This is a genomic window from Nitrospira sp., assembly GCA_029194665.1.
Lineage (GTDB): Bacteria > Nitrospirota > Nitrospiria > Nitrospirales > Nitrospiraceae > Nitrospira_D.
This window is the reverse complement of record JARFXO010000002.1, coordinates 721,913-779,583: the sequence shown is the minus strand read 5'-3', so window position 1 is coordinate 779,583 and position 57,671 is coordinate 721,913. Positions and strand designations below refer to the sequence as shown.

At 56.7% G+C, this 57,671-nt stretch carries 45 protein-coding genes and 5 pseudogenes (1 of these 50 cut by a window edge); 28 read left to right on the top strand and 22 right to left on the bottom strand.

Annotated elements, in window-relative coordinates; genetic code table 11:
- Positions 1 to 238: 238 nt before the first annotated feature.
- The 3 genes from P0119_09250 to P0119_09240 all read left to right on the top strand — a co-directional run bounded on the left by P0119_09250 (position 239) and on the right by P0119_09240 (position 3,493).
- Complete coding sequence (locus tag P0119_09250; protein MDF0666242.1) at positions 239 to 949, top strand: class I SAM-dependent methyltransferase; 711 nt, start codon at positions 239 to 241, stop codon at positions 947 to 949.
- Between the two features lie 99 nt (positions 950 to 1,048).
- A complete protein-coding gene (locus tag P0119_09245; protein ID MDF0666241.1) occupies positions 1,049 to 2,323 on the top strand; it encodes a glycosyltransferase family 4 protein in 1,275 nt (424 codons plus the stop codon).
- Between the two features lie 196 nt (positions 2,324 to 2,519).
- A protein-coding gene (locus P0119_09240; protein ID MDF0666240.1) for an IS5 family transposase occupies positions 2,520 to 3,493 on the top strand; the annotation gives its coding sequence in 2 pieces (ribosomal slippage) (positions 2,520 to 2,808 and positions 2,808 to 3,493; 975 coding nt in all).
- A 111-nt stretch (positions 3,494 to 3,604) separates the two neighbouring features.
- Here the strand turns inward: P0119_09240 and P0119_09235 are convergent.
- Positions 3,605 to 4,305, bottom strand: a protein-coding gene (locus P0119_09235) for an IS5 family transposase (GenBank protein MDF0666239.1) whose coding sequence is annotated in 2 segments (ribosomal slippage) — positions 3,605 to 4,027 and positions 4,030 to 4,305 — 699 coding nt in all. Because the reading frame shifts where the segments join, the coding sequence is not laid out codon by codon here.
- A gap of 194 nt (positions 4,306 to 4,499) precedes the next feature.
- On the opposite strand from P0119_09235, the pseudogene P0119_09230 reads away from it, so the two are divergent.
- From P0119_09230 to istA (P0119_09200), 7 genes and pseudogenes are all read left to right on the top strand, one after another.
- Positions 4,500 to 5,255: pseudogene (locus tag P0119_09230) on the top strand (IS5 family transposase).
- 191 nt (positions 5,256 to 5,446) lie between these two features.
- Entirely contained in the window at positions 5,447 to 6,583 is a 1,137-nt protein-coding gene (locus P0119_09225; GenBank protein MDF0666238.1) for a DegT/DnrJ/EryC1/StrS family aminotransferase, read from the top strand.
- Between the two features lie 114 nt (positions 6,584 to 6,697).
- Entirely contained in the window at positions 6,698 to 6,859 is a 162-nt protein-coding gene (locus P0119_09220) for a hypothetical protein (GenBank protein ID MDF0666237.1), read from the top strand.
- Positions 6,860 to 6,887: 28 nt separating this feature from the next.
- Positions 6,888 to 7,307, top strand: a complete 420-nt coding sequence (locus P0119_09215) for a hypothetical protein (protein MDF0666236.1) — start codon at positions 6,888 to 6,890, stop codon at positions 7,305 to 7,307.
- A gap of 377 nt (positions 7,308 to 7,684) precedes the next feature.
- Entirely contained in the window at positions 7,685 to 8,089 is a 405-nt protein-coding gene (locus P0119_09210; GenBank protein MDF0666235.1) for an IS630 transposase-related protein, read from the top strand.
- Positions 7,992 to 8,354 (top strand): annotated as a pseudogene (locus P0119_09205) (transposase). The gene P0119_09210 and the pseudogene P0119_09205 overlap by 98 nt, the downstream one beginning before the upstream one ends.
- A 162-nt stretch (positions 8,355 to 8,516) precedes the next feature.
- Positions 8,517 to 9,695, top strand: a complete 1,179-nt coding sequence (gene istA / locus P0119_09200; protein MDF0666234.1) for an IS21 family transposase — start codon at positions 8,517 to 8,519, stop codon at positions 9,693 to 9,695.
- Positions 9,696 to 9,776: 81 nt separating this feature from the next.
- Here istA (P0119_09200) and P0119_09195 read toward each other — a convergent pair.
- Positions 9,777 to 10,951 (bottom strand): IS3 family transposase gene (locus P0119_09195; protein ID MDF0666233.1). Its coding sequence is split into 2 segments (ribosomal slippage): positions 9,777 to 10,675 and positions 10,675 to 10,951, totalling 1,176 coding nucleotides; the frame shifts between segments, so codons are not numbered across the junction.
- A gap of 63 nt (positions 10,952 to 11,014) precedes the next feature.
- On the opposite strand from P0119_09195, the gene istB (P0119_09190) reads away from it, so the two are divergent.
- Positions 11,015 to 11,761 carry an IS21-like element helper ATPase IstB gene (gene istB, locus P0119_09190; protein ID MDF0666232.1) on the top strand — a complete coding sequence of 249 codons (747 nt, stop codon included), beginning with the start codon at positions 11,015 to 11,017 and terminating at the stop codon, positions 11,759 to 11,761.
- Between the two features lie 78 nt (positions 11,762 to 11,839).
- Here the strand turns inward: istB (P0119_09190) and P0119_09185 are convergent.
- Positions 11,840 to 12,136: pseudogene (locus P0119_09185) on the bottom strand (IS630 family transposase).
- A 157-nt stretch (positions 12,137 to 12,293) separates the two neighbouring features.
- Between P0119_09185 and istA (P0119_09180) the strand changes: the two are divergent.
- The 4 genes from istA (P0119_09180) (at position 12,294) to P0119_09165 (ending at position 18,080) form a co-directional block, all read left to right on the top strand.
- Positions 12,294 to 13,562: an IS21 family transposase gene (gene istA, locus P0119_09180; protein MDF0666231.1), complete on the top strand. Its 1,269-nt coding sequence runs from the start codon at positions 12,294 to 12,296 to the stop codon at positions 13,560 to 13,562.
- Complete coding sequence (gene istB, locus P0119_09175) at positions 13,559 to 14,341, top strand: IS21-like element helper ATPase IstB (GenBank protein MDF0666230.1); 783 nt, start codon at positions 13,559 to 13,561, stop codon at positions 14,339 to 14,341. Before istA (P0119_09180) ends, istB (P0119_09175) begins: the two co-directional genes overlap by 4 nt.
- A 492-nt stretch (positions 14,342 to 14,833) precedes the next feature.
- Positions 14,834 to 16,117 carry a right-handed parallel beta-helix repeat-containing protein gene (locus P0119_09170; protein ID MDF0666229.1) on the top strand — a complete coding sequence of 428 codons (1,284 nt, stop codon included), beginning with the start codon at positions 14,834 to 14,836 and terminating at the stop codon, positions 16,115 to 16,117.
- Positions 16,118 to 16,808: 691 nt separating this feature from the next.
- The gene (locus P0119_09165) at positions 16,809 to 18,080 is read left to right on the top strand and encodes a right-handed parallel beta-helix repeat-containing protein (GenBank protein MDF0666228.1); all 1,272 of its coding nucleotides are present in this window, start codon (positions 16,809 to 16,811) and stop codon (positions 18,078 to 18,080) included.
- A gap of 461 nt (positions 18,081 to 18,541) precedes the next feature.
- Here P0119_09165 and P0119_09160 read toward each other — a convergent pair whose 3' ends face one another.
- The 3 genes and pseudogenes from P0119_09160 to P0119_09150 all read right to left on the bottom strand — a co-directional run bounded on the left by P0119_09160 (position 18,542) and on the right by P0119_09150 (position 20,438).
- Positions 18,542 to 19,771, bottom strand: a complete 1,230-nt coding sequence (locus P0119_09160; GenBank protein MDF0666227.1) for an IS256 family transposase — start codon at positions 19,769 to 19,771, stop codon at positions 18,542 to 18,544.
- A gap of 39 nt (positions 19,772 to 19,810) precedes the next feature.
- A complete protein-coding gene (locus tag P0119_09155) occupies positions 19,811 to 20,047 on the bottom strand; it encodes a hypothetical protein (GenBank protein ID MDF0666226.1) in 237 nt (78 codons plus the stop codon).
- A 67-nt stretch (positions 20,048 to 20,114) separates the two neighbouring features.
- Positions 20,115 to 20,438: pseudogene (locus tag P0119_09150) on the bottom strand (DUF4372 domain-containing protein).
- Positions 20,439 to 20,783: 345 nt separating this feature from the next.
- On the opposite strand from P0119_09150, the gene P0119_09145 reads away from it, so the two are divergent.
- The 3 genes from P0119_09145 to P0119_09135 all read left to right on the top strand — a co-directional run bounded on the left by P0119_09145 (position 20,784) and on the right by P0119_09135 (position 26,878).
- Positions 20,784 to 21,941: a DegT/DnrJ/EryC1/StrS family aminotransferase gene (locus tag P0119_09145; GenBank protein ID MDF0666225.1), complete on the top strand. Its 1,158-nt coding sequence runs from the start codon at positions 20,784 to 20,786 to the stop codon at positions 21,939 to 21,941.
- Entirely contained in the window at positions 21,941 to 24,472 is a 2,532-nt protein-coding gene (locus tag P0119_09140) for a polysaccharide biosynthesis protein (GenBank protein ID MDF0666224.1), read from the top strand. The genes P0119_09145 and P0119_09140 overlap by 1 nt, the downstream gene beginning before the upstream one ends.
- A gap of 90 nt (positions 24,473 to 24,562) precedes the next feature.
- Complete coding sequence (locus P0119_09135; protein MDF0666223.1) at positions 24,563 to 26,878, top strand: AAA family ATPase; 2,316 nt, start codon at positions 24,563 to 24,565, stop codon at positions 26,876 to 26,878.
- Positions 26,879 to 27,277: 399 nt separating this feature from the next.
- Here the strand turns inward: P0119_09135 and P0119_09130 are convergent, their stop codons facing one another.
- A complete protein-coding gene (locus P0119_09130) occupies positions 27,278 to 28,573 on the bottom strand; it encodes a nucleotide sugar dehydrogenase (protein MDF0666222.1) in 1,296 nt (431 codons plus the stop codon).
- A gap of 241 nt (positions 28,574 to 28,814) precedes the next feature.
- On the opposite strand from P0119_09130, the gene gltB reads away from it, so the two are divergent.
- The 3 genes from gltB to P0119_09115 all read left to right on the top strand — a co-directional run bounded on the left by gltB (position 28,815) and on the right by P0119_09115 (position 35,816).
- On the top strand, positions 28,815 to 33,332 hold the full coding sequence (gltB, locus tag P0119_09125; GenBank protein MDF0666221.1) for a glutamate synthase large subunit: 4,518 nt from the start codon (positions 28,815 to 28,817) through the stop codon (positions 33,330 to 33,332).
- A 108-nt stretch (positions 33,333 to 33,440) separates the two neighbouring features.
- Positions 33,441 to 34,874, top strand: coding sequence for a glutamate synthase subunit beta (locus P0119_09120; GenBank protein MDF0666220.1), 1,434 nt, complete (start codon positions 33,441 to 33,443; stop codon positions 34,872 to 34,874).
- A 138-nt stretch (positions 34,875 to 35,012) separates the two neighbouring features.
- Entirely contained in the window at positions 35,013 to 35,816 is an 804-nt protein-coding gene (locus tag P0119_09115) for a methyltransferase domain-containing protein (GenBank protein ID MDF0666219.1), read from the top strand.
- Positions 35,817 to 35,870: 54 nt separating this feature from the next.
- On the opposite strand, the gene nagB is transcribed toward P0119_09115, so the two are convergent.
- The 4 genes from nagB to P0119_09095 all read right to left on the bottom strand — a co-directional run bounded on the left by nagB (position 35,871) and on the right by P0119_09095 (position 44,006).
- Entirely contained in the window at positions 35,871 to 36,656 is a 786-nt protein-coding gene (gene nagB / locus P0119_09110) for a glucosamine-6-phosphate deaminase (protein ID MDF0666218.1), read from the bottom strand.
- A gap of 5 nt (positions 36,657 to 36,661) precedes the next feature.
- Positions 36,662 to 37,714: a glycosyltransferase family 4 protein gene (locus P0119_09105; GenBank protein ID MDF0666217.1), complete on the bottom strand. Its 1,053-nt coding sequence runs from the start codon at positions 37,712 to 37,714 to the stop codon at positions 36,662 to 36,664.
- 62 nt (positions 37,715 to 37,776) lie between these two features.
- Complete coding sequence (locus P0119_09100; protein MDF0666216.1) at positions 37,777 to 39,354, bottom strand: hypothetical protein; 1,578 nt, start codon at positions 39,352 to 39,354, stop codon at positions 37,777 to 37,779.
- 611 nt (positions 39,355 to 39,965) lie between these two features.
- A complete protein-coding gene (locus tag P0119_09095) occupies positions 39,966 to 44,006 on the bottom strand; it encodes an IPT/TIG domain-containing protein (protein ID MDF0666215.1) in 4,041 nt (1,346 codons plus the stop codon).
- A gap of 930 nt (positions 44,007 to 44,936) precedes the next feature.
- Between P0119_09095 and P0119_09090 the strand changes: the two genes are divergently transcribed.
- Both P0119_09090 and P0119_09085 read left to right on the top strand, forming a co-directional pair.
- Positions 44,937 to 45,098 carry a hypothetical protein gene (locus P0119_09090; GenBank protein MDF0666214.1) on the top strand — a complete coding sequence of 54 codons (162 nt, stop codon included), beginning with the start codon at positions 44,937 to 44,939 and terminating at the stop codon, positions 45,096 to 45,098.
- A 138-nt stretch (positions 45,099 to 45,236) separates the two neighbouring features.
- A complete protein-coding gene (locus P0119_09085) occupies positions 45,237 to 46,028 on the top strand; it encodes a hypothetical protein (protein ID MDF0666213.1) in 792 nt (263 codons plus the stop codon).
- Between the two features lie 37 nt (positions 46,029 to 46,065).
- Here the strand turns inward: P0119_09085 and P0119_09080 are convergent.
- The 5 genes and pseudogenes from P0119_09080 to P0119_09060 form a co-directional block, all read right to left on the bottom strand.
- A pseudogene (locus P0119_09080) lies at positions 46,066 to 46,964 on the bottom strand (IS3 family transposase).
- A gap of 64 nt (positions 46,965 to 47,028) precedes the next feature.
- The gene (gene istB / locus P0119_09075) at positions 47,029 to 47,811 is read right to left on the bottom strand and encodes an IS21-like element helper ATPase IstB (protein MDF0666212.1); all 783 of its coding nucleotides are present in this window, start codon (positions 47,809 to 47,811) and stop codon (positions 47,029 to 47,031) included.
- A gap of 103 nt (positions 47,812 to 47,914) precedes the next feature.
- Positions 47,915 to 48,364, bottom strand: a complete 450-nt coding sequence (locus P0119_09070; GenBank protein MDF0666211.1) for a hypothetical protein — start codon at positions 48,362 to 48,364, stop codon at positions 47,915 to 47,917.
- Positions 48,361 to 48,993 (bottom strand): IS21 family transposase, encoded by a 633-nt coding sequence (istA, locus tag P0119_09065; GenBank protein ID MDF0666210.1) that lies wholly within the window; start codon positions 48,991 to 48,993, stop codon positions 48,361 to 48,363. The genes P0119_09070 and istA (P0119_09065) overlap by 4 nt, the downstream gene beginning before the upstream one ends.
- Before the next feature lie 203 nt (positions 48,994 to 49,196).
- Complete coding sequence (locus P0119_09060) at positions 49,197 to 49,487, bottom strand: transposase (GenBank protein ID MDF0666209.1); 291 nt, start codon at positions 49,485 to 49,487, stop codon at positions 49,197 to 49,199.
- A gap of 110 nt (positions 49,488 to 49,597) precedes the next feature.
- Here P0119_09060 and P0119_09055 point away from each other — a divergent pair, with 110 nt between their 5' ends.
- Positions 49,598 to 49,945, top strand: coding sequence for a hypothetical protein (locus P0119_09055; GenBank protein ID MDF0666208.1), 348 nt, complete (start codon positions 49,598 to 49,600; stop codon positions 49,943 to 49,945).
- Between the two features lie 233 nt (positions 49,946 to 50,178).
- Here P0119_09055 and P0119_09050 read toward each other — a convergent pair whose 3' ends face one another.
- Entirely contained in the window at positions 50,179 to 50,544 is a 366-nt protein-coding gene (locus P0119_09050; protein MDF0666207.1) for a PilZ domain-containing protein, read from the bottom strand.
- Positions 50,545 to 50,691: 147 nt separating this feature from the next.
- On the opposite strand from P0119_09050, the gene P0119_09045 reads away from it, so the two are divergent.
- Together P0119_09045 and P0119_09040 are read left to right on the top strand one after the other, a co-directional pair.
- On the top strand, positions 50,692 to 51,129 hold the full coding sequence (locus P0119_09045) for a DUF5069 domain-containing protein (protein MDF0666206.1): 438 nt from the start codon (positions 50,692 to 50,694) through the stop codon (positions 51,127 to 51,129).
- Between the two features lie 11 nt (positions 51,130 to 51,140).
- A complete protein-coding gene (locus tag P0119_09040) occupies positions 51,141 to 52,241 on the top strand; it encodes a hypothetical protein (GenBank protein MDF0666205.1) in 1,101 nt (366 codons plus the stop codon).
- 74 nt (positions 52,242 to 52,315) lie between these two features.
- Here P0119_09040 and P0119_09035 read toward each other — a convergent pair whose 3' ends face one another.
- The 4 genes from P0119_09035 to P0119_09020 all read right to left on the bottom strand — a co-directional run bounded on the left by P0119_09035 (position 52,316) and on the right by P0119_09020 (position 56,125).
- Positions 52,316 to 52,747: a hypothetical protein gene (locus P0119_09035; GenBank protein MDF0666204.1), complete on the bottom strand. Its 432-nt coding sequence runs from the start codon at positions 52,745 to 52,747 to the stop codon at positions 52,316 to 52,318.
- Positions 52,748 to 52,946: 199 nt separating this feature from the next.
- A complete protein-coding gene (locus tag P0119_09030; GenBank protein ID MDF0666203.1) occupies positions 52,947 to 53,663 on the bottom strand; it encodes a CHAP domain-containing protein in 717 nt (238 codons plus the stop codon).
- Between the two features lie 119 nt (positions 53,664 to 53,782).
- Entirely contained in the window at positions 53,783 to 55,342 is a 1,560-nt protein-coding gene (locus P0119_09025; GenBank protein ID MDF0666202.1) for an AAA family ATPase, read from the bottom strand.
- 72 nt (positions 55,343 to 55,414) lie between these two features.
- A complete protein-coding gene (locus P0119_09020; GenBank protein ID MDF0666201.1) occupies positions 55,415 to 56,125 on the bottom strand; it encodes a hypothetical protein in 711 nt (236 codons plus the stop codon).
- 239 nt (positions 56,126 to 56,364) lie between these two features.
- Between P0119_09020 and P0119_09015 the strand changes: the two genes are divergently transcribed.
- Positions 56,365 to 57,003, top strand: a complete 639-nt coding sequence (locus tag P0119_09015) for an MBL fold metallo-hydrolase (GenBank protein ID MDF0666200.1) — start codon at positions 56,365 to 56,367, stop codon at positions 57,001 to 57,003.
- A 17-nt stretch (positions 57,004 to 57,020) separates the two neighbouring features.
- Complete coding sequence (locus P0119_09010) at positions 57,021 to 57,527, top strand: bifunctional nuclease family protein (GenBank protein MDF0666199.1); 507 nt, start codon at positions 57,021 to 57,023, stop codon at positions 57,525 to 57,527.
- Positions 57,528 to 57,530: 3 nt separating this feature from the next.
- On the opposite strand, the gene P0119_09005 is transcribed toward P0119_09010, so the two are convergent.
- Positions 57,531 to 57,671 carry the 3' portion of a hypothetical protein gene (locus P0119_09005; protein ID MDF0666198.1) on the bottom strand. The gene runs 168 nt beyond the window's last position, so only the last 141 of its 309 coding nucleotides appear in the window; the start codon falls outside the window, past its right edge; it ends in the stop codon at positions 57,531 to 57,533.

Here is a 57,671-nt window from a genome sequence, read left to right as displayed (position 1 = left end):
TGTTCTCCTTCTGAGTTGCCTCAATCTACGGGGAGTTGCTTTATCAGTCAAGGGGACAGTTTTAAGGCAGTACATCGGGCCTTGCTAGATTTTTTGATCCTGTGTACAAGAATAAAAAATTCAATTTGCGGATACTGGGCACTTGAGGCACTTCACACCTTTAAACTGCGGACACCACGGCCGACCTTGATATCTTTTGACTTCTTGCTCTGAAGTGTTGAGAAAATAAGGAAGCGCAATGATGGATCAATCCGAGGTAGATCTTGAATCGGAAGAGACGCGTATTAGATCGGTTTACGCGAAACGGCAGGGATCGTTCCGATATTCATGGTTCAATCACGCGCACGTCTTTAGGGTTCAGGAGCTGGAACGCGATATCTTGGCTGTCTTGAGAGCAACAGATTTCCAACATATCCAAGAAAAAAGAATTCTCGAGATTGGATGTGGACAGGGGCAGTGGCTTCGTCAGTTCATCAAATGGGGAGCGTACCCCGAAAATGTGACAGGGGTCGATGTTCTTCAAGACCGTGTGACCCAAGCAAGGCAGTTAAGCCCTCCGGGAATGCAAATTCACTGCGACAACGCTACGAGGCTCTCGTTCAATACCGCAAGCTTCGACCTCGTTGCACAGTTCACAGTCTTTTCGTCTATCCTCGATATTACCATCAAAGAAATGGTCGCTCGTGAAATGCTTCGTGTGCTGAAAGAAGAAGGCTTTATTCTTTGGTATGACTTCCTCCTCAACAATCCGTCGAATCCCGATGTGCGAGGTATACGAAAGCGTGAGATCGTTCATCTATTCCCAGACTGTCATATTGACCTCCATAGGGTCTCGCTGGCACCGCCGTTGTGCCGCTTACTTGCGCCCTATACATGGCTGGGGTGTTATGTCCTCGAACGAATCCGTTTATTTAATACACACTATCTTGCGGTAATTAAACGAATTTAGTGAACGATCATTATGCATCTTATGTATATCTTAAGCAGAAATGATGAAAGGCCCGATGTCGGTACAGGACTGTTCGCCCAAGCTGGGATTTAGAAATTCATGCCACGGCTACTTCTGTTAACACAATATTTCCCTCCTGAAATCGGGGCTGCCCAGACACGTCTCTTTGAGCTTGGGCAGGAGCTTTCCGGTTTGGGGTGGGAGGTAGAAGTGCTCACCGCTCTGCCTAATTACCCTACGGGGCGAATCTTTGAAGGCTACGACCCTGGAAATCCCGTGAAAGAAGCATTGGGTCGGCTTTCAGTGGTGAGAGTACCACTACGCCCTGCTCAAAGTGGTTTCGTCCAACGGCTAATGTGTTATTTCTCATTTGCTAGATCTGCGGTTCGTTGGGGACCAACGCTGTGTGCCAAACCGGATGTGTTGTTTGTGGAGTCACCACCGCTGTTCCTCGGGCATGCCGGTATCCGCTTGTCCCGACACTGGGGTGTGCCGATGGTCTTCAATGTTTCCGATCTGTGGCCCGAATCGGCGAAATATATGGGAGTGGTCAAGAATCGACTGATTCTTGCCGGAGCTGAAACTCTCGAATTGTCATACTACCAAAGGGCTGCTTTAGTGACAGGTACGTCGAACGAAATCGTTGAATCAGTGCGGCATCGATGTCCCTCGACAGATGCGGAAGTCATTACCAACGGTGTCGACGTTGATCGGTTCGGTCCCCAATTTGCCGATGACGAGGCTCAATCTCTGCTGGGGGCTACGGATCATGTCACCTTTACGTATGCCGGAGTCATGGGGATGGCACAGGGCCTGGGTGTGGTTCTTGATGTTGCTGCGGCTGTTCGCGATTTGGACCATGTTCAGTTCGTGCTGGTGGGTGAGGGTGCGGAGCGTGAGTCCCTGCAACGCCGAATCGAAGTTGAGAATCTGCTCAATGTGCGACTACTAAGAGCACTACCCAAGGAAAGAATTCCTGCCTTGCTGGCGGTATCCCAGGTGGGATTCCACGTGCTTAAATTTTCAATACCCGGTTCTGTGCCCAGTAAGATTTATGAAGCGATGGCCAGCGGATTGCCTATTCTCTTTGCCGGCGGAGGGGAGGGGGCTCGGCGTGTGCTTGATGCCCGAGCTGGTTTGGTGGTTCCCTATGAAGATGTGCGAGGCCTCGAACAGGCTGTCCGCAAGCTAGCTTCGAACCCTGAATTGCGCCAGGAACTGGGACGAGCCGGGCGCTGTGCTGCAGAGCGACTGTACAATCGAAAAGAGATTGCCATGCGGCTACACCAGCTGCTGCTTAATGTGCTGAGCGGTGCTCAGCCTGCCCGAAGGGGACATGTTTCAATTCCAGGAGACCGAGCGGATGGAGGCTAACATTTCCGCTCATGGGCAACATGTTCTGGACTTGGTCGTAGGGGCCGGAGGAAATCAATCGGATTGTCACGGACAGTGTGAGCGATCTGCTTCTTGTTTCTGAGGCATCGGGAGTCGCAAATCTGAGGGAAGGTCTGATTTATTCCCCGTTGGTGATGTGCTATGAGGAGTGCAGCCCTGAACGGGAGACGCGCCCATGCACCAACAGACCTTTGCAGAAGTCACATTCGAGCACTATCGTAAGCCGACCCGCCGTGAGCGGTTCCTCGATGAGCTGAACCGTGTCGTGCCGTGGGCGGAATTGGTGGCGGTCATCGAGCCGGTGTATCCCAAGGCCGACGAGCCGGGCCGTCCGCCGGTGGGCATCGAACGGATGCTGCGGCTGCAGTGTCTGCAACAATGGTTCAACCTGTCGGATCCGGCTGTGGAGGACGCGTTGTACGACTCGCGGGCCATGCAGCAATTCGTCGGGATTGATCTGGGTCGCGGTCGGTTCCCGATGAGACCACGATCTGCAAGTTCCGTCATCTGTTGGAAGCGCATCAGATCGGCAAGCAGCTCTTTGCACGAATCGGGACGTATCTGGCCACCCACGGGACCATCGTGGATGCCACCATCATCAGCGCCCCTAGTTCGACGAAGAATCGCACGAAGGAGCGGGATCCGGAGATGCATCAGGTGAAGAAGGGGAAGCAGTGGTACTTCGGCATGAAGGCGCATATTGGGGTGGACGGCCAGACGAAGCTGGTTCACTCAGTGGCAGCCACGGCGGCGAATGTGCATGACAGCCAGGTACTACCGGAGTTGCTGCATGGGAAAGAGACGCGAGTGTGGGGTGATGCTGCGTATAGCGGACAACATGACGTGATTCAGCGCCATGCTCCCTCGGCCAAGAGCTTCGTGCAGACCAAAGCCCATCGCTATCGGCCGCTGAGTGAACTCGAGCGGGCTCGGACCTGCACGAAGCCGAAAGTCCGGGCGAAGGTCGAACATGCACTCTTGGTGATCAAACGGATCTTCGGCTGGGCCAAAGTCCGGTACCGGGAGCTCGCGAAGAATACCCATTGGCTGTATATCAGTTGCGGGTTGGAAAATCTGTATGTGGCACGCCGGCGACTCTTGGCGGAGACGGAGGGAATATGTGTCCGGGAGCTGGCAGCGGGCGATTAGACGGTGGTGGCCCACAACAAGGTTCTCGGAGCAACGGATGCCCGCCGACGGGGTCCTGGGGACCAGCCCAGGAACAGAGTACCGAGTGGAAATGTGAATTAGGGCGTGTCATCAATTAAGCCATATCATTGAAGCCGCGAGATAGATCGCGCCGAGGAAGTTGGAAGCACGTTTGTCGTAGCGTGTCGCAATAGCCCGGAATTGTTTCAGTCTGGCGAAAAAGTTCTCGATCAGGTGCCGCGCCTTGTAGAGGTCTTCATCGTATGTGCGTGGAACGGTCCTGTTGGATTTTGGCGGGATGACGATGGTTTTGCCCGCGTGTTGCAGCGGTTCAATCACCCGTTCATCGGCATCGAAGGCTTTATCGGCGATGACAGCATTCGCGTCAATGCCGGGCAGCAACACATCGGCGCCCTCAAGATCATGCGCTTGTCCCGGCGTGAGATGAAAGCCGGTGGGGTTCCCGAGCGCATCGCAGGTGGCGTGGATTTTTGTGGTCAGCCCGCCTTTGCTGCGTCCGATCGCTTCTTGTGTGTGGTCCCCCCTTTTGCGCCCGCGCTGTGCTGGTGGGCGTGGACGATGGTGGAATCGATCATGGCGTATTCATTATCGGGGTCGGCGGCCAGCCGTTCAAACACCCGTTTCCAGACGCCGCTTCGGCTCCAGCGCGTATGGACGACCCGAAAATCCCCGAACCGTTCTGGCAAATCTCGCCACGGGATCCCCGCGCGATACCGATACAACACCGCATCGACAAACAACCGGTTATCCTTGGCCGTCACCCCCACCGTGTCGTCAGGGCCGGGCAGCATGCCTTTGATTTTCTCTCACTGGTCATCACGCAACCCGTATCGTCTCACCATCCGCAGGCCCCTCCTTCGGCCTACGAAGAGTGAATCACAGCCAGATTGCCTTGTGAACCCGGAAAACTATTGATGACACGCCCTAATCAGATCTTCCCTAGGTCCTGTTAACACTAATGACCATTTTATGCGATACTGCGGACATGGAAATCACCGACGCCCAGTATCGCCACATCGCACCGTGGTTGCCGAGGCAACGAGGCAACGTGACGCTCGACAATCTGCATGTGCCCAACGCCATTCTGTACGTTGCCGAACAGGGGTGTAAATGGCGCGGTCTACCCAAGCGATTCGGCAACTGGCACACCATCTATACCCGCATGAATCGTTGGTCGAAGAGCGGGTGCTGGATCGCGTCTTTGCCCAGTTACAGCACGCACAGATCATCCGCGCGAGAATCGAAGCCGTCGCCTTGGACAGTGCCATCGTCAAGGTCCATCCAGATGGCACGGGGGCGTTAAAAAAACGGCCCGCAAGCCATTGGTCAGTCCCGCGGCGGATGGACGACCAAGATTCATCTGCTTGCCGTGGATGCTCGAACGGCCATAACGTTTGCTCCGTCCCCCGGCCAAGCCCACGATGCACCCGAGGGGCGAATGCTGTTGCAACGCTTCGGACGCATACCACGTCCGATCCACCTGGTGATGGATCGGGCGTATGAAGGCGATGAGACGCGGCAACTGGCCGTGGAGTGAGGGTATGTACCGGTGGTGCCGCCCAAGCACAATCGCCTCACGCCATGGGAATACGATCGAGCCTTGTATAAACGACGCAATGAGATCGAATGGCTGTTCCGTCGGCTCAAGGGATTTCGGCGCATGTTCACACGGTTTGAAAAACTCGATGTCATGTTTGTCGCGTTCATCACGTTCGCGTTGATCGTCGAGGGCTTGCGTTAGTGTTACAAGACCTAGGAGCTTCGATGCGCGACCACGTACGTCCTTAAGCGATGTTGTTCAGCTGTCGCTTCTCTGAATCGCGTGTATCGACGCACCGAAGGCAAGAATCTATCCTATCCAACCGGTGAGGGGCAGTTCACGTTGAATAAACTGGCATGAAGGCAATCTAGCATTTAACCGAGGAGATTTTCATGGGTGTTCCATTACTTGATTTGAAAGCACATCACGAGCCGCTTCACCAGGAAATCATGGCGGTGCTGGAGCAGATCTTCCGGAGCCAGGCCTTTATTCTCGGTCCGGATGTGGGCAAGCTGGAGGAACGTGTGGCCACCTATTGCCAGAGTAAGTATGGTATCGGCGTGACCTCCGGCACCGACGCCCTCTTAGTCGCCCTCATGGCTCTCGGCATTGGTCCTGGTGATGAGGTCATCACGACGCCCTATTCATTTTTTGCCACGGCCGGTGCAGTCGCGCGACTGGGAGCCAAGCCGGTACTTGTAGACATCGAGCCCGTCACCTATAACATCGATCCCGCCAAAATTGAGTCGGGTTTGACAGCCAAAAGCAAGGCGATTATTCCGGTCCATCTCTACGGACAATGCGCCGATATGGCTCCCATTATGGATCTCGCCAAGCGGCACAATCTGAGCATCATCGAAGACGCAGCCCAAGCCATTGGCTCGGAATACCATGACGGGCGGCGAGCCTGTAGTATCGGGACCATCGGCTGCCTGTCGTTCTTCCCGAGCAAGAATCTTGGATGTTTAGGCGATGGCGGGATGGCCATCACCAACGATCCAGATCTCGCGGAGCGGATGCGGGTCCTACGAGTCCATGGGAGCAAGCCAAAGTACTATCACAAGAGGATTGGAGGGAACTTTCGTCTCGATACGATTCAGGCTGCGGTCCTGAACGTAAAGCTCGATTATCTCGATGGGTGGACAAAAAGACGGCAGGAGAATGCCATTGGATACGAGACTCTCTTCAAGCAGAGCGGCCTCACACAGAATGGGAAAGTGAAATTACCAGAGCCCGTATACCGAAAGTCTGGCGCTAAGCACTATCACATTTATAACCAATTTGTGCTCAGAGTCGAGCAGCGAGATGCGCTCGTAGCTCATTTAAAGCAGAAAGGAATTGGTGCCGAGATCTACTACCCGGTTCCATTCCACCTGCAGGAGTGTTTTCTCTACTTGGGGCACCGGGAAGGAGACTTCCCGGAATCGGAGCGGGCAGCAAAGGAGACCGTAGCGATTCCGATTTACCCCGAACTGACCGCAGAGCAGCAGGCCGAGGTTGTTGAGGCGATTACTACCTTCTATGGATAGGCATTCCGTGCGAATCGAGAAGGTGTCACCGGTGATTTACCTGGGTGGAGAATTTTTGGTGACCATAACCAGGTACATGGTGTGGGTGATCCTTGACACCACATCCAGCGGCTCATGCGGCAGGCCCAGCTCCTGGCCCCTAGCCACGCACAGCGGGTGCTTGGGCCTCGGCACCAAGCTGAGACCATCACGACCAAGCAGATGTGGGGTATCGATGCGACCAGCACGGTGACGCTGGAGGACGGCTTCGTGGCCATCGATCATTGTACGCCTTGAAGGCGTCGGGGTTCATGCGGCGACCCGGGTGAGCCGCTTCGGGGCGTTGGAGCCGATTTGCCAGGGCGTACGACCGCAGTTCGACGCGTACTCGGTCGGTATCGCAATGGGTGTGCCGGTGCGGCATGATCATGGTCGTCAGGACATGAGTGCGGACTTTCAGGCCGAGCTCCGCTTCCTCGGGATGACGTCGAGTCCGGCGTTCGTGCGGGCTCCGGAAGGGAACGGGGTCGCGGAACGGTTCATCCGGACGCTCAAGGAGCAGTTCCGGTTGGTGCGAACGTTCCAGACCGCCGAAGACCTGTGCCATGCCCTCCACGGCTGGCTACTCATTTATTCATCTATAATGTACAGTGGCTGGTCGAGCGGCATGGGTTGCGCGCACCGGCTCAAGTGTGTCACGAGTTCCCGGCGACGCCGACCGCTGCATGAGAGTGTGGATCAATGAGAGAATCTAGCAGGTCACCGGGTGGTCGTGACTACTCGACGCACACCGTCGGCCCAGACATGACGATCGCCACGCGACGCGACCCACAGGATATGGCCATGTCAATGTCCAAGAAATCAAGAGCGGTACACCTGTGCCTTCACAAACGAATATGGGCGGCGTGTATCCAACAGAGCCTCGCCCTGGCGTCGGCTCAGGATAGTCGCGTTGTGCCAGGGATTCTCTTCTTTCACGGAATCTCCACTGCTCTCGCACGTCCAGGGTCCTCAAACGATCGTTCCAATCGCAGGAGCACAATCAGTAGGCACCGGACTGAATTATAGCGACGCCCGCAATTACCGATAGACATGAGGAGCGATTTGGGCGATCATGGGGGCATGAGATGCTCAGGAGACTTGCGTCAACGGGTGGTGGATTTTGTGCGCAGCGGCGGCAGCAAGGCCGAAGCGGCTCGGCGGTTCAAGGTGGGTGAGGCCAGCGTGTACCGGTGGCTCAAGCCTGGCGGCGTAACCTACAAGCGCCCCGGTCCTCGCCGTGCCCACAAGCTGGATTGGGAGCAATTGCGCCGTCATGTGGAGGCTCATCCCGATTGGACACAAGCGGAACGGGCGCGGCATTTCCAGGTGTCCCGGCATTGCATCTGGAACGCACTCCACAAACAGGCATTGACCCATAAAAAAAAGGATGGGCTACCAAGAACGCGATCCGCAGCAACGAAAACGGTTCCTGCGCCTGCGGGAACGGTTCTTTCGCCGCGGCAAACGGCCCGTCCATATCGATGAATGCGGCTTTGCTTCTTCGACGGCGCGGCGGTATGGGTATGCGCCGAGGGGCCAACGCGTGGACGGTCTGGTCTCCGGGCATCGACGGCCACGGACTTCGCTGATTGCCGCCCGTATGGACGGGCGACTCGAAGAACCGCTGCTCTTCGAAGGCACATGCGATACAGTGGTCTTCAACACCTGGCTGCAAACAAGGCTGTGCCCACGCCTCAATGCCCAGCATCTCGTCATACTCGATCATGCAACCTTTCACAAATCGCCAGAGACGGCGCAGCTTATCGCAGCCACCGGCGCCACGCTGCTCTTCCTACCGCCGTACTCTCCTGTCAGCGCCGATGATATACGTCACCAAATCACCGAACTGAAAAGTCCCCTAAAGACCGACGACCATGTCCCTTCACCAATTATCCAGTTGGAGGAGGGACGGATGCTGCGAAAGGAGGACTTCATGGTGATTCAGGCATTGGCACAACGGGGACTCTCTATGTGCGACATCGCGAAACAGGTGGGAGTGCATCCTCGGACGGTGCGCCGCACGCTGGCGCGGGGTGGAGCTCCAGCCTCGCGGTCGAGTCGGCGGGGCAGTCAGCTGGATGCCTATCGAGCCGACATTGACCGCTTCCTAGCCGACGGGGTTTGGAACGCGGTGGTCATCTTTCGGGAGTTGCAGACCAAGGGCTACACCGGACAGCTCTCGATCTTGCGGGACTACATCCGGCCGAAGCGGGCGATGCGGGCGAGCCGCGTCACCGTGCGATTTGAGACGGCTCCGGGCCGGCAGCTCCAGAGCGATTGGGCCGAGCAGCGCACGCTGATTGCCGGCGTCGAGACGACCGTCCACTTCATCGTCAATACGCTGGGCTTCTCGCGGCGGTTCCACTTCTGGTGCACGGACCGCGAGGACGCCGAGCACACCTATGAGGGGCTGATCCGAAGCTTCGAGTGGTTCGGCGGCGTCCCGGAGGAGGTCCTGGTGGACAATCAGAAGGCGGCCGTCCTCCTGCATCCGCGAGGCGGTCCTGCTCGGTTCCATCCACGGTTTGTGGACCTGGCGGGCCATTATGGGTTTGTGCCCCGCGCCTGCCGCCCCGCCCGCGCACAGACGAAGGGCAAGGATGAGCGGATGGTGGGCTATGTGAAACACCACTTCTTTGTTCGGTATCGCGCCTTCGACAGTTGGGCGCATCTCAATCAGCTCGCCGAACAGTGGTTGCGAGAGGAGGCGGACCAGCGCTGTCACGGGACCGTGCAGGAAATCGTGATTGAGCGGTTTGCCCGCGAGGCGCCCACGTTACGATCCTTGTCGGCCGTGCGGTACGACACCGCCTATCAGGAGCTCCGGCAAGTGAGCTGGGATGCCTACATTGACGTCCGTGGTCGTCGCTACAGCGTCCCGGCTCAGCTGGCAGGCCGCTCTGTCCAGATTCGGCTCACGCTCGAAGGCGAATTGGTTGTCTATGACGGCGAGCGACGCGTGGCGACCCACCGGGTGGTCTCGGGAGAGCCGGGCTGGGTCACCATCTCAGCTCATCATGCGGCTCTGTGGGCTCAGACGCTGGCAGTCGAACAGCGGCCCCTGGCCGTGTATGAGGAGGTGACGCCATGATGGAGCTGAGCGTCCTCCTCGATCGGCTCAAGATGGAACATTGACCCCGGTTGTCAAGAGTGGACGCCATGAGTCGCAGCCTCACGCCGCCGACTGCTGACGGGCCCACTGCTGGGCAAATGCCGCGGGCGAGCAATTCCCGAGTCGAGAATGTCGCCGCTGCCGGTTAGAGAATAGCTCGATATACTCCGTGATCTCGCGCCGAGCCTGCTCACGGGTTTCGTAGCGACGATGATGCACCAGTTCATTCTTCAGCGTCCCCCAGAAACTCTCCATCGGGGCGTTGTCATAGCAGTTCCCCTTCCGACTCATGGACGGGATCAGGCCGAACTGCCGCAGCTGATCCTGATAGTCCTGGGCACAATACTGCGAGCCACGATCGGAGTGGTGGATCAGTCCCGGGCGCGGACGTTTCGCCCCCAGTGCCATGACCAGCGCCTGCCTTACCAAGTCCGTCGTCATGCGGCCCTCCATCGCATGCCCGACTACCTCACAGGTATACAGATCTTTGATCCCCGCCACATACAACCACCCTTCTGCCGTGGGGATATATGTGATATCGGTGACCCAGGTCTCGTTCGGGCGCGTGGCGACAAACGTTTGGGCCAAGACATTCTCCGCCACCGGCAGCGCGTGCTTCGAATCCGTCGTGGTCGTGAACCGGCGCACCTGCTTGCAACGGAGGCTCAGTTTCTTGCGTAGCCGCTTGATGCGCCCAATCCCGGCGGGGAAGCCGTCCGCACGCAATTCCGCCTGGAGGCGCTCCGGGCCATACGTGTGCCGGGTGCGCACATGGGCAGCTTGGATCGCCACTTCTAGCCGCACATTCTCCTGGGCGCGTTTCGACGGCCGCCGATGCTGCCAGGCATAGTAGCCGCTTCGGGATACCTCCAGCACTCGACACAACAGACTCAGCGGGTAGTGGAGACGCAGCGTCCTCATGAGCGCGTACCGGGCAGCTGCGCCTTCGCAACGTACGCGGTGGCTTTTTTTAGGATGTCCCGCTCCATCCGCGCTTCAGCGAGATCGCGCTTGAGCCGAGACACCTCGGCCTCCAGCTCCGTCACGGGCCGTCGGCTCTCGCCCAGCGTCGCGAGCTGGCCCTGCCGAGCTCGACACACCCAGCCCTCGAGCGTCCTGCCCGACATGCTCAGGCGTCTGGCGGCCTCCGGAATCGTCAACGGCTGTTCCAGGACCAGCCGCACTGCCTGCTCCCTGAATTCCTTTGTATACTGCTGTCGCGGCACCTGTTCCATCTCACACCTCCAGACCTCTCATTGTAGGTTGAAGGCGTCCACTTTTTCGAGCCTAGCACACATCTGCTCACCCAACTCGACGGCGTCTGTGAGCAGGCGGCGAAAGGCGACCTCGATTACCAAGGGTTCCTCGCCCGGGCCCTCAACGCGGAATGGCGCGGGCGCCAACAGCGGGGCATTGAGATGCGGCTGCGGATGGCGCGGTTCCCATGGGTGAAGACGCTGGAGCAGTTCGACTTCGCGTGCCAACCCTCACTGGACCGCAAGGTGGTCCGGGAGCTGGCGGGGCTGAGCTTCGTCGAACGGGCCGAGAACGTGGTCCTGTTGGGCCCGCCGGGCGTCGGCAAGAGCCATCTGGCGATCGCGCTCGGGATCAAAGCCGTCGAAGTGGGTGCGTCCGTGCTGTTTCTGACGTTGGAGACGCTGATGAGTCGGCTGATCCGGGCGCGGCACGAGAACCGACTGGAGCGCACGCTGCAGCAGTTCACCTATCCACGCCTGTTGATTCTGGATGAGGTCGGCTATCTGCCCCTGTCGCGGGAAGAGGCGAGCCTGTTCTTCCGGCTGCTCGTCCGTCGCTACGAGCGCGGGAGCTTGATCGTGACCAGCAACAAGAGCTTCGCGGACTGGGGCGAGATCTTCAACGATCATGTCCTGGCGACGGCGATCCTGGATCGGCTCCTGCATCATGCGACGACGCTCAACATCAAGGGGGAGAGCTACCGGCTGCGGGAGAAAAAGAAGGCCGGGCTCTTCGGCCGCCCGCTGAGCCCGGCTCCCGAGGAGGTAACCACCGATGCCTCAGCCTAACCCTAAGGACCGGACAATCTCATCGGTGGAAAGAGGACATCTCACATCGGTGATTTGTGGACAACCAACTTCGGTCTTGACAACCGTTTCGTCGAGCATACTCAGTGCCGCGAAGAGCGTCGTCGTGCCGTGGCGTTTGTAGTCGTGTGTCATGGTGCCACCACGGCCTTTCTTCATCGGGAGGCCTGGCTGGGTGCGGTCCAGGGCCTGGATCTGGCTTTTCTCATCCACGCTGAGGACGAGCGCGTGCTCCGGCGGATTCAGATACAAGCCCACGACATCAGCCACTTTCTCTTTGAAGTGGGGATCCCGGCTGAGCTTGAAGGAACGGACCAGATGGGGCTTGAGGCCATGTGCATCCCACACCCGCTGCACGAGGGTGGGGTTGGTGTCAGCGGTCATGCAATAATCCCCAGATGTGGTCAATGAATTCTCCCCACCCTCTCACCGAAGGAGGGATGTGATGGAACTTGACGATAGCAAGGAGACAACGATCATACCGTCCCAGGTAGACCACACTCGGGAGGTATGTATGGTGGATCAAGAGCGGTGGGCGGAGATTCGACGGTTGCGTCATGAAGAGCGGGGATCCATTTCAGGGATTGCGCGGCGGTTGGACCTGGATCGGAAGACCGTGCGGCGCAGTCTGCAGCAGACGACGTGGCAACCCTATCGCCGAGCGGCGATGACGGAGACGCTGCTGACCGCCCATGCCGACTTTGTGCGGACCCGTGCGTCGCAGGTTAATTATTCGGCGCGGATTCTCTATCAGGAACTGCGAGCGAGCCACGAGTACATCGGCAGTTATGAGACGGTGAAGCGAGGGGTGGCGCCGCTGCGTGAGGGTCAGCTGCAGGCGGAGCGGGCCCTCCTCCGCTTTGAGACACCGCCGGGCCAGCAGAGTCAGATTGATTGGGGCCAAGCCACCGTGCCCTTCCGCGCCGGCCCGACGGTGGTGCACGTGTTCGTGTTGACGTTGGGGTTCAGCCGACGTGGGTTCTATTACGCCTGTGCCGATGAGCGGCTGGCGCAGTTTCTCGAGGCCCATGAACGGGCTTTTGCGCATTTCGGTGGCCACACGCGAGAGCATCTGTATGACCGACCGCGAACCGTCTGTTATGCGGATGAGACGGGGCGGCGGCTCTGGAATCCCACCTTCAAAGCCTTCGCCGACTATTGGGGCTTTGAGCCGCGCGTGTGTCGGCCCTATCGGGCCCAGACCAAGGGTAAGGTCGAATCCGGCGTGAAATATCTGAAACGGAACTTTCTGCCGGGACGAACGTTTGTCGATCTGGTGGACTTTCAAACCCAACTTGACGAATGGACCGCGACAATTGCCGACCGCCGCATCCATGGCACGACGCATGAGGAGCCACTCGTCCGGTTTGCGCGAGAACGCAACCACCTGGTCCCGCTGGCGGACCAGCGCGCCTTCCAGCAGGAGGCGCGCGTCTCACGGATCGTGGCCGAGGACTATTTGGTCAGCCTGGCGACGAACCGCTACTCCGTGCCCTTCCGGCTCATTGGTCAGCGGGTTGAAGTGCAACGACGGGGGGACACGGTCCACATCTTTCACCGTGACCAAGAGATCGCGACGCACCCGGTGCTCCCGGGCCAGCACCAATTCCGAATCCAGCCCGAGCACGGCCCTGGAGCCAGTGCGCGTCTCGCCCGCCACCGTCGGTCCACGGTGAGCGATCGGTCCCCTCGCCCCGATGCCTTGCCGGAGGTCGAAGTGCGGGATCTGGCCTGGTACGAGGCGGTGTGTGAGCGCACGGCGTCGCAGGAGGGGCGGCCATGAACGCGGCGCAACTGGAACGGCTCCGTGACCAACTCACGCGCCTACGGCTCTTGAAGAGTCGGGAGCGGCTGGAGGCCCTCTTACAAGAAGCGGCCGTCAAGGAGCTGCCCTATGCCGACTTCCTCGACCAGGTGCTCGGCGAAGAAGTCGCGTCCAAGACCGCGAAGAACATTGCGATGCGGACGAGTTTGGCGCGATTTCCATTCGTCAAGAGTCTGGAGGTCTTCGACTTCAGCTACCAGCCTTCGTTGGATAAGAAGCAGATTCAGCAGGTGGCGACCTGCCACTTCATCGAGCACGGCGAGAATGTCGTGATCTTGGGGCCGCCCGGTGTGGGCAAAAGCCACCTGGCCATCGGGCTAGGGCTGCAAGCCATTGCCCAGGGCTATCGGGTGTTGTTCACGACAGCCGCCGCCATGATCGCTACGCTGACTCGGGCGCTCACGGAGAATCGGCTGGAGGACAAGCTGAAGCTCTATACCATTCCCCGGTTGCTGATCATTGATGAGATCGGCTATCTGCCCATTGACCGCACCGGGGCCAACTTGTTCTTTCAGCTCATCTCACGCCGCTATGAGAAGGGGCCGATGATTTTGACCAGTAACCAGAGTTTCGGGGCTTGGGGCGAGGTGTTTGGCGACCGGGTGCTGGCGACTGCGATCCTGGATCGGGTGCTCCACCACGCGATCACCATCAACATCCGGGGCCATTCCTACCGGCTGAAGGAGAAACTCAAAGCCGGACTTGTGCGGGTCGAAGAAGCGTCAACGACAACCTAACGGGGTGGGGAATTTTCGATGACCATAACTGGGGCAATTTGGATGACCCTTGACAGGTGGTGCTCAGATGCCGGGCCAACGTTCGCGTGGACCAGTGCGTGGCGGCAGGGGGACGGGTTTGAGTGGTCGCAGGCAGGATCTGCGCTTCCAGAGCCCGCCGGCGGACGGGGGTGCGCCGCCCCCGGGCCCAGTGGTGTAATTGTGTACGTTCAGCATCCGTCAACTGAAGCGACGGGGCTCTTCGCATGAGATCACCTCCAACGTGGAGGTGATAACCATGACTCATCATACGTCAAGCTATTTACGCGACAGTACACTAGTGTAGGAATGGAGCTGAGAAACACAAGTGTCTTTTCCCACGTACACTGTGTATAGTCCATGAATTATTGTGAACCAACTGGGACAAAGTTTTTAGATTTTCTTCTTTTAGGGGAACCGCTCAGAACATTGCTGCGGACGCGGCGTGTTGCAGATTATGAGGAGGCTCCATCGATGACTCGACTCAAGCGAGCCATCGGTGCCTGGATGCTGGCCAGTACCCTCTTGCCATCCGTTGCGACTCACGCGACGACGTACTACGTCGCTACAACCGGGAACAATAGCAATCTTGGCACAGAAGCCCAACCGTGGCAGACCGTCGCCCATGCGGTGAATACCATGGCCGCTGGGGATATGACCTATGTCCGGGGCGGGACGTACCATGAAGGGTTGATCCAATTCAAGAGATCCGGTACCCGAGCAGCTCCGATCAAGCTCCTGAACTATCCAGGAGAATCCCCCATCATCGATTTTATCGACAAAACTCAATTTCACCGTATTCTGATCCAACATTCGTCTGGCACCAATGTAGCGATGGGTTGGATTACGATTCAGGGGTTTGAAATCCGGGATGGATATAACGGGATCAAGTTCCACAGTTTACATAATTCAGTCATTCGACGGAATTGGATTCACCACAACGTCAGTCAAGGAATCATGGGGCAAGGTGGTCACCATAATCTCTTTGATCAAAATATCATCAACCACAATGGCAATTTTGCCGGATGTGCGGCGAGGGAACTGACTCCAATTGGTACGACGATCTGCAATCAGCAGCACGGCCTGTATATGCACGGTGATAGTTACACCATTACGAACAATCTCATTTATGACAACCTGGCCTATGGCATTACCCATAACGGCTCGTCCACCTCTACTTACAGCCAGACGAGGCATGCGGCGCCGGAGTTTGCTGGTGCGGCGAATTGGATCATTGCCAACAACACCTTTGCGTATCAAAATCACCGAGGTGGCATCGTCGTATGGGGTTCTGAATGCACGAATGCGCGGATTGAGAATAACATTTTCTATGAGAACAGCGTCAACCAATCTGGTTTTGCACAGGGGATTGACTTCGTATCCTCGACCAGCACTGGGATTACGATTAGAAACAATCTCGCTTACGCGACTTCCCCTGGCAGTACGGTCTTTCTTGGCTCTGGGGCGAACGAATGGGTCCATTACACACAATCCGGCAACCTCGTGAATGTCCGCAATCCCGGGTTTGTCAATGCGCCAGCCACGCTTCCGGCATCGCCGAATTTTGCTCTGACCGCACGAAGCCCGGCCATCGACGCCGGCTTGCCTCTTGCGACAGTTAAAATAGATTTCAACGGCACTCCTCGCCCCCAAGGACATACCCCTGATATTGGTGCTTATGAATACAGCCCTGGTGGCGACGTCGAACCACCCACTACGCCGACAACACTCGGAGTCAACCGCAAATCTTTAAATTGAGGCCAGCCATCAGTCGATCAGATTTCTCGATGGCTCTTGACCTCATGCGGAATGCCTGCCCCTGGTGTCTTGAGTCTGAAGTTACAGGTATGAGTCCTGCCCTGGTGTTATCCTCTAAGAACACTCAGCACAGGAGGACCACGATGCGAGTGGGGGGCCCGAGAGTTGAACTCATGTCTACCGGTGGCTGCGGCGCTTTGACTCCTCCAGCTGTCGAAGCCGCAGCATCTCCACCACCATCTACCCATATTGCTTCCGTCACACTCAATAGTAGGTGGCCTCACTGATCCGTAACGCCTGGTCACTTCCGGGATCGGAACATAAGCACCCAGGTATCGTATAAGGCCGTCGCAATCGGCTTCCTCCAAAAACATACCCTTCTTCATGCCCCCCTACCTTTAGGCCGTCAGGCTGGCACAGGTTTCCCGTTCACGTGGATCCAGTTTTTGGGAGATGATCGCATCACTTAGGGTCTATGAACACTTTTGAACAGCTTGAAAAAGATCATGCACTTTCTTGTATATATTTCGCCAACTTACGAGAATTACTCGTGGTATGATAGTTGCGGATGTTGCTTGCATGATGCTGACCCTCGTTAACGGTTACCGCACAAGACATCGTCTCGGACCCAGCGTATTGAGGATTAGCATTTACGTGTATTATATTAATATATCTAATGGGGAGACTCCACATGCCTCGACTCAAGCAAGCACTCGGTGCCTATATCCTGGCCTGTACTCTCCTATCAACCGTTGCGTGCAAGGCGGCTACGTACTATGTCGCCACCACCGGGAACAATAGCAATCCTGGCACAAGCTCCAAGCCGTGGCGGACGGTGGCCTACGCAGTGGGTACCATGGCCGCCGGCGACACGACCTATGTGAGGGATGGGACATACAACGAATCGGTTATCCGGTTCAAACGATCCGGCACAGCGAACGCTCCGATCAAGCTCCTGAACTATCCCGGTGAATCGCCAGTTATTGATTTTGTCAACCAGGCAGTTGGTAAAACCATCACCATTCTACACGCATCAGGTCAGACGGTTGCGATGGGCTATATAACCGTTGAAGGATTCGAGATTAAAAACGGATACGAAGGAATCAAATTTTACAACATGTACAACTCCGTCATCCGACGGAATTGGATTCATGACAATCGTCAAGGTATTCTTGGAATCGGAGGGCACCATAACCTGTTTGATCGAAATATCATCAGTCATAATGGCAATTTTACTGGATGCGCCAATGGTGAGTTGACTTCAATAGGTACGACGGTTTGCAATCAAACGCACGGTATGTATATGCACGGCGATAGCTACACCATCACGAACAACATTATTTATGACAACTTAGCAGTTGGCATTCAACACAACGGTTCATCAAGTTCGTCCTACAGCACAACGCGCCATCCGGGGCCAGAATTTTCCGGCGCGTCGAATTGGATCATTGCCCATAATGTCTCAGCGTATCAGTCGTATGGTCCAGGAATTCTGCTGTGGGGATCTCATTCTAACAACATTCGGATTGAGAACAACATCTTATACGAGAATCAACAGGCGGGCCGCCCTACCAGTGGACAGGGCGTATTTTTTACAGGAATGAGTGGGACAGGCGTTACAATTAGCAACAACCTCTGCTACGCGAGCGGGTCGGGTGGAATAGCTTGTTTCGGCGCGACGGGGGCAACTGAAGGAGTCAATTATAGCCAGTTGAACAATATGGTGAATGAGGGTGTTCCTGGGTTTGTCAATGCGCCAGCCACGGTTCCGGTAGCGCCGAATTTTGCTCTGACCGCACGAAGCCCGGCCATCGACGCCGGCTTGTCTCTCGCGACAGTTAAAATAGATTTCAACGGCACTCCTCGCCCCCAAGGAAGTGCCCCTGATATCGGCGCCTATGAATACACCACTGGTGGCGACAGCCAATCACCCGTCGCGCCAAAGGCGCTCCGAGCTGACTGATCTTACTCATAAGACGGTAAGTTGCATAACACGTTATCACCGTTGACCTTATTTTATGCGGGTTTCATTCGTGTTGCTGTTCCCTTAGTTCCTGACTACTGAGTAAGGAAGGTCTGATTTATTCCCTTCACGTGATGTGTTAAGGGTAGCGCAGCACCGAATTGGAGACGCACAGAGGTGGCTCTGCTTGGTTGGACAGTTTCTGCTGGATCATAAGTGGCGTCTGGCAATATGAGCCTACGCGGCGGTGGGCCGTGCAGGCTGGTTGTCACAACACACGCGATCGGGCGTGCGTCCGTCAAGCGCGCGATGTGGCCTGAGCTGATTGTGGAAGGTTAGGTACCGCGCTATCCCCTGCTGAGCATCGCGGACCGTCTCGTAGGCGTGGAGATAGACCTTTTCATATTTGAGGCTCCGCCACAGCCGCGGGCGTGTCAAGTTTTCTGTGTAACTGATTGTGATTAATTACTGGTGGGCACGCGGTCTCCTAAGATCATGGCAAATGGATTGAGCGCCCGTTTCCACTCCGGAATCGGGGCGGTCCATTTCTTGGCGATGCGCTGCAGGCCCAGATAGAGGACTTTGAGGATCGCTTCATCCGTGGGAAACGCACCGCGCTTTTTTAACATTTTCCGCAACGAATAATTCAGTGATTCAATGGCATTCGTGGTGTACAGGGCTTTGCGAATGGCAGGGGGATAGTCAAAGAAGACCGTGAGCCGCGTCCAGTCCCGCCGCCAACTGGTGCTGATCGTTGGATAGTGCGCATCCCACGTCAGGGCCAAGCGCTCCAAGGCCGCTTCGGCTTCCCTGACCGTCGGCGCTCCATAAATGGCTCGCAGATCCCGGGCCACGGCCCGCCGCTCCCGCCACACCACATACCGCAAGGATTGTCGGACCTTATGCACAATGCAGAGCTGCACCTGGGTTCGCGGAAAGATCGTCTCCAAGGCGTCGGGTAAACCCGTCAGCCCATCAACCCAGGCCACGAAACAATCTTTGCCCCCTCGGTGCTGGAGATCCGTAAAGACCGCTAACCAGAATTTGGCACCTTCGGTCTCACTGACCCAGCGGCCTAAGAGTTCTTTTTCCCCAGCTAAGGTGACGCCCAGCGCCACATAGACCGCTTTGGTTTTGACGGCTCCGTCATGCCGCGATTTCACAAAGAGACAATCGAAATAGAGAATCGGATAGACCGTTTCCAGTGGACGACTCTGCCAGAGGCGCACATCCTCTAAGACCGCATCGGTAATGGTGGAGATAAGTGTCGGCGACACCTCCGTCCCATAGAACTCTTCGAGATGGCCTTGCATTTCCCGCGTGGTGAGCCCATGGGCATAGAGGGCCAGCACTTTGTCATCAAACCTCTCAAGCCGCCGCTGCCGTTTCTTGACCACGGTCGGTTCAAACGTGCCAGCCCGATCTCGCGGCACCGCCACGTCGACCGGGCCTTGCTCGGGCTGTACCGTCTTCGGACTACTGCCATTCCGAGCATTTTCTGATTTCGAAGGCAGGCGGGCATGAGGCGCATACCCAAGATGGGTGGTCAATTCGGCGGCCAGGGCGCGTTCCACCAACCGTTTCGTGAGGCCTTTCAGGAATCCATGTTCGCCAAGAATCTCTTCCGGAGACTCACAGCCTTGCACTAAGTCATCCAGCAACGCATCCGTTTTTGTGTCTTGCTTGGTCATCAAACCCTCCCTCCTCTATAGAAGAAGCATGATAACCAGTTACGCAGTTAAGCTTACACCCTCCTGAGCGAGCCGCACGAACAGCGTCCACCAGTTGTACACCAGCGCCACCATCCGAGCCATGAGCCGGCAGCGCGCCAGGTCCTGCGTGGTGAAGCCGCCCCAGCCCCATGGCTTCTTCAACAACCCATGTTCCCCCAGAATAGCTTCCGGAGACTCACAGTCCTTTAATAAATCATCAAGTAAAGCATCGGTTTTTGTGTTGGGCTTGGTCATCAGTCCTCCTTCATAAAATAACCCCGTGATGATAACCAATTACACAGTTGATCTTACAAGCCCGCGTTCGAGCCTGTGCAATCAGACGCTGCGCAAACTCGGCGGAGATCCGCCAGTCCCGCAGCTCGTTGGCATCGGCCAGCGTGGATCGCTTGATCTCCTGCCGGAATCCCATGTGGTAGAGCTTGGCCGACTGCGCGGCGAGGCAGACCTCGATATCGCGCAGACTCTCACGGTACGTCAGTTGCGCAAAGGCCATGACGCGGAATTGTTCGGCACAGGTCAGCGACTTGACGTAACGGTCGCCCCCGTAGCGATTGACGAGGCGCGTGAAGGTCGTCCAGGGCAGGAAGTCCATCAGCTGGGCGAACAACGTCTTGCCAGTGTTCATGACGGCTGTCTCCGGCATAAAACCCAAAAGACTGCCCGAACCGGCCCATACCGTTCAAATCGACACCACCTTTCATCGCATCAAATCCCGCTCCAGATTTGGCTCTCCAGCTCATGGGGCCTGTATTAACCGGACGCTACTGGAAACAATTATAAAATTCTAATTATTCTTTAATAGCCTTGGATCTATTGAATGTTGTAGGATTAAGATCCATTTGATTTCTGAGGTATTTTTTCAGCAACCATAGCCTCAACCCCCTCCAAAGATGAGTTGTGCTTTTCCGGAGTTATGGGAAAGTGTACCCCTGATAGGGAGATGTTCGTTAGCCAAAGGGGAGATCTGTGCATGAAAGACTTTTTGCCTTTTCATAGGTCTGATGTTGGGGAGGAAGAGGTGTCAGAAGTGCTGGAGGTTCTCCGCTCTGGTTGGTTGACAACGGGTCCCAAGGTGAGGGAATTTGAGCGTGAATTTGCCGCAATGGTTGGGGCCGAACACGCAGTCGCGGTTAATTCCTGTACGGCCGCCCTCCATCTTGCCCTTGAAGCGGCCGGTGTGAGTGAAGGGGATGAAGTACTGGTTCCGACGATGACCTTTGCCGCGACGGCGGAGGTCGTCACATATTTCAAGGCACGACCAGTTCTGATCGATTGCGTGCAAGACACACTGAATCTGAATACGAATCGTCTCCAACAAGCCATCACCGACAAAACGAGAGCGATCATACCCGTCCACTTTGCCGGGCATCCGTGCGACCTACGACCCATTCAGATGATCGCAAAGGAGCATGGCCTTCGCGTGATCGAAGACGCGGCGCATGCCTTACCCGCGCGATACCACGGCAAAATGATCGGCGGAATCTCTGATGCCACTTGTTTTTCGTTCTACGCGACCAAGAATATCACCACCGGCGAAGGCGGTATGGTTACCACTAATAACGCCGAGTGGGCTGCTCGTATGAGGATGATGAGTTTGCACGGTCTCAGCCGGGATGCTTGGAATCGCTACTCTGCGCAAGGTTCGTGGTACTACGAAATCCTCTCGCCCGGTTTTAAGTACAACCTGACCGATATTGCTGCGGCGCTTGGTTTGGCGCAAATGAAGAAGTGCGAACGATTTTGGAAAGGGCGTGAACGGTACGCAGCTTTGTATCAGGAAGGTTTCCAAGATCTTCCTGAGGTCCTGTGCCCTCCAACTGCTTCTCATGTTCAGCACGCATGGCATCTGTATGTCATTCAATTGAATTTGGATCGTTTGCGGATCGGTCGCGATGAATTCATCAGCCAACTGCAGCAAGCCGGCGTCGGATGCAGTGTACACTTCATCCCTCTCCACCTACATCCGTATCATCGGGACAGGGGAGGCTACCGACCTGAAGATTTCCCCGTTGCGAGTATGGTGTTCCAACGAATCGTTTCATTGCCGTTGTACTCCAAGATGACGGAGGATGAGATCAATCGTGTCATTGAAACTGTTCGGGACCTTGTCAGGAGGAACCGACGGTGATGAAACGCACGCTTGATGTCTGCCTAGCCGCGTTAGGGTTGGCTCTCACGGCTCCGTTGCTAGCAATCATCTCTGCTTTGATCAAACTGAGCTCGCATGGCCCGGTGATTTTTCGCCAGGTTCGCGTGGGTCAGGGATTTCGTCCCTTCTCGATACTAAAATTTCGAACCATGGTTGTGGATGCTCCTGGTATCCGCTTGCCTCTCACGGTGGGACAAGATCCTCGCATAACGAGAATCGGTCGGCTTCTACGGAAATTCAAGCTCGATGAGTTGCCTCAACTGGTAAATGTTCTTGTGGGTGATATGAGCCTTGTCGGTCCAAGACCGGAAGTTCCAAGCTATGTTGAACGACTACGTGCTGAGTTTTCGGAGGTGCTCACGGTTCGTCCAGGGATTACAGATCTGGCCTCGTTGAGGTACATTGATGAGGCGGCGCTCCTCGCCTATTCCGCTAATCCTGAAGAAGAGTATCAGCTCAAAGTTCTTCCCGAAAAGCTTCGGTTGGCGAGGTTATATATTCGCCATATGTCTTTGCGGCTCGATCTCGCGATTATAATGCAAACGTTGGTTCATATTTCTAGGCTTCCGGTTGTGCTCTTCACGCTTCCTGAACTAAAAGCAACCGTCGACTCCCCCCTATCCTCTCCTTGGGCGAGCCTATCGACCCTTATTCTGAGGTGGCGGAAGTCAATTATCGTCGTTCTTGATGTAGTGTTAATAATTCTGGCAAACTACTTTGCATTTGTCCTGCGATATGATGGCAGCATCCCCGAAGGTGAAATCCACATCTTCGAGCAAACAGTACTTTCGTTGGTTGCCATTAGAGTCGTGGCGTTTGCCTTGTTTGGCCTGAACGAAGGTTTGTGGAGGTATACGAGCATTTGGGATCTTCAAAACATTATAGGGGGGGTCCTGACAAGTACTGTCATATTTTATGGTTGGGTCCATTGGGGGATGGAGATCTATGGCTACCCACGTTCTATAGTTGCCATAGACGCTATGTTACTCATCGGGTTTCTTGCCGGGATAAGATTGTCCTCCAGGGTCCTTCGTGATAAGTCAGTATTTCAGAAAAAGCGCAAGGTTTTGGTCATCGGCGCTGGAGACTCAGGAGAACGAGTGGTTCGGGAAATGAAAACTCGTGCAGTATTTAATTGTCAGCCGATCGGATTCGTCGATGATAACGTCGGGCTTCTTAATCAACGCATCCATGGAGTCCGAGTCTTGGGGATAGTGCAAGACCTCCCAAAACTTGTAGAAGGACTTAAGCCTGAAGTAGTTGTGGTTGCGGTACCGAATGTCACTCCTGGGTTTCTTCGAGACCTCGTTATCAAATTGGAGCCGTATAATGTTTCGATCAAGACTTTGCCTGCCAAAGAGGAAATCCTCGCAGACCAAAGTACGGTCAGTCAAATACGCAATATTTCGATTCCGGATCTTTTGGCACGTGCACCTATTGACCTAGACAATGAAGCTACGAGACAGATGGTTAGAGGTAAGTGTGTCTTGATTACTGGTGCAGGCGGGTCGATCGGTTCGGAGTTGGCTCGGCAAATTACCTTATTCGAACCCAAATTGCTATTGCTCTATGAGCGTCATGAGAACAGTCTATACACTATTCATAAAGAATTAGATGATCGGAGACTTTCGTTGACTATTGTCCCATTGATTGGGGATGTCACTGACGCCAAGAGGCTCTATGCCGTGCTGGAGCAGTATAAACCTCAGATCTTGTTCCATGCGGCAGCGCACAAGCACGTTCCTCTCGTTGAGCTGAATCCTCTGGAGGCTGTGAAGAACAACTGCATCGGCACGCGTGTGACCGCTGAAGCCGCGAGTCTCTACGGAGTCGAACAGTTCGTCCATATTTCGACTGACAAGGCGGTCAACCCTTCGAGCGTGATGGGAGCTACCAAGCGAGTGGCTGAACTCATCATTCAAGATATTGCGAGGACTAGTCGGACTCGTTTCCTTCTAGTACGGTTTGGCAATGTTCTTGGCAGCAGCGGCAGTGTGTTGCTGCGCTTTCAGGAGCAAATCAGGGCTGGTGGGCCCGTAACAGTTACACACCAGGAGATCCGACGATATTTCATGCTTATCCCCGAAGCGGTTCAGTTGGTGCTTCAGGCAGCAACTATTGGCGAACAAGGTAACATTTATGTTCTAGATATGGGGGAGCAAATCAAAGTTCTTGATATCGCCAGGAGTCTGATTCGGTTGTCAGGACTCATTCCAGGTAAGGATATTCCTATTCGATTCGTCGGTCTCCGTCCTGGGGAAAAACTTTATGAGGAATTAGTCGGGGAGGGAGAGATTGCCGTGCAATCATCCCTGGAGAAAATCTTACAGATTCGGACGATAAGGCAACTCGACTTCGAAGAGTTTCGAGAAAGGCTATCTGCATTAGAGGCCGCAAGTTATCGCGACGAAACGAGCGTGCTGCTTGAACGACTCAAGGAGATAGTCCCGATGTTCCACGCATGCGTTTCGGATACCGAGTCTTCGACCGTGTCGACTGGTTCGCTGTAAGGTTAGAAGATGGGCCGGCCATTCTGCTAATGCCTCTTCATAAACTGTGATTCCTGTTATGCTGTAGTGCAAGGTGGTCGGAGGGCATGTATGCAATATCCTGAGTCAAATGTCTCAGTAGAACAAACAGGGGTAGACACAGTCCGCGAGTATGCCCTTATAGCTTCGCGCAATAAATGGGTCATCGCAGGTGCGATAGCTCTATCTTTGGCGCTGGCCTGGGGGTACCTGCTAGTTGCTCCTAAATACTATCAGTCGCAAGCGTTGATTGTGGTGGAAGAGCGGAAAGGAATCGATGACGTTATCAATAAGGGGGAAAACTCGGATCAACATTTCGAGAAACGTCTCTTTCTCATCCAGAAGCAACTTATCAGCCGGGATTTCTTGGGTCCCATCGCAAAAGAATTAAGCGTACTCAGTAGTGAATCTGATAAGCAAGGAGAGTTAGCTGGCTGGGGTGAGTTAGCGAGAATGACAAAGGTTGAGCGAGCGATGATCGATCCGGCTGGAGGCAAAAGCTCACAGAACTTAGTTGATGGCTTCGTGGTCTCCTTTTTACATCAGGATCCGAACATTGCTATGCAGGTGACAGCACGAATCGCGGACAAATTCATTGAGGAGAGCAACCGGGACCGTGAGAAGGAAGTTGAAGGTACAGGAGAATTCCTTGATGAAGAGCTGCGAGTGTTAAAGCGAGAGCTGGAAAAGAGAGAAGAGAGTATCAGCCAGTTCAAGAAATCACACCTGGGCGATCTTCCTCAGCAAGCAGATACCAATCTTCGGGCCTTGGATCGAGCAGAAGCAGAGATCACCGCCACTTCCGAAAGTCTTCAGCGTCACTCCGATAAGCTTGACACACTGCATCAAGCGGTTCAGCTGTACCGCACATCCGGGCAGCAGAGTTTTGGCATCGGGGCCACACGCTCGGTAGAACCGGACCCTCTATTTCGGCATCTGAAGGAGCTCCGAGAGAAACTAGTCAAGCTCAGGGCGGAATTTTGGGATGGATATCCCGAGATCATCTTGACTAAGGAAGAAATTCGGCAAACGGAGGAGGAGTTAACGAATTTGTATGGTCGGGATGCGATCCGGCCAGACAAGACGCCGCTCGATCCGTACCTCCAAGATCTGTTGAAGCAGCAAACCGAGGAGCGGACCGAGATAGCTCTGCTCAGGCAGCGGTTAGATCAATTGCGCGTCACTAAGCGGGATTTGGAACAGCGCCTCGATAGAGCGCCTTCAGTTGAACAGGAGCTCCTTGTCCTCGAGCGCGACTACAATAATATGAAGAACAATTACGCGATGCTCCTTGATAAACGTCTGCATACGCGGGTCGAACAAAATATTGAAAAACGGCAGAAGGGCGGAAAGTACCGCATACTGGACCGTCCTTATTTACCGCAGGATCCAGCCATTCCAAACAGCCCAAGAGTTTTGGTATTAGGTTTCTTGTTCGGATGCGTTTTGGGGGCAGGCCTGTCGGTCGTACGCGAGCGGCTTACTCCTCAGTTCCGCGGCCCAGAAGATGTGGAGCTGCTACTTGCAGGTCCTCGGTTGTTGGCCGCCATTCCGGATTTCTCGTTACTTTGGCGTACGGCCAGCGACCCAGGGTATTTTCAGACCCCCGCTTTGCCGAGACCTTCGCTGGGCATCGCCGTCAGATCGCGGTCGGAAGCTGAGCTGAACAGACAGCCATTGGCGGAACGATCGAATTTGCACGAGCTTGATAGAAGATTTGTTGCGAAGATGTTCCCACGTTCCATGGCTGCTGAGCAGTATCGTGTTGCTGCGGCTAGATTGCAGTTGCTCAACGCAACCGGGGCGCCGATGGTTGTCGCTGTGACGAGTGCCATCAAAGGCGAAGGAAAAACTACAACAGTGATCAATCTTGGCTATACGCTTTCACGAGACTTTGGAAGGCGCGTACTCTTGCTGGATTGTGACTTCGTCTATCCCGAACTAACGGCCTTCCTCGAATCGCCGGTAAGCCATGGGCTGATTGATTGCCTAAGAAGTGATATTCCGTTGCAGCAGGCCATGAGTTCCTTCACGGATGTTCCATGTTGGATAATGCCAGCTGGCGAATCTGTGGCTAATTCCAACGACCTATTAAGGGCGGGTCAACTCAATCGTGTTTTGTCTCAATTACGAGAGGAATTCGATTATATTCTGCTGAATGCTCCTCCAATTCTACCTGTGGCGACGATGAATGTACTAGAGAGCCATAGCGATCTCCTCCTCCTTGTGGTGAGAGCGAACCTGACGTCCAAGCAAGCTGTCACCCAGGCGATTGGATCGCTGCGTGCGGCTAGACCCATTCACGTGGTTCTCAATGGTGTGGCGTCAAATTCTCTTCCGAGCTATATGTTGGAGTACGCGGTCAGCGAGAGTCGAGTAGCTGTTTAACATGTGTTTTCAATTGAAGCCGGAGTCACCGTCAAGAGGTGTGTAAATGAGTTCAGGCGGAGGTCCTCTCCGGCTGGTGACACACCTCGTCCCGCAGCAGTGTATCGACGCCGTTCCCTCTCTGTTCGCCTGTAGATCCTCGGGTCGGGCCGCATCGTGCGCGTGATGGACGCACGCCCACTGCGGGACTGGGAGAAGCGGCCTGCACGGCCCACTGCCGCGTAGGCTCACACCGCCAGGCACCACTTATGAACTGAAAGATTCTGTCCAAACAAGCTCAGCCACGTCTGTTTCAAAAGGAGGTGACGGTTAAGAGAATGCTCTCTTCAAGCCAGGATCGAGGAATATCCTTACTTGCCTGCAATCGAGATTGTCTACGATCTGAGATCCAGCATGTCGTTACAGCCGCCAGTATTTTATCGACGCAGGAATGTGACTTGGATCAAGGATGCTCTTAACATCGATGACGACGCCTTGCTTCTGATTGCGAAGAGGCTTCAGGAGATCGACGACGTTCATATCGGAAAACTTCTTGTGCGCAACGGCAATAATTACTCCATCAAGATTTGTCATCTCTTTCCATTCGATAAGATGAATGCCATACTCTGCCACGGCTTCGTCACTTTCTGCGATGGGATCATGTACGAGCACTTCGATTCCATATTCACGAAGCTCGGAGATGATGTCAGGCACTCTGCTGTTACGGAGATCCGGCACGTTTTCCTTAAACGTCAAACCGAGCACTCCTACTTTGAGTTCATTAGCAGGGCGCGACAAGTGGCTGAGCAGCTTCATGGCGTGTTCCGCCACAAACTTTCCCATGCCGTTGTTAATGCGTCGACCGGAAAGAATCACTTGTGGATGATAGCCCACTGATTCCGCCTTTGACGTCAAATAATAAGGGTCCACTCCGATACAATGGCCACCGACAAGGCCAGGAGAGAACTTGAGAAAATTCCATTTCGTTCCTGCGGCTTCAAGGACAGATTTAGTATCTATTCCTAGCCGATGAAAAATCAAAGCAAGCTCGTTCATCAGAGCAATATTAAGGTCGCGTTGAGTGTTTTCGATGACCTTCGCTGCCTCTGCTACCCTGATACTTGATGCACGATGAACACCCGCTTTCACAACTAACGCATATGTGTCCGCGATGATGTCCAGAGATTCAGGGTCCTGCGCCGACACGACCTTGGTAATCCTTTCGAGCGTATGTTCTTTATCCCCGGGATTTATTCGCTCCGGTGAGTAACCTAATTTAAAATCTACGCCCGCTTTCATTCCAGAAGAGCGTTCCAAGATCGGCAGACATACTTCTTCCGTCGCGCCTGGGTAAACAGTCGATTCATATACCACGATGGTACTCAAAGATAGGTGATGCCCGATCAGCTCTGAAGCTTTTTCTAAGGCGGTAAGATCAGGCTGTAACGCCTCATTGATGGGAGTCGGAACTGCGACAATAATGAAGTCGGCTGCCTTAAGGTCTGAGGGCTCCGATGAATACCTTATTTGAGCAGAAGCAAGATCATGTTGTGATACCTCTCCTGTCCGATCGATTCCCTTTCGTAACTCTTCAATTTTTCTCTTGTTGATGTCAAACCCCACGACAGGAGCAATCTTCCCAAATGCCACGGCAATTGGGAGGCCTACGTAACCCAATCCCACAACGGCGATTGAACGCGATGGTCGCTTATCCATACCACCCCCTGATGAGTAATGAACCAAATGACACTCAACAATGGCAGAAGACGCCTTGGTCGTCAAGGAAAGGCTAGGCCTTTCGTAACCTTGACAGAAGAATGACCCATCCAGTAAGGTCCCATCGTAACAATTGGGTGACGGTTACCCTGAGTGCTATGGGGGCAAACCCACTCAAGTTTCTCGCAGGTTCAATTTCCTATCCCATAGGGAACTTTCATCTTTTGAATGAGATAGGCACATGAACATTCCTGGGTTTCCCAGCCGCCAGGGACTCTACGATCCTCAGCACGAGAAGGACTCTTGTGGGATCGGCTTTGTCGTCAATATCAAGGGGAAGAAATCCCATGACATTGTCCGTAAAGGGCTTCAAGTCTTGGAGAATCTGACCCATCGTGGAGCGCAGGGCTGTGATCCTTGTACGGGAGACGGGGCCGGAATTCTTTTGCAGGTCCCGCACACGTTCCTGAAACGGGTCGCAGGGGATGCCGGCGTGTCATTGCCGGAAGTCGGCGAGTACGGGGTGGGGCAGTTGTTTCTGCCGCCCGATGCAGATTCCCGACGGCTGTGCGAGAAGTTGTTCGCTGAAGTCCTTGGGGAAGAGGGTCTGCGCCTGCTCGGCTGGCGTGATGTGCCGGTCAAAAGCGACATGATCGGCTCGGTAGCGCGAACGACGGAGCCGTTCATGCGCCAGATCTTTGTCGCGCGCGACGCGCTGAATGAGGCACAGTTCGAGCGAAGACTCTATGTGATCCGCAGGCGGGTTGAGAAGGCCGTGGCAGAGTCGGCGATTCAAGGACGAGAACATTTCTACGTATCCAGCTTGTCGGCCAACACCATTGTCTATAAAGGGTTGCTGTTGCCGCATCAAATGGCTGCCTACTACCAAGACCTCACCGACGAACGGATGGCAAGCGCACTGGCCTTGGTGCACTCACGCTTCAGTACGAATACCTTTCCGACTTGGCCGCGGGCCCATCCCTATCGGTATGTGTGCCACAACGGAGAGATCAATACCTTGAAGGGAAATGTCAATTGGATGAGGGCTCGCCAAGGCCGCCTTCATTCCGATCTGTTCGGGAAGGACATGGAGAAATTGTTCCCGATCGTCTCCGACAATCAAAGCGACTCGGCCTGTCTCGACAACGCCCTAGAGTTTCTTCTGCTCGGCGGCCGCTCGCTGCCGCATGCCATGATGATGTTGATTCCCGAACCGTGGGTGGCCAATGCCCAGATGGATTTGGATCGCCGGGGCTTCTACCAGTATCACGCGGCGATGATGGAGCCGTGGGACGGGCCGGCGGCGGTCTGTTTTACCGACGGCAAGATGATCGGCGCCACCCTGGATCGCAACGGTCTCCGCCCCTGTCGCTATCAGGTCATGGCGGACGGCACGGTCGTCTTGGCGTCGGAGGCCGGAGTCTTACCGGTTCCAGCGAACGAGATCCGCATGAAGGGCCGGCTCATGCCTGGACGCATGTTTTTGGTCGATACGGTGCAGGGCCGGATCATTGACGACGAAGAGATCAAGTCCGACATCGCCAAGCGGAAGCCCTATCGCAGTTGGGTGACGCAATACGGTGTCTCCCTCGATGAGCTGCCGGAGCCGTTGAATGTTCCGCAGCCGGATCACCCGACGATCAGGCAGCGGCAGCAAGCCTTCGGCTATACGGTCGAGGAGCTCAAGATGGTTATCACGCCCATGATCGTGAACGGCGAAGAGCCGGTGTCGTCGATGGGCACTGACACACCGTTGGCGGTGCTGTCCGATCGACCGCAGCTCTTGTTCAAGTACTTCAAGCAACTGTTCGCCCAGGTCACGAATCCGCCGATCGATCCGATTCGCGAACAGCTCGTGATGTCGCTCGTCACGAACATCGGTCCCAAGCCGAATTTGATGGATGAGTCGCCCGAATCTTGCCGCCGCATCAAGGTGCAACAGCCGATTCTGACGAACGCCGATCTCCAAAAGATCCGCGGCATCTCCGATCCGAATTTCAAGAGCAAGACGCTCCGCATGTTATTCCGCGTGACTGAAGGAGCGGACGGTCTCGGTGCGGCGGTCGATGAACTGTGCAAGGAGGCGTCACAGGCGATCAAGGAGGGGTACAAGTTCTTGATTCTCAGCGATCGCGGGGTCGATGAAGCGTGGGCGCCCCTTCCAAGCCTCCTGGGTATTTCAGCCGTGCACCATCATCTGGTGCGGGAATGCACGAGAACCGAAGTCGGGTTGATTCTGGAGACCGGGGAGCCGCGCGATGTCCATCAGTTCGCCTGTTTGATCGGCTACGGCGCCGGGACGATCAATCCATATCTGGTCTTCGAAACGCTCGTGGACATGGAGCGCGACGGCTATCTGCCGGAAGGGCTCGACGCGCAGACCGCGGAAGGCAAATTCATCAAGGCCATCAACAAGGGCTTGCTCAAGATCTTTTCGAAGATGGGTATCTCGACCGTGCAGTCCTACTGTGGAGCCCAGATATTCGAGGCCATCGGGTTGAATCATGAAGTCATCGAGCGCTACTTCACCGGCACGGCGTCGCGCGTCGAAGGAGTCGGGATTCGCGATATTGGTGAAGAAACGCTGCGCCGGCACCTCACGGCTTACGAACCGGCGGCGATCCGCCAACTGGATTTCGGCGGAGAGGTTCACTATCGCATTCAGAGCGAGCACCATAACTGGAATCCGGAAACAATCTATAAACTACAGCATGCCAGTCGCGCGAACGATGCGAAGACCTATGCCGAATTCGCTGGACTCGTCAACGACGAGAGTCAACGGCGGTCGAATCTGCGTGGCCTGCTCGATTTTAAGTTCGCGCCGCAGCCGATTCCCATCGAAGAAGTGGAGCCGGCGAAAGAAATCGTCAGGCGCTTCAACACGGGCGCGATGTCGTTCGGGTCGATCAGTAAAGAAGCGCATGAAACGCTCGCGATTGCCATGAACCGGCTCGGCGGCAAGAGCAACACGGGCGAAGGCGGTGAGGACCCAGAGCGGTTCACACCCTTACCGAACGGCGATTCGAAGAACAGCTACATCAAGCAGGTGGCCTCGGCTCGATTCGGAGTTACTGCTCATTATCTCGTCAACGCGCGGGAATTGCAGATCAAGATGGCGCAAGGAGCCAAGCCGGGCGAAGGCGGCCAGCTGCCGGGACATAAGGTGGACGAGAACATCGCGCGCTTCCGTTATGCCACCCCGGGCGTGCAACTGATTTCGCCGCCGCCGCATCACGACATCTATTCGATCGAGGACTTAGCCCAGCTCATCTTCGACTTGAAGAATTCCAATCCGGACGCCGGTGTCTCCGTGAAACTGGTGGCGGAGGTCGGCGTCGGCACGGTCGCAGCCGGTGTCGCCAAGGCCCATGCGGATAAGGTGCTCATCAGCGGCGATTCTGGCGGGACCGGCGCGTCTCCATTGGCATCGATCAAGTACGCCGGGATCCCTTGGGAGCTGGGCCTGGCAGAAACTCACCAAACGCTGGTTCTCAACGACCTGCGCGGCCGCATCCGAGTCGAGACCGATGGCCAGATGAAGACCGGCCGCGACGTCGTCATCGCCACCTTGTTGGGGGCCGAGGAATATGGGTTCGCGACAGCGCCGCTGGTCGTCGAAGGCTGCATCATGATGCGGAAGTGTCATCTGAATACCTGTCCCGTCGGCATTGCGACGCAAGATCCGGAATTACGCAAGAAGTTCGACGGCAAACCGGAACACATCGTGAACTATCTCTTCTTCGTGGCCGAAGAAGCACGGCAGGTGATGGCAAAACTAGGTTTCCGGACGATCAACGAGATGGTCGGCCGTGTCGACAAGCTCAAGATCACCAAAGCCGTCGACCACTGGAAAGCCAAGGGATTGAATCTCGCGCCGCTGCTGACGGCTCCTGATGTCCCGGCGGATGTACCGCGCTATTGTGTTCAGAAGCAGGACCATGGTCTCGCCGACATACTCGACAACAGGCTCGTCGAACTATGCAAGGCTGCGATCGAGAAGGGTGAGAAGGTCAGCCTCGATCTCCCGATCAAGAACATCAACCGCACGACTGGCACGGTGCTCTCGAGCAAAATTGTGAAGAAGTACGGCCCGGACGGGTTGCCGGAAGACACGATTTCGATTAGGTTCGCTGGCTCAGCCGGTCAGTCGTTCGGGGCGTTCCTTGCGAAAGGCATCACGCTGACATTGGAAGGTGAGTCCAACGACTATATCGGTAAGGGATTGTCCGGCGGCAAGATCATCGTCTTCCCGCCGAAGAACATTCTTTATAACCCAGAGGAGACAATTTTGATCGGCAATACGTCACTCTATGGAGCAACGCAAGGGGAGGCCTACTTCTACGGGATGGCGGGTGAGCGGTTTGCCGTACGGAACAGCGGAGCGCAGGCTGTCGTTGAAGGGACGGGTGATCACGGTTGTGAATACATGACCGGTGGAGTGGTCGTGGTGCTTGGCAAGACCGGCCGTAATTTCGCGGCCGGCATGTCTGGGGGAGTGGCATTCGTGCTGGACCAGGTGGGGACATTCCAGAGCCGTTGTAACACCGGGATGGTCGAGTTAGAAGCGGTCACGATGGCCGAAGATAAGCGGCTCCTGCATGATCTGATCACAAAGCACTTCATGTACACGGGCAGCCGTAAGGCCAAGCAAGTGCTCGATGCATTCGAGGCCACCTTGCCGAAGTTTGTGAAGGTGATGCCGGTGGATTACAAACGAGTCTTGGAAGAACGGAAGCGTAAGGCGAGCGCGGTGCACTAGCTCGCGAATGCTCGCGATGAGGACCGAGTGCTGAGGACTGAGGGCGGAGAGAAGGGGAGCGCGTTTCTTTTCAGTCCTCAGTCCTGAATCCTCAGTCCTGGAGAGAAGATGGGAGATCCAAAAGGTTTCATGAAATATGCCCGTGAGGGCCCGAAGCGCAAGCCAATCGAGCTGCGTGTGCTGGATTGGAAGGAGATGTACGAGCCGATCTCCGAGGACAAATTGAAGATCCAGGGCGCGCGCTGCATGGATTGCGGGGTGCCGTTTTGCCAAGGCAACACCGGTTGCCCGGTCGTGAATCTGATTCCCGAATGGAACGATCTTGTCTATCGCGGTCGTTGGAAAGATGCGCTGAAAGCTCTGCATACGACGAACAATTTCCCCGAGTTCACCGGCAGGCTCTGTCCGGCGCCCTGTGAGGGCGCTTGTGTGCTGGGTATCAATGAAGATCCGGTTTCCATCCGCATCATCGAATGGAACATAGTCGACCGTGGCTTCAATGAAGGCTTCGTGACGCCGATTCTACCGGTCGTGAAAACCGGCAAGACCGTGGCGATCGTCGGTTCCGGTCCGGCGGGTTTGGCTGCTGCGCAACAACTGGCTCGGGTCGGTCATGAGGTGACGGTCTTCGAAAAATCCGATCGGATCGGGGGCCTACTTCGCTACGGCATTCCCGATTTCAAAATGGAAAAATGGGTCATCGACAGGCGGTTGGAACAGATGAAGGCCGAGGGGGTGAAGTTTCAAGCCAGTGTTGCGATCGGCAAAGATATGACCGGTGATCAGCTGCGTCAACAGTTTGATGCGGTAGGCCTCACAATGGGTGCCGAGCAGGCTCGTGAGTTGCCGATCCCGGGGCGTGAGCTGAAGGGTGTGCATCCTGCGATGGAGTATCTCACCCAGCAAAATAAGCGCACGGCCGGCATCCCGTTCAACGACGAGCCGATTACGGCAAAGGGTAAACGGGTGGTTATCATCGGCGGAGGCGATACGGGATCCGACTGTCTCGGCACCGCGCACCGTCAAGGCTGTCTCGAAGCGCATCAATTTGAATTGCTACCGGAACCCCCGCCGCAGCGGGCAGAGTCGACCCCCTGGCCGCTCTGGCCGATGCAGCTGCGCACCTCGCACGCTCATGAAGAAGGCTGTGATAGGCAGTGGAGCGTCTCCACCTCGAGGTTCACCGGCCACAATGGTCATGTCACAAGACTCCATGCAAATCGAGTCACGTTTGAAAGTGGAAAGTTTCAGCCGATGCCGGAAACCGAGTTCGAGATGAATGTCGACCTGGTGCTGTTGGCCATGGGGTTCACCGGTCCGGTCAAGAACGGCCTGCTTGACGATCTGGGTGTGAAGTATGACGCGCGAGGGGCGGTATCAGTGGACGAGAACTTCATGACCAACCTCGACGGCGTTTTTGCGGGTGGCGATACCAAACGAGGCGCGTCGCTCATCGTCTGGGCCATCGCCGAGGGCCGCAAAATGGCGGCAGGGATCGACAGGTATCTGCAAGCCGGCAAATCAGCGAAATCAGGCCGCTGAAAGCGCCCTCCAATCACGTTCTTGGATCACCCAAACCCTTAACGTACGAAAACCGTGTGTTTCGACGAAGCCGTCGAGTACGTAATTTATACGGAAGCAGAGGGCACATGATCGGACAGCTTGGGATGTAATCTCCACATGAGCGAGCTCTCGTTACAGGCTCAGATCGAAGCTGCGAATTCGTACGAAGCGCTGTTCGTGCCGGCGCTCTTCGGGCAGTGGGCACCAAAGAGCGCGGATGCCGTGCACATCAAGCCTGGTCAACGAGTACTCGACGTCGCATGCGGCACCGGAATTCTTGCGCGTGAAGCCGCCTCGCGGGTCGGATCAACCGGGTATGTCGTGGGGATTGACTCGAACCCTGGAATGGTCGCGGTAGCTCGACAGCTTGCACCAGCGATCGAGTGGCAAGAGGGGATCGCCGAGTCACTACCGTTCCCTGATCGGTCTTTCGATGCTGTTGTGAACCAGTTCGGCCTCATGTTCTTTAGGGATCGCCGCCAGGCCCTTCGCGAGATGCTTCGCGTGCTGGTGCCGGGAGGACGGTTGGCTGTGGCGATCTGGGACTCGCTCGACAACATACCAGCCTATGCCGCTGAGGTCGCGCTACTGGAACAAATAGCCGGCCGGCAAGCGGCGGATGCCCTGCGAGCACCATTCGTGCTCGGCAATCGGAAAGATCTCGTCAAGTTGTTTTCGGAAGCCGGGGTGGCCTCAGCCCAAATTACCACTCATCAAGGGACTGCGCTCTTCCCCAGCATTCGGACCATGGTCGAGGCCGACCTGAGGGGCTGGCTGCCGGTTATGGGAGTACTGCTGAGCGAGGACCAGATTCACCGTATATTAGAGACAGCTGAGCAGACTCTCAGTTCCTACGCGACGGCGGATGGACGAGTGGCGTTCCCATTGTCGGCCCATCTCGTGACCGCGAGGAAACCTTAGCGCTCGGGGAAAAGGTGGCCAGATTGAAAGACCGTCCTGAGCAGCCTGCGTAAATCAAGGTTCCAAGAACCATTGATTGCTTTTCATCATGTGAGACGATTGCTGCCGATAGTATTCCTGATTCTTGAGGGAACCCGCAGCTTCGCGGTCAAGCACGAGGACGACGTTGGGATGCAACTGAATGGATGAGGCAGGCGTGAACGCACTCAACGGTCCTTCCACGGCTTTGGCGACGACTGCGGCCTTGCGTGTTCCAAAGGCCAACAGCAAGAGTGTTTGCGCCTCACGAATGGTGCCGAGACCCATGGTCACAGCCCATTCCGGGACCGGCTCGCTATCGAAGACCCGAGCAAGATAGTGTTTGGTCGACGCGCTCAGGAGACTGCGCCTTGTTCGGGAATTGAGACTGGAACCTGGTTCATTGAATCCTAGGTGGCCGTTCTGCCCTATTCCTAGGATCTGCAGATCGATGCCGCCTTGGTTTCGGATGAGCCGTTCATACGAAACACAGTAGGAGTCGATGTCCTCGGCCTGTCCGTGCAAAAGATGGAGATGCGCCGGATCGATATTGACGTGGTTGAGAAGATGCTGATGAAAGAAGCTGTGATAGCTGTGCGGGTTGTTGCTCGGTAACCCGATGAACTCGTCGAGGCTGAAAAGCCGAACGTGAGCAAAATCGAGAGGCGTCGTGCGATGCAGATCCACCAGCTTCCGGTACAATCCGAGCGGCGTGGTACCAGCAGCGAGTCCAAGCCGCAATGCCGGAGTTTGCTTGATCGCCTGAGCAACGAGGCTTCCTGCTATCCTGCCGCCTTCCTCCGATGTTTCTGTGATGAGCACCAGCATCATTCATCAGAAGAGAAGGATGCGTTTACCGATGCTTCGCGGATCATTTGTTCATACAGTTGGACGTATTCTTTCACCATGCGTTCGGCCGTGAACCGCTCTTCGAAGGTCTTGCGGCATCGGTGGCGATCGATCTCGTCGACGCGGCGGGCGGCTTGCACCATCTCTTGCTCATCTCGACAGAGAAATCCAGTCGTCTCATGGTCGATCAGTTCCGGATACGACCCGTGTCGATAGGTCACCACTGGAGTGCCGCAGGCCAACGCTTCGATCAACACCAAGCCGAACGACTCCGGCCGATGAGGGCACAGCACCGCGCTGGCATTCCCGAGAAATTCGCCCTTTTCACGATCGCTGATCTCTCCGATAAACTGGATGAGGGGATGTGTCAGGTGATGGGCGATCTCGGCCTCAAAATAGTCACGATCGACTGGGTCCACCTTGGCGGCCATCCGCAACGGGATGCCCAATTGTTGAGCGACCCGGATCGCCACCTCCGGTGATTTCTCCGGCGACATCCTGCCCGTGAACGCAAGGTACTTCTGAGGTTTTGAGTGAAATCGATAGAGATCGACCGGGATCCCGTGGTACACGTTCGCTTTCCAGTTGTTGTAAGCAAAAAGCGTCCGTTGCGCATACGAAACGGAGATCAGCGGAATCTCCCAGAATTCGCGATAGACCTTGGCCAGTTCCGGTGCTCCCAGGTGTCCATGGACCGTGGTAATGACAGGGACCTCGGACCGGCGGGCCAGAGGAAATCCCACGAAGTCCAGATGAGAATGGATAATGTCGAACTGATGAGACAGGTTCCACACCTGTTCCAGCATCTGCGTCATGATAGCGTCTCTATTGATGAACAGCGTATGGGTGAGCGCGCGGTCGCACATGGGGAGGAGCTTCGCGCTCGTGGTCGAATCACCGCTGGCAAATAGGGTGACGTCATGACCAAGCCGGACCAGCTCTTCCACGAGGTGGAAGACCACTCGTTCCGTTCCGCCATACTTTTCAGGAGGCACACTCACGCTTAGGTGGACCAGTTGAGCGATCTTCATGCCGGGTCTCTCCAGACAGGGCCGTTACTGACGGTCCGGACCATACCGCCCTCGACGTGTACTTACCGTGAGTGGGACGATGCTCCTTGTCGAAACCGAGTAAGGAGATTTTTTGTGATCTGTTGAACACTCGCATTACGGCTCGATTGTCGCAGCTCCGGCACGTTGAAATCGTCAAGTCCCCAACTCCATTGGATGGTCCCAACCGCGAACACCGTCGCCCCGTTATGAAGGGTGTAGATTGTCATATTGGCCAGGTGAGGTTGACCCTCGAAGGTGTATGGGGATTCGGCGAGAATCGTGGTGCCTGGTGGAGCACTTCCGAAGATTCGGTCGGCCTCATAGCCCAAGAGTCGCGGCAAACGGTCGCCCGACCGAAGATCCGTACCGATCATGGTCCAGTGGTCAGGTTTGGTGATGACAATGTCGGCATCAACGGGATTGCCGTCATACATCACGCCGATCAAGGACTCCTCAGGCCGGTTGACCGGTTCATCCCGCCAACGCACCGTTGTGAGATGTCGTTCCCCCAACTCCTTCCTGGCATAGGGATCGTGCACCTGTGCATCGTCTTTGTATGAGACGATTGTGCGATCCTGCTCACCTGTGATCGCACTGGGCTCCAGTCGGATCTGCCAATAGCACACATTCCCAGAAAAAAACGCGAGATGCACGCCACGGTCGCGTCCACCTTCAACATGAATGCGCATCTGCCATGTCCAGTATTCATCATGCCCGACGGAGAACCAGCCTTTATGGCGGTCTAGGATCCGGGCGTTCGTGTGGGTGTCAACACTTGTGCTATAGGTGACGTCATAGCCTTCCTTTTCCAACCATCGTACCATATTGTATTCCCAGCCCGAGGGCGAGGACGCATCCGTTGGAGGCACGGCGTTATTGGTCAGAAAGTCGCCGGCGCCATTACCGTAGGCGGCAACAGGATTGCTGCTGATAGCATAGGGTCGGTTGAAAGACACTTTGTAAGCTCGCCGCCTCCCTGTGCTGTTGAAGTCGTAAAGCGATTTGCCGCCCCAATTATTATAGGCCTGATAGGTGGTGACGCTCGATTGGAAGAGAAAGTCAGAGGGGCGCGTCTCATCCCGCACGACAAAAATGATGTAGGCTTGTGCGCCGCTGCCCTCCGCCGTCAGTTTTGCAAGATAAATGCCGCTGACCCATGTTTCCCGATCGGACTCGTTGCCGACCACAAGGAGGTACGGGTTCTGCCATGCACATTCAACCAGTCCAGTCCGAGCATCCATCGACGGCATCCGTTGCGAGACGCCCGGGAGAGTCACAGGTCCATGCACGAGCCTCCCACCGGTGCCTCCATACCACCCCATTCGATAGATCTCGAGCCTGTAAGAGTGGTCCTGCGTGTGGACGTAGAACTTGATCGGGTGGCCCCGGTTGACACTGGTGAGTGAGGCATAGCCCTCGATCTCGCGGTGCAAGGCTGGATTGGTCAGGCGCCACTCTGCGGTGCCCGGCCGAGCATTTTCTCGCTGGACCGGATTGGTTTCCGCCCGTGCCTTTGCCTGGATGAGAGCGTTAGGCAAGATAATCATCAATAGAAGACCGACCAGTCGTAAGCAGGGATGATCAACGATACCTCGCGCCGATGGGTCGTATCGGACCATTCCTCCCGCTCCATTCTATGAGCATTCCTATTGAAGCACATTCTGTAGTCGTGGCGAAAGCATCACGGTGAGCCTAGTGGCTCCTACCTTCGTCTCATCATGATAGTTTCGAATACTGTCTCATCTTCACGAGCATCGGCAGGACCTGCTTACGGAGTTGGAAAAGCTTCCAGGATTCATGAGTCGCCACGGTCAGTCGTGTTCAGACCTGACGGTTTGTGATTATCGGGGGCCTCTGCCCCTGTTTTCTCCACAATCGCTCCTGGCCATGATCTACGCGTGCTGTGGGTTCTTGTTACGGGCATGAGGTTTTCATTGGCGGGATCACCCCATCGGCGTACTTCCCGGACAAAGGACGTGTCGCTCCTGGCGGCTTCGTGCCCTGTGGACGTCGTTCTTGACCACGATGCTGACGGGTTGTGCCGAAAGAGTCTTGTCGTCGCTTTTGAGGCAAGGCGGACAACCCAAACCGGAGGCGATGTGAATGTTCCGGCGTCGCGTGATCGCAGCCCGGCAGACGAGAAAAACGTGGTGGACCGGGCCCACGGCGATGCCGTGACAGCATCAACCGAAAGTGTTCCGGCCCGCCATGCATCAATCCTTATGGCACTCTATTCGAACGGTACAGGTTGAGCCTGTACATCAACGGCGTTCCAGTCCGTCACCGTGACGGCGAGGTCGTTGGCCGGTGGGACTGCGATCGCCGCGAGCGCCTTGTTGGTGGGCTGGCCTCCCTTCGTCACCGCCAGTGCCGTCACAGTCAGATTGCGCGCGAGGCCGCGATTCCCGACGCGCACCACATTCATCTCCGGGGACAGCGTAATATCGACATCGTTGCTCGGGCCTCCGCCGACTCCAGCGATGGAGAGCGCGCGGGCCTGCCCGTTGACGATCCGGGCGACGGACAATGAAAAGTTCTTATCCACGGCAGGCGTGAATCGTATCTGCGTGGCATCGGCGCTGATTCCAACCACATCACGATGGCCCGGCTGAGTTCCGACGTTTTGCAGCAGGATCGATGCGCCATCGGGCGTAATGGAATGATAGTCATAGGTGCCGGCTCCCATGCCGACGATCGTGCGTGTGAGCGGCGTGCTCGCTGGGAGCAGGTACATCCCTTTGGTCAAATAGCCGGGATGGCTGCCTGGTATTTCAGACAGCAACTTGCCGTCGAAGTTGCCGGCGCGTCGGCCGGCGGCATCCACGGCCTGGAGGTCAGCCGGAGAAAGCAGAAAGTCGATGATGAACGATGTCAGCCCGAACGGTCCGCTGAACGGCAGGTCATGATCCGCCAGCATGTAATCTCCATGCCGCATCATGCCGAGCGTGATACCGTCCTGACTGCTGAACTGCGCGGTGGAGCTGTTCGAAAAGAACTCGAAGTGGATTTTCCCGCCCTGCCGGCGGAATCGCAGCTTGCAGTTCGGCGAGGTGGCATTGTTGCAATCCCAGACAAACAGCTCCACCCCATCCGGATCCGTGTTCGTCGACGTGCCGTCGGAAGTCAGTTGAGGCGCTGGCCGTCCCACCGGGTAGACGAACCGGTAGGGCATGACGCAATGCGAGGACGAGAGCTTGTCGAAATAGCCCGAGTCCCAGACTTCCCCCGATGGGATGAAAAAGAGCAGGGGCATGTTTTGCCGATCCGTGCCGCGCAAGAACGTGGCTTCAATCTCGCGATAGGATTCTTCCACGCGGTCGATGCCCTCGCGGCCCTGATCGTGAAACGTCAACAGGCTTTCGCGGCTCAAGAGTTTGCCGTGCTGGCCGGTCAGCATCTTGTGCACGTCCGCCTTCTGCACGGTCGGGGTGTCGGTCTTGCCGAGCCAAAAGCGATCGGCCACCAGGCTGGCCAGTGAAGTACAGAAGCCCGTCGCGAGGCCCCCGTTTCCCTTTCCTTTCAGGAAGTACGTGTAGAATCCGAAGTAGGCCGCGGTCAGCACGGGATGCCCGAAGATGGGATCGAGCAATTCGTGCCAGACCTCGGCGGCGCCGAACGTGTCTTCATACGTTCCCCAGTCCGGCACTCCATCCGTGAAATTGTCGAAGCTTAAATTGTGCTGCCCGTACTTGAACGGGATCTCGAGGATCCGCGGCTGCGACGCGGTCCGGCTGTTGCTGACACGGCCGTCCGGATTACGGACTTGAATGGTGACGGTTCCACCTGCGCTGCCGCCGCCGCCCGTGCCCGGCACCACGAACGAGAGCGCTGTGATGCTGGTCACCGTGGCGGGAATGGTTCCACCGTTGAACAGCACGGTAGCCCCGGTCGTGAAAGCCCTGCCGGTCAGGTTGACGGTGCTGCCCTGCGCCAGGGGATCGGTCAGCACATCGAGCAATGGTTTGATCCCAAGATTCAACCGATTGCTTTCCGTTCCGTCGGCCCGACGCACGAAGATCTGTTGTTCGCCGCCGGTGATTGTGAGAGGAATCGCGATGGAGATCGACTCATCGGCGTTGACCGTTGGAGCGAGCGCTGATGCGCCGAGCATCACCCGATCGTTCGTCGTGAAACGGCTGCCACGGATCGTAAGGGTGTCGCCGGGAAATACGTCAGTCGGGCTCAATTGGGTGATCCAGGGCCGCGTCATCAGATCGTCCCATGCCGCCTGGCTGAATTCGAAGAAGGTCACCTGCGCATCACTGCCGTCGCTGAACCCGGCAGGGCCTTGCGCGCCTGGCTGGCCTTGCGCGCCGGGATGGCCGTTCTTGGCGTCATGACAAGTCTCCCCGTTCCCGCTCTGACCGCCGCTCCCACCAGACCCGCCGGCGCCGCCAGACCCGCCGGGACCCTTGCGCCCGCCCTGGTTCTTGATCTTGAACGATTTGTTCACCACCGTATTCGCGAGGGTGCCGGTCAAGACGCCGATTGAAATGGTGCCTGCATTCCCGCCGTTTCCCCCTCGGCCGCCGTCGCCGCCGCGCGCCCCGTTTCCGCCGTCACCTCCGTCGCCGCCTTCTGATGTGCAATGCCAGCCAAAGAGCCAAACGCGTTTTCCTGTATGGCCACCGCCGCCGCGACCACCGCGACCGCCGCGCTGGCCGCGCCCCCCCTGAATGCCGTCCTCGCCGTTAAAGTCGAGATTCGGCAGGCCGGTCATGTTCTTGACCCACATTTCAATGTTGGGTGCGTGGCGCCCCGCTGCGCCTGCTGTCCCGGATTGGCCCGGCATGCCGTCCCCGCCGTCCAGCCCGTCTCGCGAATCGTGTTTGGTTTGCACGCCGGGGAAATCCCGGCCGTTCAAATCCGGATTGTCGGCACGCGCCGGCGTAGAGCCGCCGGGTCGGCGCCAGGTGATCGCTGCATTGTTGCCGCAGATGACGTTCTCAGCAATGATATAGAGGGTCGAGACGTTCGGTTCCACGACCAATCGCTGCTCAGTCAGATCGAGCGTGCCCGCGATGACCACGGCGCTGTCGATCGGAATCGTCCGCAACTCCATGACTTGAGCGATGGCTATGGCGGTGGTCGGCCAATCCGAGGGCTTCTTGGTCTTGAGCTTGTCCAGCAATCCCGGCGTGATTGCCGTTAGTTTGTTGTTGGTGAAATTCAGGAGAGTCGTGGTATTGACCGTCGTGCCCGTGATGCGGATCGGCAAGCCAAGCCGGGAAGCGCGTGAAGTCACTGGGTCGCTTGGAGCGGAGAGGTCTCTTGTCTCCACATCCTCGGGGCCCGGGGTTTCGCGCAGGTGGATCGTTGGCTGCACCGGGAGCTTGCTCAAGAAGGCCGTGCTGTTTTGGTTCGTGAGGTGAGTAGCGAGCACTTCACGGCGCGTGGTGAGATCGCCCGATCGAAATTGTTTTGCAATATCGCTCCACTTGACTTTCACGGTTGGTTGCTTTTTGGGAGCGACGAGAACTTGGCCGCATGCGAGCGGCGTGGCTTGCCGGACCGGCAAGGTATCGAGATCGCTGAGCGCCTTTACCCCGGCCGCGTGCATGATGTCTTTGACGTGTTGCAGCCGTGCGTGGCTTTCATCCGGAAGCAGACGCACGGCGATCTTTTTGATCACGCCTGCTTGTTTGACTAAAGTTTCCAGACGTTGCCCTTCCTGCTGTTTCGACGTGAAAAACTGCTGTGTCACGACCCCCTGGCGAATGCTCAGGTCGGTGACGGTTCCGGCAAAGGGGAACGTCCGGCCGTCCATTCCCATGCCCACGCGAAAGCCCGACGTCCCCACGTTCGTGATGACACCGGGCGCCGTTCCGCCTCCCACCGTGCGGGCATCGATTTGCAATTCGGTCTTGCCGGCGCCATCGCGGGTGAACGTGACCCGCTGCGGCACACCCGCCTTGATGAGAGTGGCGCCGCTGTCCAGTGCCACCCATCCGGCCGCCGTGTGCACTGACCCCATCAACTTGCCGTTCGCCTCGATGAACATTGCCACGGAAGGAGTTTGCGCTTCGACAATGTTTTGACGCGCTCCACCCACGCTTTTTGCGGTGATGACCGCATCGATGGTGAAGGATTGCAGGCCGTCCAGGTCCTTGTGCCGCGCCATGTCGACGAAGCCTCGATCAATGGACACGCCTCCGTCGCCGTTGAGCACCTTCGCGTTCACGCGCTTTACGACGGCAATCCCGTTCACGGAGCCGTCAAAGAGGTCCTGTCCCTCACCGCTCAAGCGAAACAATGTCATCGCTGCACTCATAGTCGCCCTCCTCAGTTAGAATCATGTCGTCGAAAGCTATACGCGACTTCTTGCCAAGCGGCAGAGGATGCGGCGGATTGACTGACATGGTCGAAAGAAACAACCGACGGCCTCGCCGGTCGTGTACGTGCTCCTACCTAGCAAACCAGGTGCCGTACGGAGAAATGATGAGAATGCGTAAATTCCGCCAACTTAAGAGAGCTGGATGCGATGTGACACGCGCGGAGCGTATCGAAAGAGATACGCCAGTGTATCGGATCAGATACCGAAGGGAGGATTATGAGGCTTTTCGCTTCGATACTACTTCCTCGCCCACCGCGTTTTGCCAGGCCTGCTGCAGGAACGACAGGTCTTGCGCATCTGAGCAGCGCCCACTTTCAGGAGTCTCAGCCGAATCATTGCGTCGCCCACCCCATCGCTCCCAGGCGCGGTCAAACAAACCGATAGTCCGGCTCTGAAGAAGAAAATGTTTCGCGAGAGCAACGAAAACCCGTGGCCTGACCGAGAAGGAAAACTAGGGAACGTCTGAGTAGTTCGTCGTTGCGCTGATCAATGTGTTTTTGGATTGCTCAACCATGGCTATCTGTCTTGGACTGCGATGGGCCGGAAGCGTCGTTGTCAGGGCTTGTCCGCCTTCAGGCTGCCCACGCTCGCGTTCGCACCTCCCTGCTAGGACCCTGCCGATAGCCGTCGTGCCGCCACGACTGATTCCCCAACACGTAGCTGATATGCAGCCAGGGTGCTCTTCGCTAGGCCGCAATAGCGGACTGTGGACCATCCAAAGATCCGTTTGGTCCCAAGAATACCTGCTCGACTTCGGCTCGGACTTTGGCCTTTACGCGGTTCCGGGCTCGTTCGGTCTCACTCAGGGGCCGATGCCGCTGGGCTTTGGTCGAGACGAAGCTTTACGCATAAGGAGCGTGTTGACGGATGCGACTGTTGCAGACAATGGAAGCGCAGTATGCGCGCGATACCCACCGGGGGTCGACCAGCTCGCTCGGGCCTGGGATAGACCGGTCCAATGGCGGTGGTCAGTTCCGCCCACGGCACGGCGCGGTTCATCTCATCGAGAAATCGCTGCCGACCAGGTGAGCTTGCCATACCGTTCAAACGGACATCGGCAAACGTCGATTGATCCTAGAAACGGCAGTTGAAGCAGCGGCCTGCTCCGGGATAGCCTTGCTGGAGGCGGATTAGCGGCATCTTTCTTCGCACAAAGAGAGTCACCGAATGGGTGAAGCAACACGCAAGGCATTGGCAGGACAGAACGGGGCGATCGCGCTCGATACGTTTGGAGGGCGCATCCATGTCGAGTGGGATCCAGCTGCAGCCGTGACCCCACTGGGCCAGTTGCCGTTCTTCATCGAGTTTCTCAAGGTCAGTGGCCTGTTCGAGGCGTGGGTAGCGGACTGCCCGCTCACCTGCCACAGCAACCACGCGTCGGATAAACGCGCGGTGCTGGCCACCACGCGGCTCGCGTTAGCGGTGGATGTGCTGCCGGGCAATGAGACGGCCCCGCTGCATAGCATGCCGGGGATCTGGGCCTGGCTGGATGCCTTGCCGAAGGAGGCGCACCCCGCTGTGCTCCGAGGGGACGTGGCCTTTGGCAACGAATCGGTGCTCCGCGAGGCCGAGGCTCGACCAGCCCTATCTCACCAAGCTGCGATTGACGAAGAACGTGAAGGCCCTCATCAAGACGTGGTTCCGCTCCACCGCATGGGAAGAGGCGGGACAGGGTTGGGAAGGGGTCGAGGACAGGCTGAGGCTGTCAGGCTGGAGCCGTGCACGACGCGTGGTGGTGTTGCGCCGGGCACTCACCGGCGAGATGCTGATGACTGGAACGGACGACGATCAGGAGTGGTTCGACTTCATAGAGAGCGAGGGGCCGACCAAGCGGTACGAGTACGCCGTGCTGGTCACCTCAACCCCGTACGAGATCCTTGCCCTCGCCCAGCTCTCTCGCGATCGGGCCGATGCCGAACACACCTTCGACGAGCTGAAGAATCAGTGGGGCTGGGGTGACCCCGGTTGTCAAGAGTGGACGCCATGAGTCGCAGCCTCACGCCGCCGACTGCTGACGGGCCCACTGCTGGGCAAATGCCGCGGGCGAGCAATTCCCGAGTCGAGAATGTCGCCGCTGCCGGTTAGAGAATAGCTCGATATACTCCGTGATCTCGCGCCGAGCCTGCTCACGGGTTTCGTAGCGACGATGATGCACCAGTTCATTCTTCAGCGTCCCCAGAAACTCTCCATCGGGGCGTTGTCATAGCAGTTCCCCTTCCGACTCATGGACGGGATCAGGCCGAACTGCCGCAGCTGATCCTGATAGTCCTGGGCACAATACTGCGAGCCACGATCGGAGTGGTGGATCAGTCCCGGGCGCGGACGTTTCGCCCCCAGTGCCATGACCAGCGCCTGCCTTACCAAGTCCGTCGTCATGCGGCCCTCCATCGCATGCCCGACTACCTCACAGGTATACAGATCTTTGATCCCCGCCACATACAACCACCCTTCTGCCGTGGGGATATATGTGATATCGGTGACCCAGGTCTCGTTCGGGCGCGTGGCGACAAACGTTTGGGCCAAGACATTCTCCGCCACCGGCAGCGCGTGCTTCGAATCCGTCGTGGTCGTGAACCGGCGCACCTGCTTGCAACGGAGGCTCAGTTTCTTGCGTAGCCGCTTGATGCGCCCAATCCCGGCGGGGAAGCCGTCCGCACGCAATTCCGCCTGGAGGCGCTCCGGGCCATACGTGTGCCGGGTGCGCACATGGGCAGCTTGGATCGCCACTTCTAGCCGCACATTCTCCTGGGCGCGTTTCGACGGCCGCCGATGCTGCCAGGCATAGTAGCCGCTTCGGGATACCTCCAGCACTCGACACAACAGACTCAGCGGGTAGTGGAGACGCAGCGTCCTCATGAGCGCGTACCGGGCAGCTGCGCCTTCGCAACGTACGCGGTGGCTTTTTGTCAAGGGTCATCCAAATTGCCCCAGTTATGGTCATCGAAAATTCCCCACCCCGTTAGGTTGTCGTTGACGCTTCTTCGACCCGCACAAGTCCGGCTTTGAGTTTCTCCTTCAGCCGGTAGGAATGGCCCCGGATGTTGATGGTGATCGCGTGGTGGAGCACCCGATCCAGGATCGCAGTCGCCAGCACCCGGTCGCCAAACACCTCGCCCCAAGCCCCGAAACTCTGGTTACTGGTCAAAATCATCGGCCCCTTCTCATAGCGGCGTGAGATGAGCTGAAAGAACAAGTTGGCCCCGGTGCGGTCAATGGGCAGATAGCCGATCTCATCAATGATCAGCAACCGGGGAATGGTATAGAGCTTCAGCTTGTCCTCCAGCCGATTCTCCGTGAGCGCCCGAGTCAGCGTAGCGATCATGGCGGCGGCTGTCGTGAACAACACCCGATAGCCCTGGGCAATGGCTTGCAGCCCTAGCCCGATGGCCAGGTGGCTTTTGCCCACACCGGGCGGCCCCAAGATCACGACATTCTCGCCGTGCTCGATGAAGTGGCAGGTCGCCACCTGCTGAATCTGCTTCTTATCCAACGAAGGCTGGTAGCTGAAGTCGAAGACCTCCAGACTCTTGACGAATGGAAATCGCGCCAAACTCGTCCGCATCGCAATGTTCTTCGCGGTCTTGGACGCGACTTCTTCGCCGAGCACCTGGTCGAGGAAGTCGGCATAGGGCAGCTCCTTGACGGCCGCTTCTTGTAAGAGGGCCTCCAGCCGCTCCCGACTCTTCAAGAGCCGTAGGCGCGTGAGTTGGTCACGGAGCCGTTCCAGTTGCGCCGCGTTCATGGCCGCCCCTCCTGCGACGCCGTGCGCTCACACACCGCCTCGTACCAGGCCAGATCCCGCACTTCGACCTCCGGCAAGGCATCGGGGCGAGGGGACCGATCGCTCACCGTGGACCGACGGTGGCGGGCGAGACGCGCACTGGCTCCAGGGCCGTGCTCGGGCTGGATTCGGAATTGGTGCTGGCCCGGGAGCACCGGGTGCGTCGCGATCTCTTGGTCACGGTGAAAGATGTGGACCGTGTCCCCCGTCGTTGCACTTCAACCCGCTGACCAATGAGCCGGAAGGGCACGGAGTAGCGGTTCGTCGCCAGGCTGACCAAATAGTCCTCGGCCACGATCCGTGAGACGCGCGCCTCCTGCTGGAAGGCGCGCTGGTCCGCCAGCGGGACCAGGTGGTTGCGTTCTCGCGCAAACCGGACGAGTGGCTCCTCATGCGTCGTGCCATGGATGCGGCGGTCGGCAATTGTCGCGGTCCATTCGTCAAGTTGGGTTTGAAAGTCCACCAGATCGACAAACGTTCGTCCCGGCAGAAAGTTCCGTTTCAGATATTTCACGCCGGATTCGACCTTACCTTGGTCTGGGCCCGATAGGGCCGACACACGCGCGGCTCAAAGCCCCAATAGTCGGCGAAGGCTTTGAAGGTGGGATTCCAGAGCCGCCGCCCCGTCTCATCCGCATAACAGACGGTTCGCGGTCGGTCATACAGATGCTCTCGCGTGTGGCCACCGAAATGCGCAAAAGCCCGTTCATGGGCCTCGAGAAACTGCGCCAGCCGCTCATCGGCACAGGCGTAATAGAACCCACGTCGGCTGAACCCCAACGTCAACACGAACACGTGCACCACCGTCGGGCCGGCGCGGAAGGGCACGGTGGCTTGGCCCCAATCAATCTGACTCTGCTGGCCCGGCGGTGTCTCAAAGCGGAGGAGGGCCCGCTCCGCCTGCAGCTGACCCTCACGCAGCGGCGCCACCCCTCGCTTCACCGTCTCATAACTGCCGATGTACTCGTGGCTCGCTCGCAGTTCCTGATAGAGAATCCGCGCCGAATAATTAACCTGCGACGCACGGGTCCGCACAAAGTCGGCATGGGCGGTCAGCAGCGTCTCCGTCATCGCCGCTCGGCGATAGGGTTGCCACGTCGTCTGCTGCAGACTGCGCCGCACGGTCTTCCGATCCAGGTCCAACCGCCGCGCAATCCCTGAAATGGATCCCGCTCTTCATGACGCAACCGTCGAATCTCCGCCCACCGCTCTTGATCCACCATACATACCTCCCGAGTGTGGTCTACCTGGGACGGTATGATCGTTGTCTCCTTGCTATCGTCAAGTTCCATCACATCCCTCCTTCGGTGAGAGGGTGGGGAGAATTCATTGACCACATCTGGGGATTATTGCATGACCGCTGACAGCTTTTTTAGGATGTCCCGCTCCATCCGCGCTTCAGCGAGATCGCGCTTGAGCCGAGACACCTCGGCCTCCAGCTCCGTCACGGGCCGTCGGCTCTCGCCCAGCGTCGCGAGCTGGCCCTGCCGAGCTCGACACACCCAGCCCTCGAGCGTCCTGCCCGACATGCTCAGGCGTCTGGCGGCCTCCGGAATCGTCAACGGCTGTTCCAGGACCAGCCGCACTGCCTGCTCCCTGAATTCCTTTGTATACTGCTGTCGCGGCACCTGTTCCATCTCACACCTCCAGACCTCTCATTGTAGGTTGAAGGCGTCCACTTTTTCGAGCCTAGCACAGGGGCGGCTTCACCACGCAGGATCTGGCGCGCTGCCGGCTCATGGCACGGATGGTGGCGTTGATCTACAACTGGTGGACGTTGTTCGTGCAGCTCGCCCAGCCACACAAGCACTTCGAGGCGATCTCCAGCCGGCCGCTGTTGCTGCGTGGCGTCGCCACGCAAACTCACCACGCGGGACACACGCGCCTGACCATCACCAGCCTGCACGCGAAGCGCTCGGCCATCCAAGCTGTGCTGTCGAACTTGGCGGGCTTTCTGCGGACCCTCAAAGCGACTGCGGAGCAGTGGACCGATGCCGACCGCCTGCGTGCGATGCTCACCCGTGCATTCGCCACATTCATGCGTACGACAGCGGGTCCTCCGACCCTGTTGATCTCAAAAACTGCCCCGACATGACACGTTGACTGCCGTTTTTAGGTTGATGCACGGCATGCCCCCACATGGGTGAGGCACTCCCTTTAGTCCATCACGAGCTGGGAATAAATCAGGCCTTCCCTAGAACAGTCCGAACTGCCGTTACGGTCCCAATCTACGAAGCTCCCAAAAGTCTGCTCAGCCTTGCTGGATCGAGTTGCAAAAATGAGGTGAGATGGAGCTGGCGAACGACCGCGATAGGGGGGAGAGACGGCTTATGCGGCGACAGCTCTGAGTGTAAGGTCTTCATGCTCAGCGTGATTAGAAATGGCAGGGACGTCGGAACCTTCGACGAGATCCGCGATCCTGTCACGATCACCCTGTGCGTACCGAAGAAACTCAATGCCGAACTGGTTGGCTTTGTGCCAGCGCACAATTGAGACTTCCACAGCAAGAGCAGATTCTGTTTCAGGAACCTCGAAGTGCAGCGCGAGGTAGCTTCCAGGAGTCAGTGCCACGTTGCTTTGCATTCTGCAGCCTGTCGCGGAGAGATCGAAGAGTATGCCTTCTGCTGCGCTGTCATCGGTCTGCACGCTGGCTGGATATCGTACATGGATTCTGAGGCTGCACCGGAGCTGCATATCACCCTCACTGCTACTGATGTATCGGCCGTGACGAGAAAAACTTGACAGCCGGACCAGGTTGCCTTTCTTTCTTCAGCTACTCTAAACTTTAACGGTTCCCTACTTGTATCTTGCGTTGAATCTTCACATAGGGAGAACTAAACCGTGTCACAACCAACCTATCCTCGCAGTCCAAAAGTCTTACTCGGCGGCATTGCTCACCTCGGGCGTTTTATCGACAAGATTCGTCTGCGCCATGCCGGGCAGATTCAGGACTACAACTACGTCACGGTTGGGTTCGATAAATATCTGGTCGATTTCCTGGGCATCGATGCGAAGGCCTTTGAACAGCGCGTATTAGCCGGTGGGACGGACGAGGAACTGCTTGCTTGGGTGAAGGCCAACAGCAGCAAGCCGTCCGACCAGGAGATCGCGCAATGGTCGCAAGGGCTGCTTGTCTCTGGTCCAAAGGATGATGCGGCTCGTCAACGCTTTCAAGGCCGCCTTCAAGACATCGCCAACAAGCGTGGAGTCGCCGTCAGTTCCCTGCCGTCTGTTACGACCTGGGCCGATGTGATTGAACTGGATGAAGGGCGAATGTAAAGGCGCAAGGGATGACTCGGGCGGGCATCATCTGCCTCTTCCTTGCGCTGGTGCTTGGGCTCCCGCTGCTCGGCGTGCTGCTGGCTGGTGAGCCGATCGGCCGCTATCTCGAATTTCCTCCCCGCACGAGTTACATCCAACACGAACCGTTCTCCTGGCCGGTGTTCCTTGCTCTGACACTCCTGATCGCTCTGGCAGTTGGGCCGATTCTTCTCCGAATCGTGCTCGTAAACCTTCGCCCGTCATCCCCTCCAACTCAGCACTATCGCCCATCGTTTCCCTGGTGGGGTTGGCTCGGAGTCGGATGGACATGCCTCTGGTGGGTGCTGGCTTGGACCCGCTTCCCCTGGATGGCCGCTGTTCAGGAACATACCTTCACGCCGCTGTGGCTCGGCTACATCGTGACCGTGAACGCTGCCACATTCACCCGCACCGGCCGATCCATGATGCTCCACCGCCCTCGCTACTTCCTGTCGCTGTTTCCCCTAAGCGCCGCATTCTGGTGGATCTTCGAGTACCTGAATCGCTTCGTGCAGAACTGGTATTACGCCGGCGTCGCCGAACTGTCGTCGCTCGAATACTTCTTGCGAGCCACGCTCCCGTTCTCTACGGTGCTGCCGGCCGTCCTCAGCACGGCTGAGCTGCTGACCTCGTATTCTGGCGCCGGTGCGGGTATGGAACTCCGCAGACCGATACGCCCAAAGAATCTGAAGCCGACGAGCTGGTTGCTATTGATCCTGTCCTGTCTGGGACTCCTCGGGATCGGACTTTGGCCTGCCTATCTCTTTCCGTTCGTCTGGGTTGGACCACTCCTGATGATTGTCGCTATTCAGGCACTAGCCGAGAGACCGACAGTGCTGTCATCACTCGCGCAAGGCGATTGGCGAAACTTATGGGTGCCGGCGCTGGCAGCCCTGGTCTGTGGATTCTTTTGGGAACTCTGGAACTGGAAGAGTCTTGCTCGTTGGGAGTACGCCATTCCGTTCGTCCATCGATTCCAGCTGTTCGAGATGCCCTTGCTCGGCTACACGGGGTATCTCCCGTTCGGTCTCGAATGTGTGGCGGTCGCCGACCTCTGTTTGATTCACCGGTTTTCCGCGGGAGTGGAGTAGGAGCGATTGTCGACTATGAGTTGCCGGTCCTTGTGGGCCGCCACTCGTGGCACGTTGAAGAGCGAGCGTAGGTTCTACACCGATGGCAGCGTCAGCAGCTTCTTCATTTCGCAGTGCGCGAGGACGACGTCGGGAGCGCGCTGCAGAGCCTCATAGTAGCTCCGTTCATATCCGTCACCGAGTTCTGAGGGGCGAATCAGAGCCCGCACTTCGGTCAACAGTAGTGCCACATCGTCGACGAGCAGCTGGTCGTTCCCGTCGAGCAATTCGTCGATGCGGACCACCATATTGGAAAGCGGATGCAGCCAGGTGAACCACGGATCATTCATCACCAGCTGTAAGAGTTGGCCTGTGGAATCAACCCGTCCATAAATCCGCTCATACGTCACTTGTTCAGCAACAATCAGAGCTTTATGCAGTCCTAAGAGTCCATGCCGGACATCCGTGAGGGTTCGACGGAGCGGATTGGTTTCTCGAACATGTGTTTGTCTCGATGAGATAGCCATAGAAACAATATTACCAGGTCAAAGGAAGAATTGGGATTCAGCGCCCGTCCGCAATGTTAACGCCACGATATGTTTCTTATCGGACATCATGGGCTTGTTCTGTAGTGGCGGCAGAAATCTATTGTGATGTTGGATTTCTCTGTCAAATCCCAGGTGTTCCGGTCGAGTTGGACTGCCATGGGGATGACCGAAGCCAGCGTCATCGTTCATGTACGGCTGAGGATGGAGAGACGGAAGTTCGCTGTCGGCTCTGAGTCCAGGCAATTGAGTCGCCCGAGAAAATGCTTTTCCGATGGTCTAAAAGGTTTCCGTAGGAGGAAAACAGCTCACCGGTCAGGCGGGCCGCGTGGTCGGGGTCGGTAGCAAGTTTCCGCCGCATGTAGTCGTTGAGCACCAGGCCTTGGGCGGTCTTATGGATATGCGGATGGTCCAAGTTCATGTGATAACGCGCGATCGCCTTGCCGACGCGGCTGATGAAAACCACGGTGCCGTCTGGTTCCAGCCGTTCGACGACTCCCACATGGGTCAGAGGATCGTTCACCTTGCCGTCTCCGTTGAAATCCCACGTGTTGTCGAAAAATACAAGATCGCCTGGACTGACGTTCGATCCTCGATGAAGTGTTCCATGCTGGAGTACGTGGTTGTGGATGAGCCGGACGCCGTTTCCCTTCGGATCATTAAAACCTCCACGATACAAATCGATGCCGTGCTCCAAGAAGATAGCGCGGGTCACCCCGGCACAATCGTAGGCAATACGTTTGCCCTGGCTTGTGATGGTCCGTGCTCCGACGAGCCTTGCTGCGGAATCAACGATGGCCGATCGGCTGGGAAGAGCTGTTTGGAACGAAGTTGAAGGATCCACTATGGCCGCTGTCGCAGAAGACTGCGACAGCGCTGATGGTTCGCGAGACTCCATCTTATCCGCTGAGATTGATGGAGCAACAGTCTCCCTGTTCAGTTTCTGCGCCGGCTTGGTGCAGCCAACGAGACTCGCAATCGCAAGAGGAACTATGAGCAGGAAGAATGACATCGATGTTACCGCACGTTCACAAATCGGCCTTCGGCTGTCTGTCGGAGTGCACCGATGTCTTCACGCCGGGTGACGGAGAGCGGTACTGTGTGGGTTAATTCTTCGATGAGCAGATCGGTCGTCAGCAGGGTTTTTTGGTGCAGCGCTCGATAGAGGGCTGCTACCACTGCTTGTTCGATTTCCGACCCGCTGAAGCCGTCGCTCGCGCTGACGATCTTGCCGAGATCAAACTTCTGGCTGTCCTGCTTGCGCAGGCCGAGGTGAATCTTCCAGATGGCTTCTCGTTCTGCATCGTCCGGCAGATCGACGAAAAAAATCTCATCGAACCGCCCTTTGCGTAGGAGTTCGGGGGGCAGCGACGACAGATCGTTGGCCGTGGCGACCACAAAAACATCCTGCTGTTTTTCCTGGAGCCACGTGAGGAACGCGCCAAAGAGTCGCCGACTCAACCCCGCATCAGCCTCGCCGCTTCCTCCACCTGCGACCATCGCTTTCTCGATTTCATCGATCCAGAGGACGATCGGGGATAAGGATTCCGCCATCTCGATCGCCTTGCGAAAATTCCTTTCCGATTCGCCGACGAACTTATCGAATAACCGGCCGGCATCGAGTTTCAGGAGCGGGAGTTTCCATTCCCGCGCGATAGCCTTCGCCGCGAGCGATTTGCCGCAGCCAGGTACGCCGACCAACATGATCCCGCGAGGCGGAGTGAGATTGAGCGATTTGGCTTCGGCTGTAAATCCGACTTGGGCGCGCTCCAGCCAAGACTTCAGATTGGTGAAGCCTCCTAACTCAAATCGATTATCCTCCAAGGGATAGTATTCCAGAAGGCCGCCGTCCTTGATCGCCTGCACTTTGCGCTTCAAGATTGTTTGTACATCCTCGGCAGAGAGCGTCCCGTCCTCGACGAGGCATTCAGCCACAACCTGACGCGCTTGATGAAGCGTCAAGCCCTGGAGAGCACGGAGGATGGCGTCGGACTCCTTAGCCGAGAGGTCGTTCTCAGCTGTCTTGGTGTCGCTGATCGAAGTGAGCACGCTTTGCGCGAGAGTCGCGGACCGCGGACGAGTAGTCGTTCGAGGTCCCAACGATTGGAGCAAGCCGCGCAACATCGACCGTAGCTCGTCTCGATCCGGCAGTTTCAAATCGAGTCGCACCGCAATCTTGTCGAGGTCCAACGGCAGCGTGATCGGCTGACCGGTCAACAGGCAGGTGGCTCGTGATCGGCTGTAGATGGCTGCAACCTCCCGAAGTTGTCGGCAGACAGCGAGATCTTGCAGATGTGGCCCAAGATCCTTGAGCCAAAACACCGCTTCTACCGTCAGGCCATGAAGATGTTGAAGGACAGCCAAGGGGGTCGCGGTTATCCTACTGAGTGTCGAGCCTTCGGCTGAGCGGGTGAGCCCTCTGGTGACGGACCACTCGAAGAGCGGCATGCGTTCCTGTGCGGTCACCGACTGTAGTAAGGCCAGGACTCGCTCCTCCTCGACCGTTTCAATGACGACGAGAGGATGGGAAGAGCGGATCAAAGTGCGGAGATCGTGCACGCTGGTCGACAAAGTCATCGGAGGGAAATGCTAGCACGAGGCCTCAACCGGACCAAGAAAACGGGGGATTGTGATCGTTGTGTGACGAACTTATGTCTTGGCTGGATTGGCGAGCGCCTTGTTGATTTCGTTGATGAGGCGGTGCTCGATTTCGCTCATTTCTTCGCGGCTGACGCTTAAGATGCGGCCCCCCTGTGCGACCCGTTCGAATTCAGCTTTCACGCCGAGTTTCGTCAGATTGTCGGGAAGGGCTTGGAGGGAAACAAGGTACTGATTCCGCGAGCCCGTCACTTCGAGCGACGTCGGGTTGGAGATCTTACGCTCAGTGATATAAACCGCACGTTGATCGGTCTTGACGCTGATCTTCAACTGATACCCGTTGCGTGCCAATGCCTCTTCGACGACCTTGGCAACGGTCGGCATAGGCCGAGGGAGCGTGTCAGACTGTGCGCCTTTCTCCTCGACTTTGAGGGATTCCGTCATCTGTGTTGCCATCATTCGTTTGGTCTCGGCCAGCTGCAATTCCAGTTGCTCGGTCTGTTGTTTGGCTTCCGTCTTCGTGGCTTCTACGGTGCTCTTCGCATCCCGGAGTTCTTGATTGAGCAGATCGATCTGCTGCTGCATCACTTTATTCCCGTCCAATAACGAGCTCAGGAGGGATTCTTGCTTGGCGACTTGCTTCTTGAGGGCCTCGTTCTCGATGCGAACGGAATTATCGTCCGGAACGCAGCCGGCGGTAACCACCACCAGTACGGCCCAGATGCCGAGCGACCATGGATCAGCGAACGTTTCGTTGCGCACGCGATAGTCCTCCCAAGAAAGTGGTGGGATTATCTACGGTTCATCTCAACTTGTCCATGTAGTATTCGGACGTATCTTGCTTCATCTGTTCAGGTAGAGACTAGGGCCGGTATGATCGGGTCGTAAGAGACAGATTCCTTACCGCCGAGACATGACGAGGTGTGCTGGAACGGATGGTTCTGTCGAAGCTCGTCCCTAGCTTGCGCTTCTAGCTCGTTGAACGGTAGCATGCCAATATCATGACTGCCTTGATTCGGAAGACCTTTTCGGTTCCACCCCTCGGTTGCAACTGCTCGATCATCGGCGATCCTATCACGAAGCAGGCGGTCGTTATCGATCCGGGCGGCGCACCGGAGCGAATCCTCCAGGAAGTGGAGCGGCTGGGTTTCACCGTCAGCCGTATTCTTCATACGCATGCCCATCTCGATCACTTTCTGGCTTCCAGCGAGATCAAAAAAGCGACCGGCGCGGCGATTTGCTTGCACCAGGATGATCTCGAGCTTTGGGAAAACCTCGAACTCCAATGTCGGGTTTTTGGGGTCTCCTATGTGCCGGCCCTGCCTCCGGACCATTGGCTTGCCGATGACGAAAAGGTGATGTTGGGGCAGGTGCCGATCGTGGCGCTCCATACTCCGGGTCACACGCCTGGATCGATGAGCTTTCATGTGCCGAACGATAAACTTCTGTTGGCCGGAGACACGCTCTTCCGGGGAAGTATCGGCCGGACCGACTTGTGGGGCGGCGATTTCGAAGCCATTGAAGAGTCTATTCGCGAACGACTCTATACCCTCGACGAGGCGACGACCGTCGTGACCGGTCATGGAATGGACACCGAAATTGGTGTGGAAAAGGAATCGAATCAGTTTGTCCGGGTGTGACGGCATGGGGAGGGACCATGGCTTTATGCAAGGTGGTGACTCTCGTTGCGCTGCTCTGGTTGGTGCCGGTTTGTTCTGTCGTCCAGGGCGAAGAACCCTTCCGCTCTCATTCTGATCTCGTGAAAATTGCCGAGGTGACGGTCCGTATGTCGGACCATGGCCCCGTGGTGCTACTGCGGGCCGAAGGACGGACGATCCCGATTTTTGTCGACCTCACAGTGGCGCTATCGATTCAGAGTGCCTTGAGCGGGGAAAAGCTGCCTCGGCCCATGACGCACGACCTCATGCACACGATCTTGAACGCATACGGTGGAACGGTGACGCAGACGGTTATCACGCTAAAGGGCGGTACATACTATGGGGCATTGACGGTGAGATTCAAGGACCAGGTCAAGGTGTTTGACAGCCGTTCGTCAGATTCCATTGCACTGGCCGTGTATTTCAAGGCACCGATTCTTGTAGGGCGTGACTTGCTGGAATCAATCGGGGAAACCCCTGAAAAAGAGAAAGGCGCGGAACTGTAGCGGCTACTCCTTGGCCATGCGCTCGTTGAGTCGTTCGATCCGCTTTTCAGTCGATTGTTTGATGAAGGTCATGTTCTCGGCGAGATGTTGCTTGGCATCGATCTTCCCTTCATCGCGCCGTTTTTGTTGATCGAGCCCAAACTG

What these genes read in the sequence shown, in the direction of transcription:
- P0119_09100 (MDF0666216.1), bottom strand. Translation starts at nt 39,354, where the DNA reads ATGGTCCGATACGACCCATCGGCGCGAGGTATCGTTGATCATCCCTGC.
- P0119_09160 (MDF0666227.1), bottom strand. Translation starts at nt 19,771, where the DNA reads ATGACCAAGCAAGACACAAAAACGGATGCGTTGCTGGATGACTTAGTG.
- istB (MDF0666230.1), top strand. Translation starts at nt 13,559, where the DNA reads ATGAACGCGGCGCAACTGGAACGGCTCCGTGACCAACTCACGCGCCTA.
- P0119_09130 (MDF0666222.1), bottom strand. Translation starts at nt 28,573, where the DNA reads ATGGATAAGCGACCATCGCGTTCAATCGCCGTTGTGGGATTGGGTTAC.
- P0119_09245 (MDF0666241.1), top strand. Translation starts at nt 1,049, where the DNA reads ATGCCACGGCTACTTCTGTTAACACAATATTTCCCTCCTGAAATCGGG.
- P0119_09055 (MDF0666208.1), top strand. Translation starts at nt 49,598, where the DNA reads ATGGTGGCGTTGATCTACAACTGGTGGACGTTGTTCGTGCAGCTCGCC.
- P0119_09210 (MDF0666235.1), top strand. Translation starts at nt 7,685, where the DNA reads ATGAGATGCTCAGGAGACTTGCGTCAACGGGTGGTGGATTTTGTGCGC.
- P0119_09010 (MDF0666199.1), top strand. Translation starts at nt 57,021, where the DNA reads ATGGCTTTATGCAAGGTGGTGACTCTCGTTGCGCTGCTCTGGTTGGTG.
- P0119_09090 (MDF0666214.1), top strand. Translation starts at nt 44,937, where the DNA reads ATGCGACTGTTGCAGACAATGGAAGCGCAGTATGCGCGCGATACCCAC.
- P0119_09135 (MDF0666223.1), top strand. Translation starts at nt 24,563, where the DNA reads ATGCAATATCCTGAGTCAAATGTCTCAGTAGAACAAACAGGGGTAGAC.
- P0119_09095 (MDF0666215.1), bottom strand. Translation starts at nt 44,006, where the DNA reads ATGAGTGCAGCGATGACATTGTTTCGCTTGAGCGGTGAGGGACAGGAC.
- P0119_09170 (MDF0666229.1), top strand. Translation starts at nt 14,834, where the DNA reads ATGACTCGACTCAAGCGAGCCATCGGTGCCTGGATGCTGGCCAGTACC.
- P0119_09035 (MDF0666204.1), bottom strand. Translation starts at nt 52,747, where the DNA reads ATGGCTATCTCATCGAGACAAACACATGTTCGAGAAACCAATCCGCTC.
- gltB (MDF0666221.1), top strand. Translation starts at nt 28,815, where the DNA reads ATGAACATTCCTGGGTTTCCCAGCCGCCAGGGACTCTACGATCCTCAG.
- P0119_09060 (MDF0666209.1), bottom strand. Translation starts at nt 49,487, where the DNA reads ATGGAACAGGTGCCGCGACAGCAGTATACAAAGGAATTCAGGGAGCAG.
- P0119_09040 (MDF0666205.1), top strand. Translation starts at nt 51,141, where the DNA reads ATGACTCGGGCGGGCATCATCTGCCTCTTCCTTGCGCTGGTGCTTGGG.
- P0119_09085 (MDF0666213.1), top strand. Translation starts at nt 45,237, where the DNA reads ATGGGTGAAGCAACACGCAAGGCATTGGCAGGACAGAACGGGGCGATC.
- P0119_09225 (MDF0666238.1), top strand. Translation starts at nt 5,447, where the DNA reads ATGGGTGTTCCATTACTTGATTTGAAAGCACATCACGAGCCGCTTCAC.
- P0119_09165 (MDF0666228.1), top strand. Translation starts at nt 16,809, where the DNA reads ATGCCTCGACTCAAGCAAGCACTCGGTGCCTATATCCTGGCCTGTACT.
- P0119_09015 (MDF0666200.1), top strand. Translation starts at nt 56,365, where the DNA reads ATGACTGCCTTGATTCGGAAGACCTTTTCGGTTCCACCCCTCGGTTGC.
- P0119_09145 (MDF0666225.1), top strand. Translation starts at nt 20,784, where the DNA reads ATGAAAGACTTTTTGCCTTTTCATAGGTCTGATGTTGGGGAGGAAGAG.
- P0119_09250 (MDF0666242.1), top strand. Translation starts at nt 239, where the DNA reads ATGATGGATCAATCCGAGGTAGATCTTGAATCGGAAGAGACGCGTATT.
- istA (MDF0666234.1), top strand. Translation starts at nt 8,517, where the DNA reads ATGCTGCGAAAGGAGGACTTCATGGTGATTCAGGCATTGGCACAACGG.
- P0119_09115 (MDF0666219.1), top strand. Translation starts at nt 35,013, where the DNA reads ATGAGCGAGCTCTCGTTACAGGCTCAGATCGAAGCTGCGAATTCGTAC.
- P0119_09155 (MDF0666226.1), bottom strand. Translation starts at nt 20,047, where the DNA reads ATGACCAAGCCCAACACAAAAACCGATGCTTTACTTGATGATTTATTA.
- P0119_09220 (MDF0666237.1), top strand. Translation starts at nt 6,698, where the DNA reads ATGCGGCAGGCCCAGCTCCTGGCCCCTAGCCACGCACAGCGGGTGCTT.
- istA (MDF0666231.1), top strand. Translation starts at nt 12,294, where the DNA reads ATGGTGGATCAAGAGCGGTGGGCGGAGATTCGACGGTTGCGTCATGAA.
- istB (MDF0666212.1), bottom strand. Translation starts at nt 47,811, where the DNA reads ATGAACGCGGCGCAACTGGAACGGCTCCGTGACCAACTCACGCGCCTA.
- P0119_09105 (MDF0666217.1), bottom strand. Translation starts at nt 37,714, where the DNA reads ATGAAGATCGCTCAACTGGTCCACCTAAGCGTGAGTGTGCCTCCTGAA.
- P0119_09050 (MDF0666207.1), bottom strand. Translation starts at nt 50,544, where the DNA reads ATGCAGCTCCGGTGCAGCCTCAGAATCCATGTACGATATCCAGCCAGC.
- P0119_09140 (MDF0666224.1), top strand. Translation starts at nt 21,941, where the DNA reads ATGAAACGCACGCTTGATGTCTGCCTAGCCGCGTTAGGGTTGGCTCTC.
- P0119_09030 (MDF0666203.1), bottom strand. Translation starts at nt 53,663, where the DNA reads ATGGAGTCTCGCGAACCATCAGCGCTGTCGCAGTCTTCTGCGACAGCG.
- P0119_09120 (MDF0666220.1), top strand. Translation starts at nt 33,441, where the DNA reads ATGGGAGATCCAAAAGGTTTCATGAAATATGCCCGTGAGGGCCCGAAG.
- P0119_09025 (MDF0666202.1), bottom strand. Translation starts at nt 55,342, where the DNA reads ATGACTTTGTCGACCAGCGTGCACGATCTCCGCACTTTGATCCGCTCT.